General features: G+C 36.6%; 39 protein-coding genes and 4 pseudogenes. 35 read left to right on the top strand and 8 right to left on the bottom strand.

Going from position 1 to position 54,187, the window contains the following annotated elements:
- Together WAX78_RS05935 and WAX78_RS05930 are read left to right on the top strand one after the other, a co-directional pair.
- Positions 1-402 (top strand): annotated as a pseudogene (locus WAX78_RS05935) (sigma-54 interaction domain-containing protein); the annotation flags it as partial.
- A 90-nt stretch (positions 403-492) separates the two neighbouring features.
- Positions 493-742 (top strand): annotated as a pseudogene (locus tag WAX78_RS05930) (DDE-type integrase/transposase/recombinase); the annotation flags it as partial.
- 272 nt (positions 743-1,014) lie between these two features.
- Here WAX78_RS05930 and WAX78_RS05925 read toward each other — a convergent pair.
- Positions 1,015-1,698: a GntR family transcriptional regulator gene (locus WAX78_RS05925; protein ID WP_336481317.1), complete on the bottom strand. Its 684-nt coding sequence runs from the start codon at positions 1,696-1,698 to the stop codon at positions 1,015-1,017.
- 694 nt (positions 1,699-2,392) lie between these two features.
- On the opposite strand from WAX78_RS05925, the gene WAX78_RS05920 reads away from it, so the two are divergent.
- The 3 genes from WAX78_RS05920 (at position 2,393) to WAX78_RS05910 (ending at position 5,806) form a co-directional block, all read left to right on the top strand.
- On the top strand, positions 2,393-3,481 hold the full coding sequence (locus WAX78_RS05920; RefSeq protein ID WP_336481316.1) for an aromatic ring-hydroxylating oxygenase subunit alpha: 1,089 nt from the start codon (positions 2,393-2,395) through the stop codon (positions 3,479-3,481).
- Complete coding sequence (locus WAX78_RS05915) at positions 3,482-4,891, top strand: amino acid permease (protein ID WP_336481315.1); 1,410 nt, start codon at positions 3,482-3,484, stop codon at positions 4,889-4,891. It abuts the gene before it with no gap.
- Positions 4,892-5,440: 549 nt separating this feature from the next.
- Complete coding sequence (locus tag WAX78_RS05910; RefSeq protein WP_336481314.1) at positions 5,441-5,806, top strand: hypothetical protein; 366 nt, start codon at positions 5,441-5,443, stop codon at positions 5,804-5,806.
- A 68-nt stretch (positions 5,807-5,874) separates the two neighbouring features.
- Here the strand turns inward: WAX78_RS05910 and WAX78_RS05905 are convergent, their stop codons facing one another.
- Positions 5,875-6,417 carry a hypothetical protein gene (locus WAX78_RS05905; RefSeq protein ID WP_336481313.1) on the bottom strand — a complete coding sequence of 181 codons (543 nt, stop codon included), beginning with the start codon at positions 6,415-6,417 and terminating at the stop codon, positions 5,875-5,877.
- Between the two features lie 277 nt (positions 6,418-6,694).
- Between WAX78_RS05905 and WAX78_RS05900 the strand changes: the two genes are divergently transcribed.
- Entirely contained in the window at positions 6,695-7,036 is a 342-nt protein-coding gene (locus tag WAX78_RS05900; protein ID WP_336481312.1) for a DUF3888 domain-containing protein, read from the top strand.
- A 1,521-nt stretch (positions 7,037-8,557) separates the two neighbouring features.
- Here WAX78_RS05900 and WAX78_RS05895 read toward each other — a convergent pair.
- Both WAX78_RS05895 and WAX78_RS05890 read right to left on the bottom strand, forming a co-directional pair.
- The gene (locus WAX78_RS05895) at positions 8,558-8,716 is read right to left on the bottom strand and encodes a hypothetical protein (protein ID WP_336481385.1); all 159 of its coding nucleotides are present in this window, start codon (positions 8,714-8,716) and stop codon (positions 8,558-8,560) included.
- Positions 8,717-9,217: 501 nt separating this feature from the next.
- Positions 9,218-9,619: a hypothetical protein gene (locus WAX78_RS05890; RefSeq protein ID WP_336481311.1), complete on the bottom strand. Its 402-nt coding sequence runs from the start codon at positions 9,617-9,619 to the stop codon at positions 9,218-9,220.
- A 301-nt stretch (positions 9,620-9,920) separates the two neighbouring features.
- Here WAX78_RS05890 and WAX78_RS05885 point away from each other — a divergent pair, with 301 nt between their 5' ends.
- Together WAX78_RS05885 and WAX78_RS05880 are read left to right on the top strand one after the other, a co-directional pair.
- On the top strand, positions 9,921-10,700 hold the full coding sequence (locus tag WAX78_RS05885; RefSeq protein WP_336481310.1) for an alpha/beta fold hydrolase: 780 nt from the start codon (positions 9,921-9,923) through the stop codon (positions 10,698-10,700).
- 359 nt (positions 10,701-11,059) lie between these two features.
- Positions 11,060-11,257, top strand: a complete 198-nt coding sequence (locus tag WAX78_RS05880; RefSeq protein WP_336481309.1) for a hypothetical protein — start codon at positions 11,060-11,062, stop codon at positions 11,255-11,257.
- A 359-nt stretch (positions 11,258-11,616) separates the two neighbouring features.
- Here WAX78_RS05880 and WAX78_RS05875 read toward each other — a convergent pair whose 3' ends face one another.
- The 3 genes and pseudogenes from WAX78_RS05875 to WAX78_RS05865 form a co-directional block, all read right to left on the bottom strand.
- Positions 11,617-12,276 (bottom strand): protein kinase family protein, encoded by a 660-nt coding sequence (locus tag WAX78_RS05875; protein WP_336481381.1) that lies wholly within the window; start codon positions 12,274-12,276, stop codon positions 11,617-11,619.
- A gap of 72 nt (positions 12,277-12,348) precedes the next feature.
- A pseudogene (locus WAX78_RS05870) lies at positions 12,349-12,959 on the bottom strand (recombinase family protein).
- A 348-nt stretch (positions 12,960-13,307) separates the two neighbouring features.
- Entirely contained in the window at positions 13,308-13,469 is a 162-nt protein-coding gene (locus WAX78_RS05865) for a hypothetical protein (protein ID WP_336481308.1), read from the bottom strand.
- A gap of 507 nt (positions 13,470-13,976) precedes the next feature.
- On the opposite strand from WAX78_RS05865, the gene WAX78_RS05860 reads away from it, so the two are divergent.
- From WAX78_RS05860 to WAX78_RS05835, 5 genes are all read left to right on the top strand, one after another.
- The gene (locus tag WAX78_RS05860) at positions 13,977-17,582 is read left to right on the top strand and encodes a S8 family serine peptidase (RefSeq protein ID WP_413789158.1); all 3,606 of its coding nucleotides are present in this window, start codon (positions 13,977-13,979) and stop codon (positions 17,580-17,582) included.
- A gap of 403 nt (positions 17,583-17,985) precedes the next feature.
- A complete protein-coding gene (locus WAX78_RS05850) occupies positions 17,986-18,174 on the top strand; it encodes an aspartyl-phosphate phosphatase Spo0E family protein (protein ID WP_336481307.1) in 189 nt (62 codons plus the stop codon).
- Between the two features lie 634 nt (positions 18,175-18,808).
- Positions 18,809-23,227, top strand: coding sequence for a discoidin domain-containing protein (locus WAX78_RS05845; protein WP_336481306.1), 4,419 nt, complete (start codon positions 18,809-18,811; stop codon positions 23,225-23,227).
- Between the two features lie 815 nt (positions 23,228-24,042).
- A complete protein-coding gene (locus WAX78_RS05840) occupies positions 24,043-30,246 on the top strand; it encodes an Ig-like domain-containing protein (RefSeq protein ID WP_336481305.1) in 6,204 nt (2,067 codons plus the stop codon).
- Between the two features lie 119 nt (positions 30,247-30,365).
- Positions 30,366-30,572: a hypothetical protein gene (locus tag WAX78_RS05835; protein ID WP_336481304.1), complete on the top strand. Its 207-nt coding sequence runs from the start codon at positions 30,366-30,368 to the stop codon at positions 30,570-30,572.
- 101 nt (positions 30,573-30,673) lie between these two features.
- Here WAX78_RS05835 and WAX78_RS05830 read toward each other — a convergent pair.
- A pseudogene (locus tag WAX78_RS05830) lies at positions 30,674-30,955 on the bottom strand (hypothetical protein); the annotation flags it as partial.
- Positions 30,956-31,729: 774 nt separating this feature from the next.
- Between WAX78_RS05830 and WAX78_RS05825 the strand changes: the two are divergent.
- The 22 genes from WAX78_RS05825 to ptsP all read left to right on the top strand — a co-directional run bounded on the left by WAX78_RS05825 (position 31,730) and on the right by ptsP (position 54,178).
- Positions 31,730-32,881, top strand: coding sequence for a Gfo/Idh/MocA family protein (locus tag WAX78_RS05825; protein WP_336481303.1), 1,152 nt, complete (start codon positions 31,730-31,732; stop codon positions 32,879-32,881).
- A gap of 60 nt (positions 32,882-32,941) precedes the next feature.
- A complete protein-coding gene (locus WAX78_RS05820) occupies positions 32,942-33,895 on the top strand; it encodes an ABC transporter permease (protein WP_413789172.1) in 954 nt (317 codons plus the stop codon).
- Between the two features lie 12 nt (positions 33,896-33,907).
- Complete coding sequence (locus WAX78_RS05815; RefSeq protein ID WP_336481301.1) at positions 33,908-34,789, top strand: carbohydrate ABC transporter permease; 882 nt, start codon at positions 33,908-33,910, stop codon at positions 34,787-34,789.
- A 17-nt stretch (positions 34,790-34,806) separates the two neighbouring features.
- The gene (locus WAX78_RS05810; RefSeq protein WP_336481300.1) at positions 34,807-36,438 is read left to right on the top strand and encodes an extracellular solute-binding protein; all 1,632 of its coding nucleotides are present in this window, start codon (positions 34,807-34,809) and stop codon (positions 36,436-36,438) included.
- A 76-nt stretch (positions 36,439-36,514) separates the two neighbouring features.
- Positions 36,515-37,222, top strand: coding sequence for a YesL family protein (locus WAX78_RS05805; RefSeq protein WP_336481299.1), 708 nt, complete (start codon positions 36,515-36,517; stop codon positions 37,220-37,222).
- Positions 37,223-37,435: 213 nt separating this feature from the next.
- Positions 37,436-40,045: a beta-galactosidase gene (locus tag WAX78_RS05800; RefSeq protein WP_336481298.1), complete on the top strand. Its 2,610-nt coding sequence runs from the start codon at positions 37,436-37,438 to the stop codon at positions 40,043-40,045.
- 31 nt (positions 40,046-40,076) lie between these two features.
- The gene (locus tag WAX78_RS05795) at positions 40,077-41,180 is read left to right on the top strand and encodes an ABC transporter ATP-binding protein (RefSeq protein WP_336481297.1); all 1,104 of its coding nucleotides are present in this window, start codon (positions 40,077-40,079) and stop codon (positions 41,178-41,180) included.
- A 293-nt stretch (positions 41,181-41,473) separates the two neighbouring features.
- Entirely contained in the window at positions 41,474-41,650 is a 177-nt protein-coding gene (locus WAX78_RS05790) for a hypothetical protein (RefSeq protein WP_336481296.1), read from the top strand.
- A gap of 355 nt (positions 41,651-42,005) precedes the next feature.
- Positions 42,006-42,302 carry a hypothetical protein gene (locus WAX78_RS05785; protein WP_336481295.1) on the top strand — a complete coding sequence of 99 codons (297 nt, stop codon included), beginning with the start codon at positions 42,006-42,008 and terminating at the stop codon, positions 42,300-42,302.
- A 334-nt stretch (positions 42,303-42,636) separates the two neighbouring features.
- Complete coding sequence (locus WAX78_RS05780; protein WP_336481294.1) at positions 42,637-43,800, top strand: SIS domain-containing protein; 1,164 nt, start codon at positions 42,637-42,639, stop codon at positions 43,798-43,800.
- Positions 43,790-44,989, top strand: coding sequence for an N-acetylglucosamine-6-phosphate deacetylase (nagA, locus tag WAX78_RS05775; RefSeq protein ID WP_336481293.1), 1,200 nt, complete (start codon positions 43,790-43,792; stop codon positions 44,987-44,989). The genes WAX78_RS05780 and nagA overlap by 11 nt, the downstream gene beginning before the upstream one ends.
- A 280-nt stretch (positions 44,990-45,269) precedes the next feature.
- On the top strand, positions 45,270-45,743 hold the full coding sequence (gene agaV, locus WAX78_RS05770) for a PTS N-acetylgalactosamine transporter subunit IIB (RefSeq protein ID WP_336481292.1): 474 nt from the start codon (positions 45,270-45,272) through the stop codon (positions 45,741-45,743).
- Positions 45,744-45,759: 16 nt separating this feature from the next.
- Complete coding sequence (gene agaW, locus WAX78_RS05765; RefSeq protein ID WP_336481291.1) at positions 45,760-46,533, top strand: PTS N-acetylgalactosamine transporter subunit IIC; 774 nt, start codon at positions 45,760-45,762, stop codon at positions 46,531-46,533.
- Positions 46,523-47,389: a PTS system mannose/fructose/sorbose family transporter subunit IID gene (locus tag WAX78_RS05760; protein WP_253630150.1), complete on the top strand. Its 867-nt coding sequence runs from the start codon at positions 46,523-46,525 to the stop codon at positions 47,387-47,389. Before agaW ends, WAX78_RS05760 begins: the two co-directional genes overlap by 11 nt.
- A gap of 28 nt (positions 47,390-47,417) precedes the next feature.
- Positions 47,418-47,840, top strand: coding sequence for a PTS galactosamine/N-acetylgalactosamine transporter subunit IIA (agaF, locus tag WAX78_RS05755; RefSeq protein ID WP_336481290.1), 423 nt, complete (start codon positions 47,418-47,420; stop codon positions 47,838-47,840).
- A gap of 410 nt (positions 47,841-48,250) precedes the next feature.
- A complete protein-coding gene (locus WAX78_RS05750) occupies positions 48,251-48,544 on the top strand; it encodes an amidohydrolase family protein (RefSeq protein WP_336481379.1) in 294 nt (97 codons plus the stop codon).
- The gene (gene lacC / locus WAX78_RS05745) at positions 48,541-49,476 is read left to right on the top strand and encodes a tagatose-6-phosphate kinase (RefSeq protein WP_336481289.1); all 936 of its coding nucleotides are present in this window, start codon (positions 48,541-48,543) and stop codon (positions 49,474-49,476) included. The genes WAX78_RS05750 and lacC overlap by 4 nt, the downstream gene beginning before the upstream one ends.
- Positions 49,477-49,491: 15 nt before the next feature.
- Positions 49,492-50,481, top strand: a complete 990-nt coding sequence (lacD, locus tag WAX78_RS05740; RefSeq protein WP_336481288.1) for a tagatose-bisphosphate aldolase — start codon at positions 49,492-49,494, stop codon at positions 50,479-50,481.
- 289 nt (positions 50,482-50,770) lie between these two features.
- Positions 50,771-51,502 (top strand): GntR family transcriptional regulator, encoded by a 732-nt coding sequence (locus WAX78_RS05735; RefSeq protein ID WP_336481287.1) that lies wholly within the window; start codon positions 50,771-50,773, stop codon positions 51,500-51,502.
- 27 nt (positions 51,503-51,529) lie between these two features.
- Positions 51,530-51,742 (top strand): hypothetical protein, encoded by a 213-nt coding sequence (locus tag WAX78_RS05730; protein WP_336481286.1) that lies wholly within the window; start codon positions 51,530-51,532, stop codon positions 51,740-51,742.
- Positions 51,743-51,822: 80 nt separating this feature from the next.
- On the top strand, positions 51,823-52,089 hold the full coding sequence (locus tag WAX78_RS05725; protein WP_336481285.1) for a phosphocarrier protein HPr: 267 nt from the start codon (positions 51,823-51,825) through the stop codon (positions 52,087-52,089).
- Between the two features lie 352 nt (positions 52,090-52,441).
- Complete coding sequence (gene ptsP / locus WAX78_RS05720; protein ID WP_336481284.1) at positions 52,442-54,178, top strand: phosphoenolpyruvate--protein phosphotransferase; 1,737 nt, start codon at positions 52,442-52,444, stop codon at positions 54,176-54,178.
- Positions 54,179-54,187: the final 9 nt, after the last annotated feature.

Genomic DNA, 54,187 nt, shown 5'->3' with positions numbered 1-54,187 from the left:
CTGTTTGCCAGAAGAACCGTTCATTTGCCAAAGCTCGAACAACTGATGGATTTAGCTCCGGGAACCCAATGTCTATTTGTCTCGAATAGTATGGACACGATTGTAGATGCCATCGAGCTTTTGAATCGTCTGGGGTTTGATCATTTGCACTTTATTCCATATGTTCCGCAGACAGCGGAAGTGCCCGTACTTGAGGATATCGATGTGGCGGTTACTCATGGATTAAAAGAACTTGTCCCGGAGACGATTGATAAAGTAATTGATTTGGGCATACGCCCGATCGATTTGACAACGATTTATGATATTGCTCAACAATTGAATCTTCCTGTGGAAAATGTGTATTTCTATATAGCAGAGTTTTGTCCACCTTGGAAGAAATTTAGCCAATTCCGTAAACAATGAGAAACGATTAAATCAATAGTTGGAATCTGTATTTTTTGTGCTTCATGCGTGGCCAAAGCATACGGGGTGTAAACAATTCTGTTTAAGTAGTTGAGGCAAATTCGGTATCTAAATAACATTGTGGAACAGGATCACCGTTTCATTAAGAAACGTGTACGTTCTGTGTTAAGATTCAAGTCGTGTGAAACAGCCACTTCTATATTGAGTGGTATTGAAGCTGTACATATGATGAAAAAAGGGCAGACTTCACCCACAGGTGAAGTCTGCCTAAAATGAAGTTGGATTCATACATAAGTTGTTTGGAATTGCAACAGAATCTGTTATTGAACAGTCCATGTAGGTTCTATGTCTCTATCAAATGGTTTTTGCACTAGAACCATTGAGTTTATGGTTCTTCTTCTCTTATTCTAGTAGCCTGCTTAGAATTGTAAGGATAGGCAGGTTAATCCATCGTCCTGCTTACGACTATTGAATATAGCGAAGCGTTAGCTCAAAATAAATTGCTGCATGAGCTTGTGGATTGTTAGGTAATACAAGTAATAACCTATTTTTTGTGATTTTACTGTTACTAAAAAAGAATAGTTCATTGGGCAATAGATACAACATTAGCCCTTATAGGAAAAGAATATCGTCTTGTAGCCCACTATCTTCCAATTTCAAACCAGCTATCACACTTGTCAAATGCTTCTCCATAGCTTGTTCTGCTTCCAGTTTATTCCTTGATTCAAGGGCTTTTACTATAGCAAGGTGTTCTTCAATGGATGGGTTTATTTTCAATGTATCCAGAGGATCGAACAATACCACGTAAATCGTTGTCCTGCTTACAATATCTTTAACATATTCAAGCAATAGTTTGTTTTGTGATGCTTCAGCTATGATGAAGTGGAACGAGTCATTCATTTTATAATAACCATCCGTATCACGATGATCAAATGTCCGTTTCTCCTCATCTATTAATTTATAAAGCTTTTCAATGTCTTCTTTTCTAATCCGCTCTGCTGCTAATCCAGCAGCTTGCTTTTCTAGAAGTAACCTGACTGAATAGGCATCTTTCATCTCCTCTGCCGTTGGTTTAATGACAAATGCTCCTCTATTTGGGATAACTTGCACATATCCTTCATGCTCTAGTTTTTTTATAGCCGCTCTTACAGGTGTCCGACTGACATTTAGCTTTTTTGCAATTGCCGCTTCTACAAGCTGGCTACCAGGTCGAATGAATCGGTTATAGATAGATAATTTAATCTTTGTATAGACCAGTTCTTCCATATTTGCTTTTTGAATACTTTGTTGACTCATATAGTAACCACCTAACATTGATAGGAATAATTAAACCAGCTTTTCTTTTTATTATATTACCTTTTTTTCCTCCTATTGCCAAACGCTAGCAGGGTAGCCTATTTATTAAATTGTTGACCGTAAAGGGCCACATCTCTAGAGTATACTCACAAAAGATATGTTCGCTTACAGAGAATTGCGTTCACCACTTCCATGAAAATAGTCTAGAATGCCTTGATATGGATTCTTCATATTTCAAGAAAATACTAAATTACAATCTGGACAATTTATAAAAACCCTTTCGCTCCTTACTAGATTCTGGATGTGGAAAGTCTCTGTTATAAGTAGACTTTTCTCGGGGAAACTCAACTTAGTTAAGTTATTTTATATTTTATTTATTTTCAGAAAAAAAAGCAAAAAATTGTATACTAAAATTGTATACTATGTTAACATACTTTTTAAGAAAGTGATATTATGTGAAGATTCTAAATTTTTTAATAGATTTTTCAGGAGGAGGGATTTAGATAATAGATAGCTCAAAAGACAAAAAGGTTGTCGTAACCATGGATTATTCAACAAAAGCAAAGTTCAGCACCCTGCTTTTTTGTTTCTGAACAAATAAAACATTTTCAAAAGCAAAACTAAGGATTTATGAATTCCTATAAAATTCTCAAACTATTCTGTCTAACATTAAGGAAAAGCGAGGTTATGAAAAATGGAACACAAAGTTCATACAAATTTGAGCCAATCACATACGCTGCCATCCCATCTTTATACAGAAGAGGCCGCATTGAAAAACGAACAAGAGAAAATTTTTGAAAAAACATGGCAATTTGCCGGTCATATCAGTCAGGTCAAAAACAACGGCGACTTTTTTACGAAGGACATTGCCGGACATTCGATCTTAATTGCCAAAGGAAACGATGGAGTGATTCGAGCATTTTACAACGTCTGTACCCATCGAGCAGCTAAACTAGAAGAAGCGGAATGCGGTCATAAAAAGTTGCTTCAGTGTCCATATCACGCTTGGACGTTTACCTTGGATGGTGACTTGCACCGGGCACCCAATATGAAAGGGCTCCATTATGATGCGAAAGAATTTTGTTTAAAACAACCAAAACTGGAAATTGTGGCGAGTTTTATTTTTATTAACTTAGATGAAAACGCTTCTTCCATGTCGGAAGTGTTTGGACAACTGTTCGACGGACTAAAGGATTATCCGCTTGAGGAGTTGAAAATCGCACGCGTGAAAGAGGATGTAGTGAAGTGTAATTGGAAAGTGACGATTGACAATTATTTGGAATGCGATCACTGTCCGACCATTCATAAAGGGTTTGTGAACACACTGGATATGGATAATTATGAAATCAGGACATTCGATAACTACTCGTATCAAGGCGTGCCGTTGCGCTCTGGCACCAGTAAACCGGACCAATTAGGGCAAAGCGCGAAATATTATTTCTTATACCCGAATATGTGGATTAGTGTGAATCCGGGGCTTCCGAACGTTTCTGTCAACCAGTCGATTCCAATCGACCACGAAACGACGAAGTTGATTTATACGACTTATTTCTTAGATTTGAACGACCTGGAAGCTCAAAAAAAATTCTATGCATTTCTAGACCAGGTTCGGGAAGAGGATTTTGTAATCTGCGAGACAGTTCAAAAAGGGCTCCAATCAAAGGGCTATACACAAGGGCGTTTTTCTTTAACGGAAAATTGCGTCCATCACTTCCATTTGTTAGTTCAACATGCTCTTGAAAACGAAGAAGCGTATGTCCCATTAACAATCGAGGTGAAGTAAATGGAAGGCCAACAGTTAAAACGGGTATTAAAAACGCGCCATTTATCGATGATTTCGATGGGCGGTGTCATCGGAACAGGTTTATTTTTAGGGTCAGGATTAACCATTAACAGCGCGGGAGCCGGTGGTGCAATTGTCGCTTACTTGGTTGGTGGGGTCATGACGTATATGGTGATGCTTTGCCTCGGAGAACTAGCGGTTGCCATGCCGGTGACAGGTTCATTTCAAGCCTATGCGACGAAATACATTGGTCCATCGACCGGCTTCATGGTCGGAATTGCTTATTGGATGAGTTGGGCGACCACAGTCGGTCTTGAATTTACGGCTGCTGGTCTGTTGATGAAACGCTGGTTTCCTCATACCCCGACTTGGGTCTGGTGCTTATTTTTTATCGTTTTACTGTTTGGGTTAAATGCGTTAACCACAAAAGGTTTTGCAGAAACAGAATATTATTTTGCAGGAATTAAGATTGTGGCGATCATTTTATTTATTATCATTGGCGGCTGCGCCGTTTTGGGCATCATTTCATTAAAAGGCGGTCAAGCAGCCCCGTTCTTCTCTAATTTGTACAATGACGGGGGTTGGTTTCCAAAAGGGTTCACACCCATATTGGTTACCATGATCTCCGTCCTGTATGGATTCCAAGGAACAGAACTGTTGGGGATTACGGCAGGTGAATCCGAAAACCCGAAACGGGACATTCCAAAAGCCACGAAAAACATTATTTTCCGTGTCCTTCTATTTTACGTGACAAGCATCGTGATTGTCAGCGCGTTGGTGCCATGGAGAAAAGCAGGTCTTGTGGAAAGCCCGTTTGTAATGATGTTTGATAAAGTGGGGATCCCCTATGCGGCAGATATCATGAACTTCGTCATTTTAACCGCTGTCTTATCCGTCGGGAATTCTGGTTTATACCTTTGCTCACGGATGTTTTTCGCGATGAGCGAAAGCGGACAAGTCCCTAAAACATTCGGGAAATTAAATAAACGCGGCATTCCGATGAACGCGCTTTTAGTAAGCTTGGGGTTTGCTCTTTTATCCCTGTTGACAAGCATCATAGCAGCCAATACCTTGTTTGTTGTATTGTTAGCGATATCAGGAATCGGCACGACTATTGCATGGGCGGTCATTGCGCTTTCGCACATAAGTTTCAGACGTTCGTATGTTAAAAATGGCGGTAAATTGGAGGATTTAGTATTTCGTGTGAAATGGTATCCATTTGTTCCGATTTCTTCGTTCATTATGTGCGTAGGAATTATTTTGTCACTTGTATTAGACCCAAACCAACGCGCTTCGTTCTATTGGGCAACCGCGTTCGTAGTCGTATGCTACGTCTATTATCTAGCGCGATTTAAACGGTTTAATAAAGCTATACCAATACAAACATCCAAAATGGAGGAAAATTTGTAGAAGAGTCTTTAATCAAGTCTGGTGGAAAATATCCTCCAGACTTGACTTTGGAAAATAAAACTTAAAACCTTCTCTTCAACAGATAACTACTTCATTTGTGAGATGCCAAATAGTAAATCGCGAGCAAAAAAAGCATTATAAAATATCCACCAATGAAATCCCGGTATATTTTCACAAAAAAATGGCTCGAATTTAAAAATTTTACCACCTAAAGGATTGAGAATTAGCGGTTGTTGCTTGGTATCCAGTTTCTGATTTCTTTCGTTTGGAACATGCTTTGAAAGTCAATAGTTTACTAGGAAAAGATCATGCAAAGGTTGAAATCTTCCTTCATGCAATCCATTCTTCAGTGAGATTTGAAACAAAAGAAAATATTGAACGTACTTTTGATTTCATTGATAAGGGGTTTTGTTATGAATAGGTTCCTTTCATGTTGTGTTATGTTAACTCAATGTGTATAAGGTATACATACATTCTATATGGCTTTATATCTTAGATGTTTCGTAAGCTAAAACTAAACGGATTCGATTTTAGAAGGAGAAAATAAGAATGTTTAAATACGATGAGTTATTTCAGGATTACGTTTTTGAACTAATGAAGGCTGTTATCGAAGAAAAAGAACGATTTGAAAGAATTCGTAGGATAAATCAGGATAAATTCGAAAGTAAGCAAGAGTTAGAAAAATGGATTCAAGAGAGATTTGGAACTATCTCTAATCAAGGACGCATAATTGCTGTCTTTAGGACATATTGGCTGAAATGTGAAGAATTAAACATACTAGGTGAAGATGAGTACGCTAATCCGAGAGATTTTGTTGTAGATTGGTTATCGGGAACGTACCCAGAACTGTATGAGATTATAAAATCTATGCCATATTATCCAATTGGAGTTGATGAAGAAGGAAACTATTGTTAACTCCGCTGACGGGAATTACGTTAATTAAACAAACAAAGAGGTCTTAATAGACCTCTTTGTTTTATTCATCACTCAATAGTATTTGCAATTTGGACTAAGACTTTTGATGAAGCTTTATCTAATCCTCTACTATCAATAATCAGCATATATTGCCAACCATTCCTTTCAAATGTAAGAGTATCAAGACTTGAACTTTCCCTTATACGAAATAATATTGCTTTTGATTTATCCTTCAGTGTATATACACCCTTAGTCAGTTCTTGTTTAATTGGAATTTTATACTTGAAAGGGCGGACTCTTATCATATAATGTTTCGTACCCGTATGCTCATTTATATACTCAATTTCAAAACTGTCATTTACATTATATTCACTGTTATTACAACGTCCAAATTGATGAGTAAATTCTACTGATGGTAGCCTTGTCGGCAATGTAATGCCTCGTTGAAATAATTTTTCGCATTCAGTTATTGCTTCTCCGACAGATTTATAACCAATCTTATACCAAAACTTTTCAAAAGACTGCTGTTCTTGAGCTTTAGCAGGAGTATTAATAACACTGATAATTAAAGCAAAAAGTATTGATATCAATATTTTATGTCTTTTACTCATTAATGGGTTCTCCTTAAAAATACTTGCAATATACTGTATTGTTTATCATGCCCTTTAATCTCAATATCATTTTTCACTTTCAATAACAAAAATTATGTGAACACGAAAGTCCTCCAGTTAAACAATCTGGAGGACTTTTAATAGTCTTCTTAATACACTAAATCCCGATGATAGTTGAATAAAGGCCCATAGATACTGGGAAAGCTATTCCACAAAAAAACAACGGATGGTGATATCCATAAGAAGACCTTTTATTTTATTATTAAGTATTACATTTTTGTTTTTAACAACAACTAATGTCTATTCACAAAATGAACCTACAAGAGAGAAACTATTGGAAGAAACTTTGATGATTAGGTATCTACCATTCATTTTAGAAAGTACTAATAATAAATTATTTATGTGTGAAAGAATTACTGACATAAAAAGGCTTGGTGGAAATAATCGTCAACACGAATTAACAATAGAGGTAATAACCTTTGAACAAGCACATTCGCCCCCTTACAACTTAATTCGAGTAACACTGACCGATATACCACCAAAGGGGATAAATGTCACAAATGTAGAACGTGAAGAAAATTTATCAATTCAACAATTTAATAAACATTGCGGAAAGTAAATATTATTCAAATTTTATTAACGGGTGTGATACTTCAACAAGGGTATCACATTGACTTCCGCTAACGAGAATTATGTGAACACAAAAGTCCTCCAGTTAAACGATCTGGAGGACTTTTGATAGTCTCTTAAATACATTGAATCCCCATAATTTTACATTCTGGTTAATAAAATGCATAAAACAACAATAAGCGACCTCGATCATCCTCTTAGGAATCACAAGGTCGCTTACACTATTTCTTCATTCATGATATTCGTAATCCTTTCTGTTCATTACAAATGAACGATGATGTTATCCCTTTCTTTATTAATTTAGATAAAAGCAACTTTTTATCTAAATAATAAGGTATGATACACTTTCACCTTCCGCTACTCTGGTGATACCACCCTCTTTTTCAATAGATTTTGATTTTATACCCTGTACATTATTTGTACATTCGCCTTGCTCTATTCCACTGGATTCACCTTCTTTTTTGATATGTATGTTTTGCTTGTACTTATCATACACCCAGAGTCGAATTTTATAAATACTAAAAATTATAAATTTTCTAAAAATTAAAAATACATCACAATCATATGGTAATAGTAAATAGTTACCATATGATTTTAGTGTACATACATTAAAATGAATTTGCTCATGATATAGGTATCGGGTACGTAACGGTTGAGCCCAGATCTATATATGGTTCATAACAGAGGTGTATATAGGTCGGTCAAAGATTGTATACAGGTCATTAGTTCATATAAACTATGTGGTTTGTTTGCAGTCGGAGAGAAGATTCTATTCGGTGGGGAAAAGGTTTATTGTAGTCGTATGCTAGCTGCTATGATTACAATGAGGTTCCAACTTATCGGATAGGGTCGAGCTAAGATCGTGCTGGGTACCGCAGGCTTTAGAGAGCAATTTAGCTCTTATAAGGCTAACGGTCATATATAGCCGAAAGGTTATATATGGTTGTACAGGTATTTTGTACGGTCGAACGAACCATTAGTATGAGTGGTGAACTGCTTGTTTATAGTCGAAAGATTGTAGGTGGGTAATAAACTATTTATATTAGTGCAAGGTAGATCGTTACGTGCTCGTGTTGTTCTAAAATTTGATACATAAAATCGAGTATTTAAATTATATTGAAAAGCAAACGAGATCTAATAAGATCTCGTTTTTATTTTAGGTGTCATTTTTAAAAAAAATCGAAGAAGAGCATAAGAGGTTTTTGATATCACTTAACGGGGTAGCACCAGCAAAACGCGGTAAATATACGTTAGGACAAATATTGTAAATAATCGTAACCAAAAACGTTTAAATATCGCTTTTGTGGTTATTTGTTTTTAGTTATGGTTTTGGATATACGGAATTGTTATACGAAAAGGAAAATAAAAGTACCACTTAAAATCACCAAAACGAAGGTTTATGTTGGAAAAATCCCTTAGCGTATAAAAAATGCGGTTTTTACTTCCAAAAAAATGTCTTAGCGTATGTTTTCCGCGAAATGTTGGCGGGACCCCTAGCATTTTTCACAATTTATTTATCTGTTTGTTTTTGCTTCTTTTTCAAATACTCCGCACGCAATTTTTCAATTTGCTGCTTTTTATCAAATTTGGCAGGCTTCTGTTTTTCATGAAACTTTGTCACAGCTACCTGACTTTTGTAATCCAATTGATACTTTCCCACTTTGTTCACCTACTTTTCTTATCTTTAAAGAGAATCTATTCAACAAATATAATATACCTTATTTTACTGAAGTAAACCTTATTACTTTATTAGTTTCCTACAACAAGAACTATGTTGACTAAAATGAAGACCGCGCGGTCTTCATTTTTTTGTACACAGCTTATTGAGGGTCTTACTGCAACATCGGTTCTTCTATGTTGTAGTAAATGAGGTCATATGTTGTACAAAAAAAGAATAGATCAAGCACATAATCTCTGCTTGTATCTATTCTCCTCATTCCCTCTCTTATAAAAACTATAATATTATATAAGAGATGTAGTCTTAATCGAGAATACCCTGTTTTTTCTGTTACTTAATAAAATCATTTTACTAAAGGGGATTTTTATAAGCTTTTAAACATATTAAATTCCAATAATAGGACGTTATGTTAACCGACCATGAATATCTATTCATCAATATTTTTTATGATTTTACTTTTTGATCTAAAAGTATCTCCAATTTTTTTCTCACCTACATACCAATAAACATATTTTTACTATTAGGACCCCAATTTTCTCCCATGAAACCTGACATTCCCTCTAAGTTAACGAAGCATGGAAGCACAGTATACATTACGCCCTGCATTGCATTAACTCTAAAAGTTATAACAAATCTCATTTTTGAATTATCAACGGGTGCTATCATTCCCATATCTGGACGTATAGCGTTTTCTGCCGTAAGTGCCTCTTTCATTCCTACACTAGCAATACCGACGGGGCCCATATTACTTCTAATCCAATAATTCGAAACATTTGTTGCAGATGCCAAATCAGTTGGTTTATCATAAGTCATTAAAATTTGATTAGAAGAAATTTGTCTAGCCTCAAGAAGTATCGGGTGAGCGACCATTTGGCGAGGGTAATAAGTAAACATAGTATTCCTCCGTTGTTTTTTGAAATAGATAAATTACCCAGATAATATATGCAGATTTTTGATTTGAGTTCACGATAACGAATTCGAGCGTTGCGTTTGGTAGAACCCAAAATAATAGGACCTTATATAGACTTCACATGTATACCCTATTCATTGTTCTTTCTTCAACGAAATGGCAGAATAATTCAATAAACCCCGTTCTTTTTCACTTTTCTAACCTACAATTGGGCTAGGTACTCATCTATGTTAACTAAAATGAATATCTTATTGTTGAAACCATATTAATTACGGAGGAATTAGCATGGGATACTTTGTTACTGTAGAGTCAGGTGTAAATCTATATGTGGAAGATATTAACCCAGGGGGTAACAAGACCATAGTGTTTATACATGGTTGGCCATTAAGCCATAAACAGTTTGAGTATCAGTTTGATGTTCTTCCCGCAATGGGTTACCGCTGTATTGGCATAGACTGGAGGGGCTTTGGTAATTCGGATAAGCCAATGAACGGCTACAACTATGACCGATTGGCAGATGATATTGGCTCCGTTATTGATGCACTTCAATTGAAAAACTTTACACTAGCGGGTCACTCTACAGGTGGGGCTATCGCTATTCGTTATATTGCTCGACATAATGGTTATGGAGTATCTAAACTTGTCCTTATAAGCGCTGCCGCTCCTGTAGGTTTTACAACAGAAACTGCTAATAAATTTCTTAAAGAAACATTAAATGATCGCCCTAAAATGATGCAGGAAGTAACAGATAGTTTTTTCTTTCAGTATATAACTGGCCCATTCTCGAACTGGTTTTTTCAAATGGGATTACAGGCGGCAGGTTGGTCAACCGCCGCAGTCGTAGTTATGCTAAGAGATGAGAAGCTATATACTGATTTGCTAAAAATATCAGTTCCTACTTTAATCTTGCACGGCATTCACGACAAAGTAATTCCATTTGCACAAGCTCAAGAACTAAATCAAAAAATAAAAAATTCACAGCTTGTTCCGTTTCAATATAGTGGTCATGGTCCTTTCTGGGAAGAACGTGACAAGTTTAACCAACTATTGACACAATTTATTTAGTTAAAAATTTGACCTTAATTCAAATAAATGGAGAACGATAGCACAATAATCGGGTACCCTTTACGGACAGTAAAATCTTTGCTGTAATTATTATGCTCGATTCATTGTTCAACGAAAGAATGCTTGAGTTGAATAAGAAAGTAAAAAAACAAATCAAATAATTTCCGATAACGAGAATTATGTAAATGAGCTGTCCATATGGACAGCTCATTATATTTTTTTACTTATTGAAATAGCACCAATATTTCGCGGATTTTGTACGCTAAGGCATAACATGTTCATTGATTGGAAATATTTTGTAGGATATTCTAAATGTAGAAATGCACGAGGAATATTCTTTAAGGGAGAGTGATTGCTTTATGTTAGGAAAATGGATAAATAAAGAAAAAGAACCTAAATGTATACATAAATATAACTTTATTAAAACTCAGGATAGTGAAAATTTTAAAACAGGGCAGATGGGCACAGCTAGTTTTTATAAGTGCGAAAAGTGTGGAAAAGAAAAGATCGAATATAAATATAACAATGATATAAATATTAACCCCTGGAATATGTAAAATAATTTTTTCAACTTAGAGATTCCTCTTTTGTTGTCGAGACCCCTTATTAGGCCCAGTACCAGCGTTCTTGTAACCAGGGGCAAAGTAGCAATTAAGTTTAGAAAGTTAGTCCTATATGCATGTATTTTGCAGTAACAAAAAGGTGCTAAATGAGTAAGGTTACGATTTATTTTTGATACAGTATTTTGTTACAACGAATTCAAGGGTTATAGAAACTATTATTTTTAAGCACTTCATGTAACATAAACGTTCGATTTTGTTACAAAATAAATTACTTTGCCCCTAATCGTAGCTACGCTGGTATTGGGCCTACTAGTGGTTCATTTATCTAACCTAAAGATAAGTATGTGGTCCCTTTACAATTTGAATTTATTTTTAAGCTTCTTATATTTTCTATATGAACGTCTAACAATGTTTAACATGAAATACGGTATTTTAACAGGGAAAGGCAATTTATAAATGAAAGGCAAGTAAAATGTAAAATATGCCTTTTCTAGGTCTCTCCACTTACTATCTTCTTTTGTTTTTAAGAAATCAGATACATCGACTACATATCCCCTTCCGTTTTCCATCATCACATTTTTCCCGTGAACATCACAAGGAGTTAATCCTTGTTCCCTTGCATACTCTAAAGCTTCATTGATATCAAGGATTACCTGCTTAGGAATTTTAATCCCCTTATGAATAGCATCGTATAAGGTAATTTCTTTTAAACGTTTCAATACTATGAAATTTTCTTCTTTATATATAAGCTTCGAATAAGAAGGATGATTTCCGATTCTTCGGTATACTTCTGACTCTTTTTCAATTCCTTCTCCTTCTCGCGCGTAAACTTTCACTACCCAATCTTTGTATTCTTTGTGCATAAATACTGCGGCATAATTACCTGTCCCTAAACACTTCCAAAGTCTAGGAATATCTTTAACTACTACAGGCTCGAATTCATCCTCACTTCTTATGCTTACCTCTTTTAATAATTCGTCCTTTATCAATCCCACAAAACTATTTATACTCATCATTTCCACTCCGGTTTTGTTAAAAGGGGTCCCATCCACATTTTAAAATGAATATGTCAAAACATATACAATTTAATTTTCCTCATACTGTTTGGCAAGTTTATAAAATGAGGAACGTTTGATGCCATACTTTTTCATAGCTCCTACGGCTGTAATTGAACCAGATTTCCATTCCTTGTAAGCATCCATAAATTCTTCTGTTATTTCGACAGGCGGACGTCCTAAACGTTTACCTTGCTTCCTGGCAAGAGCAATTCCTTCAGCTTGACGTTGTTTAATATCAATTCGCTCTTTTTCTGCAAAGGCTGATAATATTGTAAGAGTTGCTTTTTGAATTGCACTCTGAATGACATCATTTGTACTTTCTCCAGTGTAATTCACGTTAATATAAGGTTCCTTTATAAATTGTAAATTTACTCTATGCTTTTCATAGTACCTAAATTCTTCTAATGTATCATTCATATTTCTCCCAAGTCTTGTTAAGGAATCAAATACAATGGTATCTTCCGCACGAACAAGACGTTTTAGCATTTGATAGTTCTCTCGCTCCATATTTTTTCCAGATTCTTTATCAATGAAAATATCCCGATCTTCTATCCCTAAATCCTTCATATTCTGAATTTGTCGTTCTTCGTTTGATCTTTACTTGAAACTCGTACATAACCAAATTTTTTATGTTTCATATACTACACCTCACTGGTAATTTTACCAATTATGTCTGTAAAAGTGTATAAAATAAATAGATGTCTGTAAAGTTCGAAACAGACATTTATAGACGTAGTTTTTTATAGTTTTCTAGTTATCTGTAAAGGTATACTTTTACAGATAACTCAAGGGACTAACTTAACACCAAATACATGAAAGTAAAAAATGTATCTAAAGGTGTACCTTTTGGTACAAAAAAGAATCCTTATATTACAAGGATTCTTTACAGAAATAGTTATAATTATATATGGTACAACTTGTTATAAACAAATATACATATTTAAGAGCTCGTATTATAACTGAATTTCTCTTCTTTTTAAGAATATCTATTCCTTTTCTAGCCAAGAAATGGGAATTTCTTTTTCGCCAGCTACTTCAAACTGAATTTCTCCATTTACTTCAAAAACCCGTTCGATAATGGGTATTGTAATCATTTTATTTTCCTTTCTTTTTCTTTTTCGTACTAGTTCTAAGTCGATAATATTCATGATGAAATCCCCTCTGTATTTGTAAGACAGCAAAAAAAGCACCCACATGAGTACTTTTTTAACTTGAATCACCATTTTACTTTTTGAGCTGTTACTCTATGTATATTTTACCATATTTATCTATGACATTTGTTGATAAATTTATTTTATGAATATTATTACCCGATTGCACCACTCCAACCGTTTTTTGCACCACTAAATATACAAATACAAATTTGAGTTTATTTGCAATGAGTTAGTAAAATAGTAAAAAATTTTTCGGAATAGGGAGGAAAATGGAGGGTGATGTTGAATGATTATTTTTTGATTTTAACAATTATTCAAACTATTCTAATAATTTCTAGAAACATATAACAATTTAACCTATAATTGTAATTATTCAGCTTTAAAATTGAGGAGGGATAAAAGGAAATTTAGTCTTTGTGTTTCAAAATAATGGTTAAACAAAGGCTGTAACTTCACGAAATGACAAGCAAAGAATTTAGAAATCGAGGGGGAGAAAACGAATTGAAGAGAAAGAAACAACATCACATGCGATTATTTAGTATTGTAGCAGCATTGATTATGATATTTTCATTATTAACACCCGGACTTGCGAATGCTGAATTAATTGAGAGATCATCCCGTTATGTAAATGATTCTGAAACTGCTGCGAAAGAAAAGATGAGTAATCGTTTACTAGCTAAGTTTGAAAAAGATGACAGAGTAACCTTTTTAATTAAATTTAAAGAAAAAGCAGATACAACAAAAGCCATAAAGCAAACAAAAGCTATTGCGAAGAAAGAAAAACTATCTGCGAATAAAGAAAAGTTTATGCAACGCTCTGCAGTTGTTTCTGAATTAAAAGCTACTGCACACGAAGAACAACAAAACGTTGTAAAATATCTTGAACAAGAAGTACATAGAGGGAATGTCGAATCTTTTAAGTCCTATTTTATCGTCAATGGTATGGCTGTTACAGCAACGAAAGAGGTAGCAAAAAAGATAGCAGCCTTTTCTGCAGTTGAAAAAGTATTACCAAACGAAACAAGACAATTATTTGTTTCAACAACTAAAGAGAATAGTCTTAATTCAAATCTAGCAAATGTAGAGTGGAATATTGAAAGAGTTGGAGCTCCAGCTTTATGGGAAAAGGGGATCAACGGTACAGGTGTAGTTGTAGCAAGTATTGATTCCGGCGTTCAATGGGATCATCCCGCATTAAAGGAAAAGTATCGAGGCTATAATGCAGCAACTGGAGAAGTTAATCACGACTTTAATTGGTTTGATGCCACTGCTGGACGATCTGTGCCATATGATGATTTAGCACATGGAACACATGTGACTGGAACAATGGTCGGTAGTGAACCTGATGGATCAAATAAAATAGGAATAGCACCCGGTGCAAAATGGATTGCTGTTAAGGCATTCTCAGAGACTAGTGGAAGTGATGCGAATTTATTGGCTGCTGCAGAGTGGATTTTAGCACCAACAGATTCAAAGGGGAATACTCGGGTTGACATGGCGCCAGATGTGGTTAACAACTCATGGGGTGGCGGACCGGGGCTTGATGAATGGTATCGAGATGTAGTAAAAGAATGGAGAAATGCTGGGATATTTCCCACATTTTCAGCTGGAAACACGAGCATGACTAATAATGGCGGACCTGGATCAGTCGCTAATCCAGCAAACTATCCTGAAGCATTTGCGGTGGGAGCAACCGATAGTAATGATATAGTTGGAGATTTTTCATTACGCGGCCCTTCACCATATGGTGAAATAAAGCCAGATATTTCAGCGCCTGGAGCAAATATTCGTTCATCAATACCTCGCAGCGATTACGAAGGTGGATGGGATGGCACATCGATGGCGGCCCCCGCTGTATCAGCAATTGTAGCATTATTATATGAGGTTGATGCAAGTTTATCAGTTGATAAAATAGAAGAAATTTTAATAAAAACAGCAACGCCTTTAACAGATAAGGAATATCGAGAATCACCGAATGATGGGTACGGGTATGGATTAGTCAATGCATACAATGCTGTATCATCTATTAGAGAAGGTCTGGGGATTTTGGAAGGAAAAGTGGTTCAAACAAATGAGGATTCAGATTTGCCGATAAGAGGTAAAGTAAGTGTCCTTGAAAGCAGACAGTACGTTAACACAAACCCTGAAAACGGCGCTTATAAACTCGCACATGCTATCGGTAATTATACAGTTCAAGCTGAAGCCTATGGATATCAATCTAAACAGCAATCAGTAACATTCGAAAAAGATAAAGTACTTCAAGCAGATTTCACATTGAAAGAAATCCCTAAAGGAACTGTAAGTGGTGTCATTACGGATGAAAAATCAGGGGAAGCTGTCGAAGGTGTGACATTACTCCTTATTGAAGATGCCAATATTGCACCTGTGTCGACGGATAAGGACGGTAGATATACTCTCACAGCTTACGAAGGTACTTATACATTGAGGGCAATGAGAAGTGGCTATCACAGTCAAGATGTTAAAATTACAATTAATGGAGATTGCCACGTAGATATCGATCTTAAGCCTTTTTTCACGTATCCGGGTGGCGAAATTGGTTATGACAATGGAATTGTTGATGCTGCCAGTATGTATTTTGGCGGTGGAGCTGGATGGGCAGTAAAAATGTCATTGCCAAAGGATAAGAAATCAGCCATTGTCACAGATGGTGTGTTTCGCTTCAAGAACAAAAAATACTCAGACACGGTTGGAACGGAATTTAGTGTGGAAGTATGGGATGCTTCTGGAAGCAATGGATTACCGGGTAAGAAACTTGCTGGACCGATAACTGCTGAAGCCGTATTAGATGATTGGACGGTAGTAGATTTAAGAGATTACAATATCAAGGTTGATGGAGATTTTTATATGGTGTATGTCCAAACACTGAATTATCCAATTGCACTTGGTTTAGCAACTGATAATGGTAACCCATATATGGAGAGAAGCTATCAATATCTTGACGGTGAATTTTATCCAGCATTTGTTGAAGACGGTAACTATATGATTCGTGCCCGTGTAAGTTATGAAGTAGACACTCCTGTTATTACTTCTCCAAAACATGATGAAGTATTCAAAGACGAAAACATCATTGTAGAAGGGACTGCCTCACCGACAACAACGATTAAGTTGATGAATAATAATAAAGAGCTAGGTACTGCAAAAGTTAGTGATGACGGAAAATTTACAATCCCAACGAAAATGACAGAAGGTGAAAATAAATTAGTAGCAGTCTCAATGTTAAATGGTAAATTGACCGGAGAATCGGATCCAGTTACCGTTTCACTAATAAAAGAGAAGCCCGTCATTAAAGATTTAAAACCAGCAACTGACCAAAATGTGTTCCCAGGTGAGAAGGTAGAAATATCTTTCCAAAGTAATGTAATAGGCGGCGAAGCAAACTTTGAAGTGAAACTCCCTGCTCAAAAGAATGCGCAATCTTCTTCTAAAAATAAAATGGAAGAGGTAGAGCCAGGAGTTTATAAGGGTGTTTGGACCGTTCCAGATGTAAAGATTCAAAATGCTATTATTGAAGTGGAGCTAACAGATGCCGATGGAAATAGAGTCACACAGGAAGCGCAAGGTAAACTAACTATTAATCAACCTGAAGTTGAAGAAGTGAAAACTGGCTGGAATTTTGAGAACGGCAATTGGTATTACTATGATAATAAAGGTAGTAAAGTAACAGGATGGAAAAACGTTGATGCGAAATGGTACTACCTAGATAAGAGCGGTGCGATGCAAACAGGCTGGCTGAAAGAAGGAGCAAAATGGTACTACCTAGATAAGAGCGGAGCGATGCAAACGGACTGGCTGAAAGAAGGAGCAAAATGGTACTACCTAGATAAGAGCGGAGCGATGCAAACGGACTGGCTGAAAGAAGGAGCAAAATGGTACTACCTAGATAAGAGCGGAGCGATGCAAACGGGCTGGCTGAAAGAAGGAGCAAAATGGTACTACCTAGATAAGAGCGGAGCGATGCAAACGGGCTGGCTGAAAGAAGGAGCGAAATGGTATTACCTAGATAAGAGCGGAGTTATGCAAACAGGCTGGGTAACGATTTCTGGAAAACGATACTTCTTCAATAGTAGTGGAGTATGGGTTAAATAATCCGGAATAGTTAAACTGAATGATAAAAGAGAGACTACAATTGTGAAGTTGTAGTCTCTCTTTTTGTGATTTAAATTAAGGTGCTACCCCTAGTATCAGTATGTCCAAGTTTCAGAGGTTAGTTACATAAGTCTTATACGGGTATGTACGAGATAAGTCCAAAAACGGCCATATAGATGGATATTAATGTAAAATCATTTTTTGGGAGGTCGCTGCATGTCTATAGATGGCCCTGCCAACCAAATGACCTAAAACACACGTTAAGATAATACTTACCAAAAGAAAAGCTTTTTTATAAACATCGCGTCTTTTTTTTAAACACCTTGACTTTATTTAAAAGCAACAATAACTTCCAAAAACGGGAATTATGTGAACTAGCAAAAGTGAAAGGTGAGTAAAGTTAATGATTTCGAGAAAATTATTAGCTCTAAACAAGAGTATTGATGAACATCGCTATGACATGTATGAATTAGCAAAGGAGAAAGGCTTATTAGATCCACAGATAATAAAAATCAGCCAACAATTAGATAGAGAAATTATTATATGGCAAAAATCGGTTCTTGTGCAAAAAACTCAACACAATTGCAATTAATCTCTAAAACAAAGAAGTTATACGCGCTACCCCTATCAGAATATTTACGTTAAAGGGTTGACCCATCAACCCGATTTATTATATATTATATCTGTTAGAAAATTCTATCAATTAAGACTGAAAGAGAGGAGGGAATGGATCTTACATTAGAAATAAAACAGAAAATGCATCCCAGTAGGTAGCAAGGGCATTACAAATAAAAGGCAACGAAGGGCTAAATTGATAATGACAACACATCCCTCTAACATTCATCGACGATCATTTCTCAATCGTAAATTTCCTATCAATATAGATTTTACGTAATCTGCTAGTATACCAAATTTCATTTTTCATCATATATAACCTCAAACTAAGACTTTATAAAGGTCTTACTTAATTATGCTTATATATTTAGGGATATATAAATATATAAAAAATATAGAAGGGGTGGTGGTATAAATGATTTTTTGCAAGTCAAAAAAAGATCGTTACCCATAAACAGGGAAAATTGCAAGCTTTTAAGTTTTTAAGGGGACTGTCTTTCTTTTCTTGTGATTGAATCCACTAGGAATTGATACGCCAATTATCCATACGAAGAGTTAAAGACTATTGGAATTTATTTTCGGTAAACCACTATTACATTCGGAGGTAGAATATGCTAAGACGTCGAGCTAGGTTTAAAAAATTGGTAAGCTTGTCCTTATCAGCGGGTATATTGCTTTCTATGCTTCCAACAGCATCTGCTACTACAAATAATAAGGAGTACTCCATTAATAATGTATCTAACAATCAAACCTATAAGACTATAGGTAAAATTACTAAGGTTACGAAAGAAAGAAATAACGTATACTTTGACTTAGAAACAGGAGAAAAAATAAAAATTAACTTTCTAAAAAATAATGTTTTTCGATTGAATTTGGACCCAAAGGGTGTTTTTGAAGAATATCCAACTCCAAATAGCCCTGATCATGAGACGAAAATTATCGACAAAAATGTTAGCGATTACAAAGAGGAATATGGACCAATTAACATTAAGGTCGATGAAAGCGATAACAATGTCTATAAAATATCTACTAATGCTTTAGAGTTAAGAATAGATAAAGCTACTTCAAAGATGAGCCTGTACGATAAAAAAAGAGCAAAGATTCTTTGGAGTGAAAGTGAACCGCTAAAACATTCGAGCGGAAGTACTGTTCAAACCCTCGATACAAAAGAAAGTGAATATTTTTATGGCGGAGGTCAACAGAATGGGTTTTATGCCCATAAGAATAATTCCATAAATATTGCAGTCGGGGGAGGTTGGGATGCAGGAGCTGCATCAAGTCCAGTCCCATTCTATTTAAGTACTGAGGGCTACGGAGTCATGCGAAATACGTTTAAGCCGGGTGTTTATGATTTTACCAAAACGGCTACCTTTACTCACAATGAAGACAGATTTGATGCTTATTATTTTGTAGATGATTCCATTCCAAACATCATTAACGACTATACAGAATTAACCGGGAAAGCGGCCCTTATGCCAAAATATGGTTTCTATTTAGGGCATGCAGATTGTTTTAATGGAACTCATAATGGTCATAAGGACCAACGAACACTCCTAAATAATGGATTAAATACATTAAATCAATATGCAGATAACGATATGCCTTTAGGATGGATGTTACCAAATGACGGCTATGGATGTGGATATGGCGGATTGGATAATTTGGAGAAATTTGCTAATAAAGCAAATGACAAAAAAGTAGAGGTGGGTTTATGGACACAAAGTAATCTCCATCCAGACCCTAATTTACCCGCGGATAGCCCTTTACGCAGAGACATTGACGGGGAAGTTAAAGCAGGTGTTCGAGCAGTAAAGACGGATGTTGCATGGGTTTGGCAAGGATATTCCATGGCCTTAAATGCTACACGCCAAGCAGCGGAAGGAATTCAAAAAGATGAGAATTCAGGTGGTGCACGTCCATTTGTTATTTCGCTAGATGGGTGGGCTGGTACTCAACGTTATGCTTCATTATGGTCAGGCGACCAAACTGGTGGTAATTGGGAGTATATCAGAATGCATATCCCTACTTACATTGGCGCAGGTTTATCAGGAAATCCAAATGTCGGCTCAGATATGGATGGTATATTTGGCGGAGATGCAAAAGTACAGACACGTGATTTCCAATGGAAAGCATTCACTCCTATCCAAATCGATATGGACGGCTGGGCATCCGGAGGTAATGATTATAGTAAGTCTAAAAATCCATGGAATTATGGTGAACCTTATGCCTCGATTAATAGGATGTATTTAAATCTAAAATCACAGATGCTGCCTTATATCTATACGAATGCTGAGGAATCCACATCAAAATCTATGCCGATGGTTCGAGGGATGATGTTAGAATATCCGAATGATCCATATACGTACGGGACGCAAACACAATATCAATATATGTGGGGGCCAAATCTATTAGTAGCACCAATATATGATGGAAACTCTAATGCAGCTGAAGTAAGGAACGATATTTATCTTCCGGATAAAAATCAAGTTTGGATCGATTATTTTACAGGTGACCAGTATCAGGGAGGTCAGGTTCTTCATAACTTTAGCGCTCCACTATGGAAGACCCCTGTATTTGTTAAGGCTGGTGCAATTATTCCAATGGCACCAGAAAATAATTCTATTAATGAATTAAATGGTTCTGAAAATAGAATATTTGATGTTTATCCATCGGGAAAATCAGAGTTTACTCTATATGAAGATGATGGTAAAACTGTTGAGTATAAGGAAAAGAAAAATACAACAACGAAGGTCACTTCAAGGGTAATGAAGGAAAAAGCTGTTATAACCGTTGATGCCGCAAAAGGAAAAGGCTATAAAGGTATGGTTAAAGACAGGGGCACAGAAGTGATTGTTAATACACGTGTAAATCCAAAAGATATAACGGTTAAGATTGGCAATGAAGATGTTACATTAAGGAAAGTTACGAATGAAGAGGAATATAAAAACTCAGAAAACGTGTACTACTATAATGAACATCCAAACCTGAACAAATATTCTACAAAAGGCTCACCTTTTGAAAAGACTGACATTATTACATCACCAAAGCTTTATATTAAGGTAGGAAAAACAGATATCACGAAAAATAAAATAACTTTTACAGTAGATGGCTTCGATAATACTCAAAAGAAGGATGTAGTAGATAAAGAGGTACCAACGATTCCATCAGGGCTAAAAGCTGATGACGTCAACATTACAGATAAAGATATTAAATTAAATTGGGACAAGGTTGATGGTTCGAATACAACGTATGATTTAATGATTGATGGTATTGTTCATACAAATGTGTTTAAGTCAAGTGATAGTCAGCAAGCACCATTCTATCTCCATACAGGTTTAACATCTGATACAGAACATTCTTATCGAATAAGAGCAACGAATACAAAAGGGTCATCTGGCTGGAGTGATGAGATCAAAATAAGAACGAAGCTTGACCGATACAGAAATGTCCCTAAGGGTATGACGGCAAAAGCAGATAGTGAACAGCCGGGACAAGCAGCATCTTTAGCTGTCGATGGAAAGGATGATACATTGTGGCATACTGCATGGGGAGATGCGGGCAATAAACTGCCACATACATTTGAGATTGATATGAAATTAGCTTATAAATTAGATAAGCTTGAGTATGTTCCAAGACCAGATGCAGGGAATGGGACAATATTAAAATACAATTTAGACGTAAGCTTAGATGGAAAAACTTATAAAAACGTCATCACGGATGGAACATTTGAGAAAAATAAGGAAACGAAAGTCATTAATTTTCCGGAAAATATTACTGCAAGGTATATTAAGTTGACCATTACAGATTCTGTAGGCGGCTTTGGGAGTGCACAGGAATTCAGGCCATACAAAAAGGATAAAACAGAAGGAACGGTTGTAGGTGAGAATATACCGAACGGGGCCATTGATGAAGCTGATCTGCTCTTCTTTGCCAGCTATATGGGTGTCGATCAAACTGAAGCTTGGGAACAGGTTTCAAAGGTGGATATTAATTTCAATGGTGTAATAGACGCATACGATTTAATGTATGTAGCATCACAATTGGGTCAAAAACCACTTCAAGCAACAGGAAAATCGGTTGCCGGATTATTGGATATTAGACCTAGTAAGCAGGAATTAAAAGCAGGAGAGGAATTTTCAGTAGAAATAATAGGAGCAGGATTACAGGATATTAATGCATTCAACTTAGAACTAAAACTAGACCCTAACAAATATGAATTAGTAAAAGAGTGTAAGCCTGACGGGACTTGCGGTGGAAATATTGTTTCAGCTTCCAATGAAACTGCTAATATGTTGAATTATTCCTTACTTGCGGGGATTGGAAAGCCTGAACAACGAATTATGGCTGCATTTTCCAATAAGGGAACACAAAATACATTAGATGGTACGAAGACATTGGCCACGATTAAGTTAAAGGCTAAGAAAGATCTTCAATTTGATATGCCGATAACTAGGTCCTTACTGATTAATACAGCCTTTGACACGATTGATAAAATAGGAGAGGTTTTAAATCCTGGCCAAGAACCGGGAGAGGTTGAACAACCACAAGAGCCTAAGGAACTACAATTATCTAATAAAGATATGACGGTTACTGGTGCAGGTGAAAAGATGCAAGGCGGTGCAGCAGCTTTTGCCAAGCTGATTGACGGTGAGATAAGTGAAAATTCATTGGCGGAATTGAAATGGAGCCTCACTGGAAATGAAGGAATTTCACTACCGTTACCCGTTGATTTTAACTTTACTAAACCACAAGAATTGACTAAATTTATCGTTTATAATCGCCCGCAATATACGAACGGCAAAATTAAAACACTAAGTGCCAAAGTATATACTGAATCTGGAAAAGAGTATGATTTAGGTGCAAAAAGTGTTAAATTCGACGATAAATCAGTAACTTTCGATTTAACAGAGGCTGCGATACCTACTGGAACTAAATTTACAAAGTTATCGATTAACTTTGAGGAATCGCATAGCGGGCCGCTTATGCTGTCTGTTGCAGAGGTAGAAGTTTTTGCAAAGAATCCAGCTTAAGTAGAGAAATAAAAATAAACATTTCTTATTATCTTAGTGGTGTTAGGGTTGACCCGTCAATCCTAACACCACAATTTTTATTATGATTGGAGGGGAAATTAATATGTATATGAGATGCTGTTCTTTTTTCATAAAAATTGCTTGTTCCATGGGCTGTTTCCCTCTTCGTGATTACTATAACCTAATCTACCTTTTGAAGGAAGAAGTGCAACAAAAGGTTAAATCAAGGTCACAAAATGATATAAAACAGAAAGCGCTTTCTTGTTAAACTAAAAAGAAAACCATAGGAAGGAGATTCATGTAGTTCGTTAGTTTTTTTATGTTTAACTTTGTAAACGCTTTTTTATCATTATTAAAATTGAGTGAAGAGAAAAATTACAAAAAAGGAGAATGGAAATGAATGAAAAATTAAAACAACGTGTTTCCTATGCCTTAGGTGCATTTGGTCATGACGTTTTTGTAGCTTGATGAATTCATTTGGAGTAACAAAAGAACCGTCTTCTAAATCGATGGGGGGAAAACTTTTTGATCCATTTATAAATCGTCACTTCAGAAACGCCATATTCGCTGGTTAAATCTTTTACTAAGCTACCAGAACGGTAAAGCCACCCTTTTTTTGAAGTCTTCATTGAGTTTTTTGCTTGTATTTTGATGACTTGTAAAGGACGCATCCTTTCATTTTCATTATGGTCAATGATAAGAAAACTTAACTAAGATGTGTCCATGAAACAATACTAGTATCAGCATAAAGTGTTTAGTCAGAATATACTGAATATAAAAGAAAAGTTGAAAAATTGATGAATGGAGCTAAAGGTATGAAGTTTAATAAGATATTAAGCTTAGCTATAGCTACAGTAGTATTTACAACTTCTTTAGGGACAACAACATTGGCAGAGACTATAGCAAGAGATAATAGTGAAATAGTTAGTACTACAAATAATGAATCACAAAGAACTATATCATTTAACGATGATTGGAAATTCAATTTAGGAGATGTAGCAGGAGCGAAAGAAAAAGACTTTAATGATAGTGAATGGAGAAAGTTAACGTTACCTCATGATTGGAGCATAGAGTTAGACTTTAATAAAGATTCTAAAGCAACTCATGAAGGTGGATATCTAGATGGTGGAATTGGCTGGTATAGAAAGAGCTTTGTACTTCCTAAGGAGATGGAAGGAAAGAAAATAAGCATTAACTTCGGTGGAGTATACATGGATAGTTATGTTTATGTGAATGGAAAGCAGATTGGTAACCATCCTTCTGGATATACTCCATTTTCATTTGATATTACAGATGATGTAGTATGTGATGGTGTTACTCAAAACGTTATAGCTGTAAAGGCGACAAATCAGCAGCCAAGTAGTAGATGGTATTCAGGTAGTGGTATATATAGAGATGTAAACCTTACCGTGACTGAAAAGGTTCATGTTGCAGAGTATGGTACTTATGTAACTACACCAGATTTAGAAAATGAATACAAACAAGGTAGAGCTAAAGTTAATATTAAAACAGACATTATGAATGAGGAATCTACAGATAAAGAGGTAAGTGTTAAATCAGTTATTTTAGATGCTAAAGGAAATAGCGTAGCGGAAAATATAACTACTGAAGTAGTTAGTGCAAGTGCTACTAAGAAATTTAATGCAGATGTAACTGTTGAACATCCAACACTTTGGGGAACTGAAAATCCATATTTATATAAGGTAGCTACTACTGTAATGATTGATAATAAAATAGTGGATGAGTATAAAACAGATTTTGGTATGAGATGGTTTAATATGACACCTAACGATGGCTTTTTTTTAAATGGGAAGCAAACGAAGCTTAAAGGCGTGAGTATGCATCATGAACAAGGAGCTTTAGGTGCTGTTGATAATAAAGCATCAATAAGAAGACAAGTTAAAAAGTTAAAAGATATGGGAGTAAATTCTATAAGAGGTACTCATAATCCTGCATCACAACACTTAATAGATATTTGTAATGAAGAGGGGATGCTTCTTATAGAGGAGTCTTTTGATACCTGGTATGGTGGAAAGAAGCCATATGACTATGCAAGATTTTTCGAGCAAAAATCAATGTATGGAAATATGACTTGGGCAGAGTATGATATTAAGCAAATGGTTAATAGAGGGAAGAATGCACCGAGTATAATGATGTGGTCATTAGGAAATGAAATATGGGAAACAAGTGAAGCAAAGGGTGTGGAAACAGTAACCAAGCTTCAGAAATGGGTTAAGGAAATTGATACTACAAGACCTACAACCACTGCAGAAATTCAATTTGCATTTGGTGGTGGGGAGGGACCTCATGAAAACGTATCTGATATTGTAGATGTTGCAGGCTTTAATTATGCTGAAAATAATTATGATAAACTTAAAGAAAAACATAAAGATTGGATCATGTACGGCTCAGAGACTTCTTCTGCTATAAGAAGTAGAGGAGTATATGCACATCCAGAAAGAAATGGTGTAGGTGATAATCATACAGATTTACAACAATCTTCTTATGATAATGATTATGTTCCTTGGGGTAAAACAGCAGAATCATCATGGAAGATGGATAGAGATAGAAAATATATACAAGGAGAATATATTTGGACAGGCTTCGATTATATAGGAGAACCAACTCCCTATTATAATAAATTCCCATCAAAATCGTCATATTTTGGAGCTATAGATACGGCAGGATTTGAAAAGGATGCATTCTATTTCTACCAAAGTCAATGGTCAGATAAGCCAATGGTTCATTTATTACCACACTGGAATTGGGAGAATGATGATAGTATAAAGGTTGACGGAGATAAAATATTAGTTTATGCATATACGAATGCTAATTCTGTTGACTTATATTTTAATGAAGATGTAACAAGTACTGATTTAGGTAAATTAGTAGAAAGTAAAGGATATGAAGTTACAAAAGCAGGTTACAATGGAACTTATAAAGAGACTAAGGATGGTAAGCTTCACTTAGAATTTAGAGTTCCGTATAAACCAGGTAAATTAACTGCTGTTGCAAAGGATGCAAATGGTAAAGAAATTGCAAGAGATGAAGTGAAAACTGCTAAGGATGCGAAAAAGATTGATTTAAGTGCGGATAGACAAGTTATAACTGCAGATGGATATGATTTATCATTTATAACAGTAGATGTAACTGATAAAAATGGAACTTTAGTACCAAATGCTGATAACTTAATCAATTTTGACGTGAAAGGTAATGGTAAGATTGTAGGAGTGGATAATGGTAATGCTGCAAGTGTTGAGAGATATAAAGATAATAAGAGAAAAGCGTTTAATGGTAAGGCTTTAGTTATCGTTCAATCAACAAAAAATGCAGGCTCATTTACATTGACTGCAACCAGTCAAGGAATTTCTTCTGATAATATAACAGTATATACTGTTCCAAAAGAAGAGTTAAGTGAAAATAAAATAGTAGGATATGATGTAAGCGACGTTGTCGTACCTATTAATGGGGAACTAAAACTTCCAGAGAAAGTAACAGCACTTTATTCAAACGGAACTAAAAAAGAGGTAGATGTTACTTGGGATGCAGTTCCGGAGGATGCTTTAAAAACTCCTGGAATATTTACAGTTAAAGGAAAAGTAGTAGGTAGTGATATTTCAGTAAATATGAAAGTAATTGTTAAAAACGTTATTGGTGTATTAGATTCTAGGATGTTAGTACCTGTTGGCAAACAAGCTAAGCTTCCAAAAGAAGTATCAGTCGTAAGCAATGACGGAAGTATAGAAAAGTACCCAGTAACTTGGGATAGAGAGTTAACAACAGAGGATGTTAATTCACCTAAAACGATTACAATAGAAGGTAAGATTGCAGGAGTAGAAGGCTTACATCCTAAAGCTATCGTAGTTGTATCTAATAATTTTAAAGAGAAAAATATAGCATTAAATGAAGGTAAAGCTTATCCGAAGGCATTTGGTTCATATACTGCAGGATGGGATAGTATAAATGATATAAATGATGGTGTGGTTTCTAAGGAGAGCAATCCAAAGAATAGATGGACAAACTGGGGGAAACCTGGAGAAAATTATGATGATTATGTTGGTATTGAATTCGATAAGGAGCATTCTGTAAATAAAATAGGAATCTCATTATATAGTGATTATGGAGTTGCTATTCCAAGTGAGATTTTAGTTGAATATTGGAATGGTAGTAAGTGGGTTGGAGTTTCTAATCAAAGTAAAACAAAAGGATTCTCAGCAGAAGGTATAGAAGAGATTACTTTTGATGAAGTAAACACAACGAAAATAAGAGCTTTATTAAAAGAAGATACTGCAGCTAATAAAGCAGTTGGGCTTACTGAATTCTATGTTTATTCTAATGTAATAGAAAAGACAGGAACAGCATTACTAAGTGATATTAAAGTAGATGGTGCAGCTGTTGAAAACTTTAATGAAAATAGTAATGAATACAGAGTGAATCTACCATATGGATCAAAAGTGCCAGTAGTTACAGCTACTGCTAAGGATAATGCAAGTGTATTTGTAGTTCCAGCGTTAAATGCTGATAGTAACGCTACTATTATTGTAACAGCAGAAGACGGAACGACTAACAATTATATCGTTAATTTTTCAGAGGGTGAGCCACAATTAGCTTCAGCAACAATAGAATTATCTAAGAAGGATATAATTGAAGACGATATTGTTAATGTTAAAGTAGATGGGAAATTAGAAGATGATTCTTTAATTGGGTCAGATCAGCTACAAGTAAAGTATAATGTATCTTCAGATAATACAGGAGAAGCCAAGGTAGAAGGAAATAAATTATATGCTTATAAAGAAGGAACAGTAACTTTACATGCAGAGGTAACTTATAAAGGTAAGACTGTTACTACTAACAATATCGTAATAAATATTGGAAAGAATACTGCCCAAAAGACTATTATTTCTTATGAAAAAGTAAATATAGAAACTGATAAGGGAGTTGCACCAATATTACCAGAAAAGGTAAAGGCGATATATGATACTGGATTACCTAGAGAGGTAAAGGTTACTTGGGGTGAAGTAAAAGAAGAATTATATAATAAGTATGGAGTATTTGAAGTTGAAGGAACTGTTGAAGGACAAGCTTTAAAAGTGAAGGCAAGCGTTGTTGTAAAAGGATTATCAGCATTACAAAATATTTCAATGGCAACGAATGTAAAGGTAGAGCCAAATCTTCCACAAACGGTAAAGGCTTACTATACAGATGGAACAATAGTTGATCTTCCTGTTACTTGGAAAGATTATGATAAAGAGTTATTAAGTAAAGTTGGAATTTTTGTTATAAACGGAACAGTAAACGGAACAGATAGAGTTGTAACTGCAAGTATCAGCGTAAGTAATGACACTGTAAAAGGTGTTAATATTGCTGGAACAAAGGCAGGTTTTGATCTGCCAATGGCAATAGCTTCATTTACAAATGATGCAATTGTAAAACCATATTCAAAGGATAAAATTCAATATGTAAATGATGGAGCGATAAATGATACTAGGTGGACTAACTGGGTAGAAAATCCAAGAAGTGGTGATTGGGTTGGCATTATCTTCGGATCAGGTTTACCAGAGGAGAAATATATAAATAATCTAGAAGCTACTTTCTTTGAAGATTGGGGATGTAGCAGTCCAGAAAGCTTTGAAATACAATATTATGTTGGAGATAAGGTTGTTGTACCAAATCAACCATCACATGTATTAATGGAGGCAGAAAATCCATTTAATGATGATAAAAATTGGGTAACTGTAACAAATCTAGTTGCTAATCCGAATGTAACTTCATCAACAGATACAAATTATTATACTTTTGATATGGTAAAGACAAAGGTATTAAGAATAAAGATGAAACCTAAAAGTGGTAAATCTTTAGGAATAAAAGAAATAAAAGCTTTTGAAGAGAGAGTTAAACAAAATTCAGATTTTGTTGTAAATGATATAAAAGTTAATGGAAAAGGTTTAGAAGGTTTTGCAGCTGATAAATACAACTACACAATTAAATTAGCTGCTAATGAAAAGTTACCAGAAATAACTGTAGATGCAACTAATAATGCATCATCCTCTGTAGTTTATACTGTAAATAATTCAGAGAAGCTAGATGTTATTGTAAGGTCTGAAAATGGACTTAAAGAAGTTAAATATGGAATAACTTTAGAAAGAGAAGTTAAAGAAGACGAAGTTAATAAGCCAGCATTAAAGATAGCTTTAGACTATGCTGATAAAGGAGTAGCTAATGGTGGATTAGAAGGTGTAGTACCAGCCGTTGGTAAAGAATTTAATGAATCATTAGCGCAGGCTAAAAAAGTTTATGGAAATCATGATGCAACAGAAGTAGAAGTAGATGCTGCATTTAAGAGATTAGTTAATTCAATATGGATGCTTGAGTTTAAGCAAGGAAATAAGGAAGCATTACAAACTCTTGTAAATTCAGCAAAAGTATTAGTTGAAAAAGAGTATACATCAGATTCATGGGCTAACTTAAAAAGAGTTCTTGGAAAAGCAGAAGGTGTATTAGCTAAAGAAAATGCAATGCAAAAGGAAGTAGATGAAGCATTAAATAACTTAAAGACAGCTATAGATGCTTTAGTTAAGAAGAATATAAATAAGCCAGCTCTTCAAAACTTAGTAAATATGGTTGAAGGCTTAAATAAAGATAAATATATTAAAGAAACTTGGAATAAGTTTGAAAAAGCATTAAATGACACTAAAAAGGTTTTAGGAAATAAAGATGTAACTCAAGAAAAAGTAGATGAAGCTTATAATAACTTACTTAAGTCTTACCTTGATTTAAAATTAGTTCCAGATAAATCTGCTCTTGAAGATTTAATAAATAAAGTAAAGAAAATGGATTTGTCTAAATATACTAAGGAAAGTGTAACAATGCTTAAGGAAGAATTAAAGAATGCTGACAAAGTATTAAAAGATAAAGAAGCTACACAACAAGAAGTAGTTGCAGCAACAAAAACCTTAAATTTAGCTTTAGCCAATTTAAAGGAAAAGGGAGGATCAAATCATTCAGGTAACGATAAGTAAAATAAAGACAGCGGAAAAGGTGGGGAATTACCTAGTACTGGAGTAGTAGTGCTTCCACTTAAATAAATTTTCATTCGTCATACTGATTACTCTCCTTTTTTTAGAGTAGTAGTATCGGTATGTCCAAGATTTATAGATTACTTGCGATCAATTTGATTTTTTTGCACCAGAATCCCAAAGTATATACTGAATCTGGAAAAGAGTATGATTTAGCAGAGGCGAAAACAGCAAGATACGTAAAGATTGTTCAATCAAGTGGTGCACTAACAAATGCTATTTCATTTACCGGTGCTGAAATTTACCTGTTTGAAGATACTACTAGATAAGACAACAACGGTCCCGGAGACACTAATAAAAGAATGATCAAGTCAAGTGAATTAACGATTAAACAAGTAAATGAAGAAAAATACAAAACGGGGAAACGAATTCAATTCGTGTTTGAAGAGTATGAAAAGTATAACTCGGTATGGACCATTAAGTACAACGTATTTGTGGAGGATAATGCTCCTTTAATTTCATATTTACGGGGCCGTGCGGCTTTGAACCATTGAAAGCAAAGTATAAAGATAAGAACAACGTCAATAGCGTCGCAGCCATAATACATGAGCATGCCGCCACTTTCTGCCTGTGCCGCGGGTACGCCAGTAGGTGAATGAACATAAATATACTTTGATAAGATACCGTGACCAGCTAAGGCAATCAGTTGCACGGTATCAAATCTGGTATTTTTATTCATATAGATCCTAATCCCAATTGTGCTGTAGGCAGATAAAAAAATTCAAATTCAATTCTGGTTGATGGGTTGACAGGTTCATTGTGGGGAGTGTATATTTAAAATAGTTAGAATTTTCAGTTTAAAAAGAGATAGAAACTTGCTAAGACTTAATTCTTAGCAAGTTTTTTAAAATAACTTGTACCTACAACCCGTTAACAGTAAGAGTGTATATTCCTATTTTAATGAAATTCTTTAAAGAATTTCATTAAAAAAATTATTAAATTCAGGAAATTTATATTTATTATTCTAGTAAAGAAAGCGCTTAAATTAAAAACCTAAGAGAAGTCTTACTAGTGACATGATGGCGATAGTTGCCATAAGAGCTGTCATCGAGAACAATTTAGAGATCCCAAAAGATATAGCTTTTTTCGGATTAGATAATATGGAAATGTAAGAATATTCAACATTGTCTCTCTAAATGGTAGATATCCCTAAATGCCAAATGGGAAAGATGGCTGCAAAAAACAATTATGGACATGGTAGAGGAGAAAATTGAGCTGTCAATCAAAATCATATTACTATTCGAATTAGTCATTCGGGAATCATCTGAAAGGAAATAGGATCTAAAAGATTCTATTTTAACGCCATTCAGGAAAACGTTTGGATGATAATAAGGAAATACTTCCACAAGACTTTAAGGAGGTGGTTCACCAAGAGGAATCATCAAAAGTAGCAGGGATAAGAAGAAAGGATAGGAGGAAGTATCAAATGGAAACTGTAAGAATTGGGATTATTGGTGCAGGACTTCGGAGTGGTATTGCAAAGTATTGGCATAACCCAGGTGGGAATTCAGTTGTCGTTGCTGCAGCTGATGTTTCGATGGAAAGGTTGAAAGCCTTTCAAGAAAAAATTAACAAACATGCATATATTACTACCGATTATAAAGAGTTGCTCGCTCGCACGGATATTGATGCTGTTGCCATTTTGTCTCCAGATTATTTACATGAGGAGCATGTCATTGCGGCACTTCAAGCTGGTAAGCACGTCTATTGTGAAAAGCCGTTAGCGATCACAGTAGAAGGATGTGACCGGATCATCGAACAAGCGGAAAAGTCGGGAAAACATTTAATGATTGGATTTAATATGCGCTATATGAGTATGTACCAAACAATGAAAGAGATTATTGATTCAGGTGTGATTGGTGACCTCAAAGCCGTTTGGGTTAGACACTTCGTTGGATTTGGCGGTTATTATTACTATCACGACTGGCATGGAACAGCTAAAAATACGACTTCTCTTTTATTGCAAAAGGGTTCTCATGATCTCGATGTGATCCATTGGATTACTGGAAAATATACAAAAAAGGTTTCGGCTTTTGGGGGACTCGATTTTTACGGTGGAGATAAACCAAATACATTAACATGTCCTACTTGTGATGAAAAGGATACCTGTACGGAAGCGAGTCTGAACGTATTGACCCAATGCGCTTTTCGGGAAGAAATCGATGTTGAGGACAATAATATGTTGATTATGGAACTTGAAGGCGGCATTAAAGCCTCCTACTTGCAATGCCACTTTACACCAGATTATTCAAGAAACTATACCTTTATCGGTACAAAAGGCAGAGTAGAGAATGACGATGTAAATGAAAAAGTATATGTGAAAACGAGAAAATCAAACTCCTGGAATGAATTTAGTGACATAACCTATGATATGAAAAAAGAACAAGGCAGCCACGGTGGTGCGGATCCAAAAATATGCAGAGACTTTGTCGAACTAGTCTTAAACAACAAGCAGCCTTTAACCACACCATATGCAGGAAGAATGAGTGTTGCGGTCGGCTGTGCAGCGACTGAGTCCATTCGCTCTGGCGGAAAGGTTATTGAGGTCAGTCAAGGTTCAACTGTCAAGTATGTGTGATTAGCTTCCGTATGAGAAGGGGGAGAGGATTTGGAAAAAATTATTCAAAGCAAGACTAGTATGCAACACGTTAGTATATTAGAAAAAAAATCAGAAGCTTCCTTGTCAAAGTGGACAATTTTAAAGAAGTCGTTCCGTAAAAATTGGGAACTTTATTTATTGGTTTCTCCTGTAATCGCTTACTTTATTGTATTTCATTACATTCCTATGTACGGCGTGCAAATTGCTTTTAAAGATTTTATTCCAACGCTAGGGATATGGGATAGTCCATGGGTAGGGATGAAACATTTTGAGCGTTTTTTTAATAGTTACTATTTTTGGAGACTTATTAAAAATACGTTGGGTATTGGTATTTATACACTAGCAGTGGCATTCCCGATTCCAATCATCATTGCCCTAATGCTAAATGAAGTAAGAAATTCTAAGTTTAAAAAATTCGTACAAACCATTATTTATGCTCCTCACTTTTTATCTACAGTAGTAGTTGTCGGGATGTTAATCCTTTTTTTAAAGCCGGATGGATTAATCAATCAAGTTAGTATTCTAGTGGGTGGAAAACCAATCGCATTTATGTCAGAACCAAGTTGGTTTAAAACATTATACGTGTTTTCCGATGTCTGGCAAACCATGGGATGGAGCTCTATTATTTATCTTGCTGCTCTAACTTCTGTTGACTATTCCTTACATGAATCAGCAATGATTGACGGTGCTTCGAGACTTCAAAGAATATGGCATATTAATATCCCAACCATTATGCCAACGATTATTATTCTTTTTATTCTAAATGCAGGATCTGTTATGTCGGTTGGATTTGAAAAAGTTTTCTTAATGCAAAATACCCTAAACATGTCGACATCAGACGTTATATCTACCTTTGTTTATCGCAGCGGTATCGAACAAGCTGAATACAGCTTTTCTGCTGCAGTAGGGTTATTCAACTCAATCATAAATTTCATTATGCTTGTAATGGTGAATTTCTTTGCTAAGAAAATCAATCAAACAAGCCTATGGTAGGTGGTGAACTAGATGGAAAATACAGCATCCGATAAAGTTTTTAGTTTTTTTAATTATTTCTTTTTAACAATCATCGCGTTACTGGTTGTTTATCCTTTGATCTTTATCGTAAGCGCGTCGCTTAGCAATCCAATCCATGTGTTAAACGGAGAAATTTGGTTTTGGCCAAAGGGGTTAAATTTTGAAGCGTACAAAAAATTATTTTCAAATCATGATATTATAAACGGATTTCTCAATACAGTTAAATATACGGTAGTAGGGACTGCTATTAACGTAGTATTAACGATTATGGCAGCATATCCACTTTCTAGGAAAGACTTTGTTGGCCGTAATGTGATTATGGGAATCTTTGTTTTCACGATGTTTTTTAGCGGTGGTTTAATTCCTAGCTATTTGCTTATCAAAAGTCTTGGAATGATTGATACCTTTTGGGTAATGGTTATTCCTAATGCCGTATCTATATTTAATATTATTATCATGCGGACGTTTTTCCAAACAACCATTCCACTTGAACTTCAAGAAGCGGCCATGATTGATGGCGCAGGAAATACTAGAATTCTGCTAAAAATAGTTTTGCCTCTTTCCATGCCTGTTATTGCCGTTATGATTTTGTTCTATGCAGTTGCACACTGGAATTCTTACTTTACAGCATTAATTTATTTACAAAATAAAGAACTTTTTCCACTTCAATTAATCTTAAGGGAGATCCTTATTCAAAACCAAGCGAGTGATATGGTTAAATCAACGAGTGAAAGCTTCTTAAAACAGCAGATGAGTGTGGAAGGGCTAAAATATGCTGTTTTAATTTTTGCGAATTTACCAATGTTGATTTTGTATCCATTCTTACAAAGGTATTTTGTTAAAGGATTTTTGGTTGGATCTATTAAAGGATAAAATCAGGGGGTTGCGAAATGAAGAATAAGAAGAAAAAGTCTAGTATCCTATCGCTTGTTCTAATGGGTTCACTCGTATTAGGCGCATGTTCCAACGAGAAAACCGCTGTCGAAAAGAAAGACAGTAAAAAGGAACCTACAATAGCTAATTTTAATCAAACTGGAATGCCCATTGTAAAAGATAAGATTGAGTTGAAAGGCTTTGCGGGAAAGTTTTTGCAATCACAGGATTGGAACAATTTAATGCTTTGGCAAGAATATGAAAAAATGACCAATATTCATATCAATTGGGATACTGTCCAAACACAAAGTTTGAAGGAAAAACGAAATCTCATGCTTGCAAGTGGTGAATATCCAGATGTATTATTCGCAGCTGCAGTGCCGAAGACGGATTTAGTAAAATTTGGTCAGCAGGGTGTATTTATTCCTTTAAATGACTTAATTGATAAGTATGCTCCGAATTTTAAAAAGATTATGGAAAAATATCCTATAGTGAAAAAAGGGATTACGATGCCTGATGGAAAAATCTATGGGTTTCCGACTTTTTATGATCCTGAATTCAAGGGGCTCCTTTATGGAACGCCATGGATTAAAAAGGATTGGCTTGATAAATTAGGATTGAAAGAACCAACGACTCTTGATGAATTTGAATCCGTATTACAGGCCATAAAAGACGGTGATCCAAATGGTAATGGAAAAGCAGACGAAATTCCTTGGGGCGGGGCATATGGAATCGATGATTTTATTTACGCCTTAAAAGGATCTTTTGGCTTAAATAATCATGGAATTGCGAATAATAATGTTGACTTAGATCCGAAAACAAAAAAAATGCGCTTTGTACCGACCACTGATGGATATAAAGAGCTACTGCAATATTTAAACAAGCTTTATACTAAAGGCTTAATTGATAAAGAAATCTTCACCCTTAAGACGGAAGAGTTTAGTGCGAAAGCTTCAAAGAATACCTTTGGCGTCATAAACGGAGTTGATCCTGGGACGACAGAAAATCTGAGTGGATTTGTAGGAATTCCTGTATTAAAAGGCCCTCATGGAGATCGGTTAAATACAGCAATTGGTTCACCTTTAGGAAACATAGGGATGGCTGTTATTACCAATAAGAATAAGAGTCCTGAAGCGACGGTAAGGTGGATCGATCATTTGTATAGTGATGAAGGATCAAAAATGTTCTTTATGGGCTTCGAAGGTAAGACCTACACCCAGGATCCAAAAACGGGTAAATTGGATTATGTTGATGAAATTAAGAAGAATCCGGATGGATTAACTCTAGACCAAGCAGTAAGTAAATACCTAACATGGCCTGGTGGTTATTATCCTGGTTTTGTTCAGCAAAAATATTTTAACGGGGCAGAAAGCAAGGAGGCTACAACCGCAAATGCCAAACAAGCAGAACCGCTATCGCTTAAATTGGGTGATGTTTGGCCGGCGTTTAACTTTACAGCAGAAGAACAGAGTGAGTTAACACCAATTTCAACCGATATGGATACGTATCTGAAAGAGATGACAGCAAACTTTATTACAGGAAAAGCAGATTTCTCTAAATGGAATGAATATAAAAGTACGTTAGAAAAAATGGGCGTTAAACGTTACATAGAAATTTATGAAGCAGCATACAAGAGAATGGAAAAATAAAAAAGTTGATTGAACCGTACGGATGACACTTGTTCTCCGTACGTGTTTCCTTCTTAGGAAGAGGGTTATGGTGTTTATGGAAACCAATGGTCTAATATGGAAGTTTTATCGTTTTTCGGAAATTGTTATGAAAATAGCCATTTTTCAAATCCTTTGGATCGCCCTGACTTTAATGGGAGGCATTATCCTAGGGCTGATGCCGGCAACTGTAGGGTTATTTACAGCCATAAGAAAATGGCGGATGGGAAACGAACAATTCCGCTCATTAGTTAAAGTTTATTGGATTACTTTCCGGAAAGAGTTTTGGAAAGCGAACACCATAGGCTTTGTTTTGTTTTTCATTGGGTTCCTAATCTATCTAAACTTTTCCATTATTCGATTTACCAACGGGTTCATGCATCTATTATTATTTATCTTCATTATCACGCTTAGTATTCTTTTTTTAATTCTACTATTATATGTTATCCCTGTTTTTGTTCATTTTGAATTTAAGCTGCAGCAATACCTGACAATGTCCTTATTATTGGGAATATCCTTCCCGTTCCATACGATGCTATTAGCTTTCGGTTACTATATTTTATTTAGGTTGTTTTTGCGGGTTCCGGGTTTAATTCCATTTTTTAGCGTTAGTGTTGTAGCTTTTTTTACGATGTGGGTGTCAATGAATATATTTCATACGATGGAGAATAAAGTGAGAGAGACTTCAAACTTTAAATTTTCCGGTTTGAATCTGTTCTTTCATAAAAAAACATTACCATCTGAAAATCAGACCAAGGAAGTTTAAGGAAACTCTAACAAATATGGAAAAACCAATATTTACATTTTTCGTTATTAGCGATATCCAATTAACTTGCGAAAATGAGATTTCTTGCCCAAGCTCCCGGGTATCATGACATTAAAGAACAGCTATTATTTCATTAAATATGAGCAGAGCTTGAAAAAGAACCAATATGGATGCCAAGAATATCTGGCGCATAGAAAGTATGGAGGCGATTAAATGATTACCTATGACCAAAAGAGCTGGAAGATACAGAATCAAAGAATCTTCATCTTATCTGCTGCCATTCATTACTTCCGTCTGCCGAGGTCTGAATGGGGCGAAGTTTTAGATAAAGCAAAAGCAGGGGGATGCAATACAATTGAAACATATATTCCATGGAACTTCCATGAAATGAATGAAGGAGAATGGGATTTCTCTGGTGATAAAGATGTAGCTCATTTTTTTCAGTTATGTGCTGATAAAGGATTGTATGTTATTGCAAGACCAGGTCCATATATTTGCGCAGAATGGGATTTTGGAGGGCTTCCTTGGTGGCTCTCTACGAAAAAGGGTATTCAATATCGTTCGTCAGAACCTACCTTTTTACAATATGTAGATAAATATTTTGATCAAATCATACCAATCATCGATGAATTCCAGTTGACGAAAAATGGGACAGTAATCATGGTTCAAGTAGAAAATGAATTCCAGTCTTATGGAAAACCAGATAAACAGTATATGGAATACCTGCGGGATGGGATGATTGCAAGGGACATTGAGGTACCATTTGTTACATGCTACGGAGCAGTTGATGGTGCTGTAGAATTTCGCAACTTTTGGTCAAATTCAAAGCATGCGGCTACGATATTAGACGAAAGATATACAGATCAACCGAAAGGAGTTATGGAGTTTTGGATTGGCTGGTTTGAACAATGGGGTGGAAATAAAGCCAATCAAAAAACACCTGAGCAGCTTGAACGGGAGTGTTATCAGCTTTTAAGCAATGGTTATTCTGCGATCAATTATTATATGTATTTTGGCGGTACAAATTTTGATCACTGGGGCGGCCGGACATCTGGAGAGCAGACTTTTTCCATCACTTCGTACGATTATGATGTTGCTTTAGATGAATATTTGCAGCCGACAAAAAAATATGAAGTATTGAAAAGGTATCATGCATTCGTCAAATGGCTGGAACCGCTATTAACGAATGCAGAACAAGCAAGTTCGGATTTGAAGCTTCCTAGTGACTTAACATCTCAAAGAATTGTCAGTCCATATGGCGAAGTGACCTTTATCGAGAATAATAGAAATGAACGAATTCAATCGCAAGTTTATCATAATCATAGTCTTGTACCTTTTACAATTGAAGCTAATGCAGTTTTGCCAATAGTCTGTAATGTTAACGCAGGGAATTATTTCAAAATTGAAGCCCTAACGGGTCGGACAACAGGTTTTGGTTCTGATGAAGCGGTTGTTTATCAAGAGGAAGGTCAACGTTCATCCTTATTATTACAGCTTAATAGAAAAGCTGACATCGATTGTCCTCTTCCCAACCAATTTGAATTAGTAGAAGAAGATCGTATTGCGTTTCGTTTTTTCCATGGAAGCCAGCCACAGACCGTTCAGCTCTTATTTGAGGATGGTTCGACTTATTGTATAAGTATTGTCTCGAGACAGTCCATGGAAGGGAATAGTGTTCCGTTGAAAAAAAGCACCTCCATTGCTCCATTAAAATGGGAAACAGCAGATGAAAACCTTTGTTTTTTACGCGAAGGTGTGAAAGAGGTTGAAAAACCGCTTGATTTCAGCAGCTTTGGACAGTTTAGCGGTTATTTAGGTTATGAAAGCGAATTTTATTCCTCGGAAACAAAAGAAACAACGATTGTCTTTCCGAGGATAGAGGATCCAGTCATGGTCTTTTGCAATCATCAATTTGTAGGGAAGCTCAGCAAGCTTGGGGCTTCTTCCATAGATGTCTCAGTAAAGCAAGGGAAAAATACGTTAACATGCCTTGTCCAAAATATGGGGCGCTATAACTTTACTCAATCTATTGGCGAACCAAAGGGAATTAGTGAAGCACCTGCACTAAGCGGTAAGCATCTATCATTACTGGGGAATTGGCAAGTGGAGGGTTGTGGAGTTCAGCATCATTTGTCACAAATACCAAAAATTGATGGCAGAATTGGATTTTTAAGTTCTTTTCTGAATGTTGGCTATGACAGTGCAATCCTTGTTGGCGAAGGAGTTTCGCGTGTTAACGTAAATGGAAAGCCTGCAAAGATGCTGATGGATAACCAAACGGCTTGGGGAAAAAGCAGTGCTGTTTACGGGGTTGCAGATATTAGCGATGCGTTAAAGCAAGGGGAAAATGTTCTGGATTTAGACGTTCAAAATATTTCCAACATTCGCCGTTTTGATCTTTACTTGTTTAATGAAAGAGAGCAGATTCATGGGTGGAAAATGAAATCATGTGCTCAGCTTCATGAGGAAAAGAAATGGACACTATCTGAAAATGGTGATAAGCAATCGGTTTATCCCCGCTGGTATAAAGGACACTTTTCCTGGACCCCTGATCAGGGCACAATCGTAAAGGTTCGTTTTAATCATTTGAGCAAAGGATGCTTTTGGGTAAATGGCCAATGTTTAGGAAGGTACTGGAACATTGGGCCGCAAGAAGATTATAAGATTCCAGCATCCTTGTTAGCAGAGCAAAATGAAATTGTCATATTTGATGAAGAAGGCTTGATGCCAAATGATGTGGTTATTCATTCTTATACGGCATTTGCACCGTTACAAGAAAAGCAGTTTGTCATCAATTTACCTACATCTCAAAAAATCTTATAATTCGATTAATTCAAAAAAGGAGTGAGTAATCTTGGCAGAACTTGTATTAGATCATATTTTTAAAGTTTATGATAATAAAACAACTGCTGTTTCTGATTTTAATTTACATATTCAAGATAAAGAGTTCATCGTATTTGTCGGTCCTTCTGGATGCGGAAAATCAACCACTCTACGTATGATTGCGGGTCTAGAAGATATTTCTGATGGCTCATTTTATATTGATGGAGAACTCATGAATGATGTCGCTCCAAAAGACCGCGACATTGCTATGGTATTTCAAAATTACGCACTATACCCACATATGTCTGTTTATGATAATATGGCGTTTGGCTTGAAACTACGCAAACTTCCAAAAGATGAAATCAATCGCCGCGTAACAGAGGCGGCGAAAATCTTAGGACTTGAAGATTACTTAAAGCGGAAACCAAAGGCATTATCAGGTGGGCAGCGTCAACGTGTTGCGTTAGGAAGAGCTATCGTTCGTGACGCAAAAGTGTTTTTAATGGACGAGCCCCTATCCAATTTAGACGCAAAATTACGTGTAAGTATGCGTTCTGAAATCTCTAAACTTCATCGCCGTTTAAACACGACCACTGTATATGTAACACATGACCAAACAGAAGCAATGACAATGGCATCACGCCTTGTTGTTATGAAAGATGGGCTCATCCAGCAAGTTGGTACTCCAAAAGAAGTATATGATGCTCCTGAAAACATTTTTGTCGGCGGATTCATTGGTTCTCCAGCTATGAATTTCTTTACTGGAACATTAAAAGATAACTATGTTCATATAGAAAACATTCGGTTTAAAGTACCCGATGGACAATTAAAAGTATTGCAGAAAAAAGGCTATAACGGAAAAACTATTATACTCGGCATTCGCCCTGAAGACATTCATGATGAACCAATTGTTATTCAAGCTTCTCCTGAATCAACTGTCGAAATTACAGTTGAAGTTGCTGAATTATTAGGTGCTGAAACGATGATTCATGGAAGACTTGCGAATCAAAGTTTTGTTGCACGAATCAATGCTCGTTCAGAAATTAAAGCTACCGATAAGCTCCCATTAGCTTTCAGTTTAACGAAAGCACATTTTTTCGATATCGAGACAGAACAACGTATACGTAATGAATAGACAGACTTGATTAAAGTATAAACTATTTTTCTTCCTGACCCTTCCTCACTATTCAACTAAGAAAGGCCAGGAAGATTCTTTTTAATATTTTATTTTTTTACTAGTAGTATATTTAACCCTTTTTGTTTATTATTGCTAACACATGACACTCCTCTTATTTTCCCATTTCCCTTAACATTTTCTAGCTATTCTTCTTTATCTTGCCATTTTCAGATTCCCCCATCTCAAGATTTAGAAAGAAACAAGGAAGATAGCTTGGGATCAACTGCCCGTAAAATCCCGATTGGTGAGGGATGGAGAAAACCCCACTGATTAAAAGAGCTGCGGAGTTTTCAAAATTAGCCGCTGCTTACGAAGAAATGACTCTTTTCGATGATAAGCCTTATTCAAAGAAAAGTTTAAACAGCTCAGGATTTAATGCTTTAAAGGATAAATTTGTAAATGTATATAAAAATCCTAATTCAGCATAACCTGAAATAGATGAAGCTTCTTCTGATTTCACGCAAAACTTTGTGGCTATTTTATCCCGGTTGAAGCAAAAAAGCCAATAAAAACCTTAGAAGCTCTAGTAGCAAAGGGTTCATTGAGAGAAGAGAAATCTATAAGAGGATGATTTCTTTTCTCTTTTTAAAATGTGCGGTTGACCCATCAACCTATGTATTGTATATTTAAATTATAAGAATAATTTGTATTTTACAAAAAAACAATAGGGTTTAAGTGGAAAAAAGGATTAGCAGTGTGATTATTTCAATCCTGTTGTTCGCTATTTTTATTACCTGCAGCAGCAGTTCTTCTTTAGAAAAAACCACAATCAAGTACTGGTCTATGTGGAACAAAGGGGAACCGCAACAGGTTGTCATCCAAAAAATTATTGATGAATTTGAGGATGCGAATCCAAATGTCAAAGTGGATGTACAATGGATGGGCCGTGAAGTCTCGAAGGTGAGAAATGCGGCGTTAAGTGGGGATACACCGGACCTTACAGAGCAATCAGGGGCAGAGGTGGAAGGAACATTAATTAATAACAAGTTAGGAGAACCTTTAAATGACTTACTATCTAGGAAGATTCTAAATGAAGGAACAGCATTTCAAGATGTATTTATAGATGACATTCTTCCGTAATGATTTTAAATTCTGTTGAATTATGGAATGAGTTTTTACTTGCAAAAGTATATATGAATGTAAATTACCTGAAAGTTAAATATATTTCACTTGTTGGGTTGACCCTACATTTTGATGTGATATAATATAATTACTTACAATATTCAGAGTATTCTCATAGTCTAATTTCTATGAGTTTTTCTTCCGTTCAACTTATACCATCAACCCAATGTTATAAAGGGTGTGGAATGGATTTTTTGAAGAAAACTCGTCTTCCCACATACTGGCGCAGAATAATGGTGTTGTTGGTGCAAGATTGCGAGTGTTCGAAAGAATTGAAAGAGGAGTGTCGGATATGTTTACATTCAGTCAAGAAAAATTAGTACCATTAGGTGCGCAAATCACAACCGCAGAAATAAAACAGCAGCCTGATCTATGGGCTGAAACCTTTGCATTGTATACGGATAGAAGCAGTGAGATTGAAAAGTTTTTACTAAAAATATCAATGAAACATGACCGGGTTCGCGTTATTTTTACCGGTGCCGGAACATCTGCCTATGTCGGTGATACCGTCACCCCATATCTAAAGGAACAAGTGGATGAAAAACAGTGGGAATTGCTGAGTATTCCGACAACGACCTTGGTATCCAATCCTTATCAATTCCTAAAAGCGGATTTTCCAACCTTACTCGTTTCGTTTGCAAGAAGCGGCAATAGCCCGGAAAGTGTTGCTGCCGTCCAATTAACGGAGCAAATTGTGACCGATTTGTATCATCTAACAATCACTTGTAATAAGGATGGTCAATTGGCCAAGCGGGCAGCAGGGGATGAAAATAATTTGTTGCTTTTGATGCCTGAAAAATCGAATGATCAAGGATTTGCGATGACGGGAAGTTATACGTGCATGGCACTATCGACTTTGCTTGTTTTTGATCCTAAGCCTCTGGAAGAAAAAATGACCATTGTAAAAACGATTCGGCAAATGGGTGAAAGTGTCATTCAAAGAGAAGACGTCATTCAAGCGATCATTGATCGTGATTTTGACCGCATCATTTACTTAGGCTCTGGCAGTTTAGAAGGTTTAACGAGAGAAGCACAATTAAAAATATTAGAACTGACAGCTGGAAAAGTAGTCACTGCCTTTGATTCATCGTTAGGTTTCCGACATGGTCCTAAATCATTTGTGAATGAAAAGTCCGTGGTTTTTGTGTTTGTTTCCAATCAGCCTTATACACGTCAATACGATTTAGATATGTTAAAAGAAATGCAGAAGGACAATGTTGCCAGCTATATATGTGCCATCGAGGTTGAGGGAGAAACCAATTATGATGGGAACGTATTTAGTTTCGGCAAAGAGGCCCAATCTATACCAGATGCTTATCTAGCCTTACCTTATCTCATGGTTGGCCAGACGGTTTCATTGCTGGCCTCAATAAAGGTTGGCAATACACCAGATACCCCGTCGCCGACAGGAACAGTGAACCGTGTCGTTAAAGGCGTGACCATCTATGAATACTAGTAATTTGGGTAGGGAGAGCAGCAAGTCGATGTTTATCTTTGCCGATCAGTTTTTTCTTGAGGGGAAGGTCGTAGGGCCTGGATTTTTGGAAATAAAAGATGGGAAATTTGGTATCTTTTCCGAAAATCGGCCTGATGAAGCGGCAGAAATCATTGATTACACGGGATATTGGATTGCTCCTGGTTTAGTAGATACACATATTCATGGATTTCGAAATCACGACATTATGGACAACGATTTTCAAGGATTGAATGAGATATCTGAAGGACTTCTTTCCTGCGGAGTTACCTCATTTTTGCCGACAACCTTAACCTCTTCAACAGAAGTGTTGAATCAGGTCGTTGAAATGATCGGTGCCAATTATACGAAAGTCAGGGGAGCCAAAATTAAAGGCATCTTTTTAGAAGGGCCGTTTTTTACCGAAAAGCATAAAGGGGCACAAAATACGAAATATTTTTGTAACCCATCCGTTGAAAAGTTGAAAGATTGGCAGAGATTATCCAATGATTCTATTAAAAAAATTGCTCTTGCACCTGAAAGAAACGGTGCAGCGGAATTTATTGAATATGCTGTCGGTGAAGAGATAGCTGTGGCGTTAGCTCACAGTGATGCAACTTATGAAGAAGCAAAGCAAGCGGTTGAGAGGGGGGCTTCGATTTTTGTTCATACGTTCAATGGAATGAGCCCGCTGCACCATCGTGAGCCAGGGATGGCCGGCGCTGCTATGAATCTAAAAGATGTTTTTGCGGAAATCATTTGTGACGGATACCATGTTCATCCTGCTGCCGCCAATATTTTAATGAATGCACGCGGCAGAGATCAAACCGTTTTGGTCACCGATTGTATGATGGCTGGGGGAATGCCGGAAGGAAACTATCAACTCGGAGAATTTGCTGTAGAGGTGAAAGCTGGTGTGGCCCGTATCGAGGGCGGCAGTTTAGCAGGCAGTGTTTTACAGCTGAAAGATGCAGTCAAAAATGTCGTTGATTGGGGGATTGCCACCCCGGAGGAAGCGATCTATATGGCGAGTACCGCACCTGCTAAAAGTATTGGGATGGATGGGGAATGCGGGAAAATTGCTAAGGGCTTCGCTGCTGACTTTATTGTGTTGAATTCTGAACTGGAATTAATGGCGACGTACCTTGATGGTGCTTGTCGTTACCATTTACGGAAAGAGGGAGTACGATGATTTTATCCATCCGTTGGGGTAGATCGGGTGATTGAATATACGAATACCATCGCCAGGGGGTGATAAGTTTAAATACCATGTTCGCCTAGAAAATTAATCTAGGTACGCTCTAATTGGTAATGACGTGTCTTCCTTTCCTTGAACTATTTGCTTTATGGTCTGCTTTTTGCATTTCGATTTATTTGGGAATAGCTCTAGATAACCCATCACCATCTGGTATGGTAAACCGGGTTGTTAAAGGAGTTAAAATATATTCATCATATTTATAGGGGGTAATATCATGCCGAATATTTTACTAACAAGAATCGACAACCGATTGGTTCATGGTCAAGTAGGAGTTACATGGGTTAATCATTTAGGAGCTAATTTAATTGTCGTCGCAAATGATGAAGTGTCTGAAGATGAGATACAACAGGATTTAATGGAGATGGTTGTTCCGGGGTCAATCGGAATTCGCTTTTTCTCAATCCAGACAACAATTGATGTGATTCACAATGCAGCAGATGAACAACATATCTTTTTAGTTGTAAAAACACCACAAGATGTATTGCGACTTGTAGAGGGCGGTGTGCCAATTGATAAAGTAAATATTGGAAATATGCATTTTTCTCAAGGGAAAATACAATTATTCTCCACCGTTTCCGTTGATGAAGATGATAAAGAAGCCTTTAGGAAGCTGCGTGACTTGGGAGTGAAACTTGAGGTACGTCGTGTTCCGGATGAAAGACCAGATGATATTTATAAACACTTATAGAAAGAAGTGAGAATGAATGGATAATCACATGCTGCTTCAAGCCTTATTAGTTGCCATATGGGCTGGAATTGCAGGAATAGACCTGTTTAACGGGTTGTTCCACATTCACCGGCCAATTGTAACCGGTGTCATTATTGGTTTGATTTTTGGGGATTTACAAACAGGGGTTATGACAGGTGCTGCCATTGAGTTAGTGTGGGCCGGTATGGTGCCGCTCGCTGGGGCACAGCCGCCAAACGTTGTTATTGGGGGAATAATCGGAACGTCGTTTGCGATTCTGACAGGACAAGAGCCAAAAGTGGCAATCGGTATTGCTGTTCCGTTTGCAGTTGCAGTTCAGGCATGTATCACCCTCATGTTTACTGCTTTTTCTCCGGTTATGCATAAAGCTGACAAATATGCACAAGAGGCTAATACAAAGGGAATCGAACGAATTAATTATTTGGGAATTCTTACATTATTTGTATTCTATTTTGTTATTGCTTTTTTACCAATTTATTTTGGCGCAGAAGCTGCTAAAGGGGTCGTAGAGACTTTACCAAAATGGCTTATTAGCGGTCTTGGTGTTGCCGGGGGAATGATGGCCGCAATTGGTTTTGCGATGCTATTAAAAATTATGTTGAAAAAACAATATATTGCCTTTTTAATCGTCGGATTTATTTTAGTCACATATATGAACATGCCAGTTATTGCTGTTGCTTTAATTGGGATTGCCATCGCGCTATACGATTACTTCAAAGCAAATTCTGGTGATGGATCAGTAAAGGGGGTTGCAAAACGTGGAATCTAAACAAGTGGTAACGACAGTGGACCATACGAGCAGTCCGGATTATTATCAAGACGGTGCGACAAAACAGGTCTTGACCAAAAAAGATTTAAACAAGATGGTATGGCGATCCCTTTTACTTCAAGCGTCATTTAACTATGAGAGAATGCAGGCTGCAGGATGGTTATATTCGATTTTGCCAGGTTTGAAAAAGATTCACAAAAATAAGCACGATTTAAGTGAATCGATGAAAAGTCATATGGAATTCTTCAACACGCATCCATTCCTTGTAAACATTATTATGGGGATTGTCCTTGCTCTGGAGGAAAAGAAACAAAACCGAAACACGATTAGAGCCATTCGAGTAGCCATGATGGGACCGCTTGGAGGAATTGGTGATGCCCTTTTCTGGTTGACCCTCCTTCCCATTTGTGTAGGTATAGGTGCTTCACTTGGGCAAGATGGAAACCCTATGGGAGCAGTGATCTTCCTATTAATCTTTAACGCAGTTCATTTTGCTCTTAGATTTGGATTAATGCATTACGGTTATAGTGCCGGAACAAATGCTATCAGTTCTTTAAAGGAAAATACTAAAAAAGTAGCACATGCAGCATCTATTGTAGGGTTAACAGTTGTTGGCGCATTGATTGCCTCATTCGTAAAGTTAGAATCAAGTTTAGTGATCCATGCTGGTAAGGCAAAAATTGCCCTGCAAAAGGATGTACTCGATAAACTCATGCCGAACTTATTGCCTTTAGCATATACTTTATTAATGTACTACCTATTAAAAAAGGGATTTTCTCCAGTTAAGCTAATTATCATTACCGTTATCATCGGTATTATTGGTAAAATTCCATTTCCTTTTGGAACCATTTTATAATATTTAGCATGTTAGGAGGATTTTTAAAATGAATGGTTTGATTATTAGCGGTCATGGATCGTTTGCAACGGGTCTTCAATCTTCGGTAAAACTAATCGCTGGAGATCAACCCAATGTGGAATACGTGGATTTTCTTGAATGCGATTCAACATGTGACCTTGAGAAAAAGCTACTTGAGGCTTTTTCAAGATTACAAAAATGTGAATTTATCTTAGTCTTATGTGATTTAGTTGGCGGTTCTCCGTTTAAAACGGCCGTTTCGCTTACGAATGGAAGGGAAGGTTCTGCTGTGGTTGGCGGAACAAATCTTGCGATGGTTATTGAAACTGCTCTACTAAAGGACGGACTTCAAATCGATGGATTAAGAGATTTAGCGATCAATACTGGTAAAGAAGCGATTAAAGGTTTTCAAAAGTCGGAACGTCCAAGGTTCAAAGAGTCTAGCATATAATGGAAGCGATAACAATCTATAAGTCTAATAATTGTGACTCCCACGCCCTGATAAGGAATATGATAGTACGGGACTACAACTGAATATTGTAAGGGTGGCTAGGTTGTCGTTCTCATTTCTCTGAAAATTAAAACATTTAATGCGGACGGATTCGGCCGCATTAAATGGCTTATTGTTGCTGGGTTAACCCTACAAATTACGGTGACATAATAGAATTACTTAAAACAATCTAGCTATTATTCTCATAATCTAGTTTCTATGAGTTTTTCTTTCGTTTTAACTTGTACCAACAACCCAATGTTACAATTGTTTTTTTGGAAGAAAAACTCGTCTTCCTGATTACATCAATTTTTAAAACAGATGAGCAGGTACACTAGAATAAATAGAGGTGCAGGAACATGAAAATGGCAATAAGCATTGATATTGGCGGGACAAAGATTGCGGTGGGCAGTATTTTGCAATTAAAAGAGGCTGTCAAAAATGCTGTTGATTGGGGAATTGCGACCCCTGAGGAAGCCTTTTATATGGCAAGTACAGCATCCGCTAAAAGTATTGGCATCGATGGGGAATGCGGTATGATTACGAACGGTTATGATGCCGATTTTATCGTCTTAACACCGGAGCTCGAATTAACTGCCACGGATCTTGATGGGGTTTGCCGGGTTCAAGCTGAAAACTTGATAGGGAAAGAGGGAGTGCAATGATTTTAGCTGTCACTATGAATCCATCCATTGATATTTCCTATCCAATTCAAGATTTTAAGCTAGATGATGTAAATCGTGTGGAAAGTGTTCGTAAAACCGCCGGCGGAAAAGGCTTAAATGTCGCCCGGGTTGTCAAGCAGATGGGAGAAGACGTTTTGGCCACAGGTGTAATTGGCGGGACTATTGGGGATTGCATTATTCAAGAATTGACGAAAAGTGATATCAGGAATCATTTTTATAAAATTAATCAAGAATCAAGAAACTGTATCGCGATTCTTCATGATGGCAAGCAGACAGAAATCCTCGAATCCGGGCCAATTTTATCCATGGAAGAAGGAGCAGCCTTTTTAGAAAAATATCGGGAACTGCTGTCTGAAGTTTCTCTTGTTACTATTTCGGGTAGTTTGCCAAAAGGGCTTGAGTCTGGATTTTACCGTCAGATGGTCGAAATTGGCCGGGAGAAGGGAATTCCCGTGATTGTTGATACATCAGGGGAGCCGCTTCGACAGGTTTTAAACCATAATGTAAAACCTTTTGCGATCAAGCCGAATATCTCAGAACTGTTCCAGCTTCTTGGCATGGAAGTGGAGGAGAACACAAGCAGCTTGAAGCAACTGTTAACTAATAAGTTATTTCATGGGATTGAATGGATTGTCGTTTCGATGGGAGCGACAGGTGCTTTTGTCAAGCATGGTGGAGATTATTACAGGGTTACCATTCCTGCTATCGAGGTCGTGAATCCTGTTGGCTCGGGTGATGCGACTGTTGCGGGATTAGCGGTTGCCTTGAAACGAAAGCAATCCGTTCCGGACATTCTGAAAACTGCGATGACGACGGGCATGCTCAATACGATGGAAGAGGGAACAGGTTATATTGATCCGAAGAAGTTCGATCAATTTTTTGAAATGGTAGAGGTTATTAAAATAGATTAATAGAGGTGATTGTTGATGTTAGAATTAACGAATAATAAATTAGCAGCTCTTAAGCGTTTGTCGGATGAAAATGGAATTATTGGAGCTTTGGCGATCGATCAACGCGGTTCATTAAAGAAAATGATTGAAGCTGGAAGTGAGAATAATGTCGGGGATGAGGGCATCATTCGCTTCAAAGAATTGGTTTCTGAAGAGTTAACACCATATGCAACGTCGATTCTATTGGATCCGGAATATGGTCTGCCGGCTACGAAAGTCCGTCATTCGGACGCTGGGTTATTGGTGGCATATGAAAAAACAGGCTATGATGCAACAGCCGAGGGTCGATTGCCTGATTTATTGCCAGAGTGGTCCGTTAGACGCCTGAAGGAAGCTGGAGCAGATGCGGTTAAATTTTTACTATACTATGATGTAGATGAAGATGAAAAAATTAATGACTATAAGCACGTTTATATGGAACGAGTTGGATCAGAGTGCGCGGAAGAAGACATTCCGTTCTTCCTTGAAATAGTGTCTTACGATGCCAGAAATGATGATGTGAAAAGCATGGAGTATGCCAAAGTGAAGCCTCATAAGGTTATCGAGGCCATGAGGGAATTCTCTAAACCACAATACAAGGTGGACGTTTTAAAGGTAGAAGTTCCAGTAGATATGAAGTTTGTAGAGGGTTACGCAGAAGGCGAGATAGCCTACAGCAAGGAAAAAGCGGCTGCGTATTTCAAAGAGCAAAGTGAGGCAACAGATCTGCCGTTTATCTTCTTAAGCGCCGGCGTAAGTGCCGAATTGTTCCAAGAAACCTTGATGTTTGCGAAAAAATCCGGCTCAACTTTTAACGGTGTCCTCTGCGGCCGGGCAACATGGAAAAATGGCGTCGCTCAATTTTCCGAAAATGGTGAACAAGCCGGACGTGCTTGGTTACAAGAAACCGGCAAAAAAAATATCCAAGAACTAAATATTGTCTTGAAAGAGACAGCAAGCCCGTGGTTTGTAAAAATCTCAGGGTAAGGAAGCGAGGTAAGAAAGTGTGGGGAAGGTTCTCGCGCTTCCTTATTTTTTGATTTATTTTTAAAAGTCGTTTTGACTGGAACACGGAAAACGGTCCGATTAAGGAGGCTATCAATATTTTACAAGCGTAGAAGATATTAATTGCGACTTTGATAAACCATCATTATTATAGTTTGGTAGAAACTATTCCGTTATAGAACCTAGTTGTTAGGTTGACGCTATAAGTGTTGATGGTATAATTTAGGTTATTAAAAGAACATTAGTATGATTTGGAGGCAGGTTTAATAAAATGAAACCATTGCAGCATGAAAGTATAATCCCGCTTTATCATCAATTAATGGAAAGATTAAAGGATTCAATTGAAAAAGGTCATTGGGAACTTGGTGATAAAATCCCATCAGAAAATCAGTTAATGGATCAATTTGGTGTGAGTCGCAACACGGCAAAAAAAGCGATTGAGGAGCTTGTACAGGAAGGAATTCTATACCGAATCCAAGGAAAAGGTACCTTCGTGGCAAAACCAAAATTGCAGCAGTCATTGATGGGATTTTACAGCTTTAGTAAAGTATTGAAAGAAAAAGGCTTGAACCCTAAGGATATCATTCTGAAAATAGAAGAAGTCAAACCGACTGCCAAAATCAAAGAAGCGCTTCAGCTGAGTGAAGATGTGAATGTCATTGAAATGAAACGCCTTCGCTGTGCTGAAGATGAGCCGTTTATTTTGGAATCATCTTTTATTCCGAAACATGTTGTTACAGATGTAAAGCAGTTAAAAAAGGTAGGCGAAGTTTCTTTATATGATTTATTTTCACAACAGTTTAATACCGTGGTAACAAGAGCAAATGAGGCATTTGAACCCGTTCTCATCCGTGCCGACGAAAGTGAATATCTGCAAACGGAGGCAGGTCGTCCCGCACTTCTGCTTGAACGAACTGCCTACGATATCAATGGTGTGCCTGTTGAATTTTGTATATCCATAGTGCGGGGCGATCGCTGCCGCTTTTACACTGAATTAACCTAATCGTTGAATCACTCATAACATTTGTTTATGAGTGATTCAATTGATCTATTTTTACAATACCCCATTATATATTCTAAAATTTCCTCTAGTTACAGTTCAGGTGGCGTACCACAATATAATCCGGTGGAAAAGGACGGAAATAGATATGGTTGCGGACATAACTTACTAGGAAAAGGTTCACTGGCAGCAGCTATAGCACTTCGTTATTACGGTTGCTTTGGAGAAGAAATTGGCGGATAAAGAGGGATTTTCAGTATTAGAAAACAAAATAGATACTAGAATGAGTATTAAAATTTAGTAAAGAAAGAGAGAAATATAAAATGGCAGAAAAAACATTTAAAATTATCGAAAAATTCGGTATTCATGCAAGACCAGCAGCACAGTTGGTTAATAAAGTAGGTCAATATCAGGCAGAAATAGTTCTTCAGTACAAAGGGAAGTCTGTAAATTTAAAATCAATTATGGGTATCATGTCTCTTGGGGTTCCGAGCGGGGCTGAAGTCACAATCGTAGCTGAAGGTAACGATGCAAAAGAAGCATTAGAAGCGCTCGAAGAGTTAATAAAAAGTGAGGGGATTGGCCAATAACGTCGGCACGAATGTTACAGGAATTGCAGTTTCTTTAGGAATCGCGATTACGAGAGCTTTTAGCCCCCTCTGTCAAATAGAGAGCACAAAATTATTTAATAGAAACATAGAAGCTATATAGCTTATCAAATTACAATTATATGTGGTTAGAAATAATTTATGTGACTGTATTACAAAAATAAAAGTTTCATATATAAGGCATAAAGATGTAAAGACGAACATGAAAAAAGTAACATTGTACATTTGCTTGGTGTAAATCCGTTTGAACAGCTGGACGTTGACGTACAAGAAAAATATAAAATTAAAATAAGTTTGAGCTAAAAAATAACATGAGAAAGGGGTTAATAAAACAATGTCCATCATAATTAAAGGGATTGCAGCTTCTTCAGGCATTGCTATTGCCAAAGCTTTTCGCTTAGAAAATCCAGAGTTAATTGTAGAAAAAATAGCAGTAACGAATACAGATCAGGAAGTAGAACGCTTTGAACAAGCGATCGAAACATCAAAATCAGAGCTTGAAGGAATAAAAGAGCATGCTCGTAAAGAACTTGGCGAAGATAAAGCAGAAATCTTTTCTGCCCACCTTCTCGTGTTGAGCGACCCGGAACTAATCAATCCAGTTAAGGACAAAATCAAACACGAGCAAGTCAATGCGGAGTTTGCTTTAAACGAAGTGGCCACTATGTTTGTGAACTTGTTTGAGACAATGGACAACGAATATATGAAAGAGCGCGCTACTGATATTCATGATGTGACAAAACGTGTGTTATCGCATCTTTTAGGTGTGACCATTGCCAATCCAAGCATGATTTCAGAAGAAGTAGTGATTGTCGCAGAAGACTTAACACCATCTGATACCGCCCAATTAAACCGCAAATATGTAAAAGGTTTTACAACGGATATAGGCGGACGTACATCGCATTCAGCGATTATGGCGTGTTCTATGGAAATTCCAGCAGTCGTTGGTACGAAGATGGTAACAAATGATATCGAAAACGGAGTATTAGTTATCGTCGACGGCTTAGAGGGCAAAGTAATCGTCAATCCAACAGAAGATGTTGTGAAGATATACGAAGATAAAAAAGCTGTTTACGAAGCCCAAAAAGCAGAGTGGGCCAAGCTTGTGAATGAGCCTACATTATCATCTGATGGACATCATGTGGAGATTTTTGCCAACATAGGTACTCCTGAGGATGTAAAAGGTGTCCTTGAAAATGGTGGTGAAGGAGTAGGTTTATACCGTACTGAATTTTTATACATGGGGCGCGATACACTTCCAACAGAAGAAGAACAATTTGAGGCTTACAAAACGGTATTAAAGCGAATGGAAGGTAAGCCGGTTGTTGTTCGTACACTGGATATCGGGGGCGACAAAGAGCTTCTATATTTAAATCTTCCAAAAGAAATGAATCCATTCTTAGGGTTCCGCGCGATTCGTTTATGTTTGGAAATGCAGGACATGTTCCGCGCACAACTTCGTGCGCTGTTGCGTGCAAGTGTGCACGGTAATTTAAAAATTATGTTCCCGATGATTGCTACACTCGATGAATTTCGTCAAGCAAAAGCAATTTTAATAGAGGAAAAAGAAAAACTTCAAGCTGAAGGCACAACCGTTTCCGAAAGTATTGAGGTAGGGATGATGGTGGAAATTCCATCTTCTGCTGTGATGGCTCACCTGTTTGCAAAAGAAGTTGATTTCTTTTCAATCGGAACAAATGATTTAATTCAATATACGCTGGCAGCAGACCGCATGAATGAGCGTGTTTCTTATCTGTACCAGCCATATAACCCGGCGATCCTTCGCTTAATCAAAAATGTCATTGATGCAGCACATAAAGAAGGAAAATGGGTAGGTATATGTGGTGAAATGGCTGGGGATGAAATCGCGATCCCTATTCTTCTTGGTTTAGGATTAGACGAATTTTCTATGAGTGCCACTTCTATTTTACGAGCAAGAAACCAAATTCTTAAGTTATCAAAAGCGGAAATAAACTTAGTTATTGAACAAATTTTAAATATGACAACATCTGAGGAAGTGGAGAGATTTGTAAAAGATATATTTATAAAACCAAAAAGTTTTTCTGTTTAATTTTATGCT

This window comes from Bacillus yunxiaonensis (genome assembly GCF_037104695.1).
GTDB classification, from domain to species: domain Bacteria; phylum Bacillota; class Bacilli; order Bacillales; family Bacillaceae_G; genus Bacillus_A; species Bacillus_A yunxiaonensis.
This window is presented reverse-complemented; position numbering and strand designations above follow the sequence as displayed.

Coding starts and splice junctions, on each gene's coding strand:
- WAX78_RS05925 (WP_336481317.1), bottom strand. CDS start 1,698: ATGAGTCAACAAAGTATTCAAAAAGCAAATATGGAAGAACTGGTCTAT.
- WAX78_RS05920 (WP_336481316.1), top strand. CDS start 2,393: ATGGAACACAAAGTTCATACAAATTTGAGCCAATCACATACGCTGCCA.
- WAX78_RS05915 (WP_336481315.1), top strand. CDS start 3,482: ATGGAAGGCCAACAGTTAAAACGGGTATTAAAAACGCGCCATTTATCG.
- WAX78_RS05910 (WP_336481314.1), top strand. CDS start 5,441: ATGTTTAAATACGATGAGTTATTTCAGGATTACGTTTTTGAACTAATG.
- WAX78_RS05905 (WP_336481313.1), bottom strand. CDS start 6,417: ATGAGTAAAAGACATAAAATATTGATATCAATACTTTTTGCTTTAATT.
- WAX78_RS05890 (WP_336481311.1), bottom strand. CDS start 9,619: ATGTTTACTTATTACCCTCGCCAAATGGTCGCTCACCCGATACTTCTT.
- WAX78_RS05885 (WP_336481310.1), top strand. CDS start 9,921: ATGGGATACTTTGTTACTGTAGAGTCAGGTGTAAATCTATATGTGGAA.
- WAX78_RS05880 (WP_336481309.1), top strand. CDS start 11,060: ATGTTAGGAAAATGGATAAATAAAGAAAAAGAACCTAAATGTATACAT.
- WAX78_RS05875 (WP_336481381.1), bottom strand. CDS start 12,276: ATGAGTATAAATAGTTTTGTGGGATTGATAAAGGACGAATTATTAAAA.
- WAX78_RS05865 (WP_336481308.1), bottom strand. CDS start 13,469: ATGAATATTATCGACTTAGAACTAGTACGAAAAAGAAAAAGAAAGGAA.
- WAX78_RS05850 (WP_336481307.1), top strand. CDS start 17,986: ATGATTTCGAGAAAATTATTAGCTCTAAACAAGAGTATTGATGAACAT.
- WAX78_RS05845 (WP_336481306.1), top strand. CDS start 18,809: ATGCTAAGACGTCGAGCTAGGTTTAAAAAATTGGTAAGCTTGTCCTTA.
- WAX78_RS05840 (WP_336481305.1), top strand. CDS start 24,043: ATGAAGTTTAATAAGATATTAAGCTTAGCTATAGCTACAGTAGTATTT.
- WAX78_RS05835 (WP_336481304.1), top strand. CDS start 30,366: ATGTCCAAGATTTATAGATTACTTGCGATCAATTTGATTTTTTTGCAC.
- WAX78_RS05825 (WP_336481303.1), top strand. CDS start 31,730: ATGGAAACTGTAAGAATTGGGATTATTGGTGCAGGACTTCGGAGTGGT.
- WAX78_RS05820 (WP_413789172.1), top strand. CDS start 32,942: ATGCAACACGTTAGTATATTAGAAAAAAAATCAGAAGCTTCCTTGTCA.
- WAX78_RS05815 (WP_336481301.1), top strand. CDS start 33,908: ATGGAAAATACAGCATCCGATAAAGTTTTTAGTTTTTTTAATTATTTC.
- WAX78_RS05810 (WP_336481300.1), top strand. CDS start 34,807: ATGAAGAATAAGAAGAAAAAGTCTAGTATCCTATCGCTTGTTCTAATG.
- WAX78_RS05805 (WP_336481299.1), top strand. CDS start 36,515: ATGGAAACCAATGGTCTAATATGGAAGTTTTATCGTTTTTCGGAAATT.
- WAX78_RS05800 (WP_336481298.1), top strand. CDS start 37,436: ATGATTACCTATGACCAAAAGAGCTGGAAGATACAGAATCAAAGAATC.
- WAX78_RS05790 (WP_336481296.1), top strand. CDS start 41,474: ATGGAGAAAACCCCACTGATTAAAAGAGCTGCGGAGTTTTCAAAATTA.
- WAX78_RS05785 (WP_336481295.1), top strand. CDS start 42,006: ATGTGGAACAAAGGGGAACCGCAACAGGTTGTCATCCAAAAAATTATT.
- WAX78_RS05780 (WP_336481294.1), top strand. CDS start 42,637: ATGTTTACATTCAGTCAAGAAAAATTAGTACCATTAGGTGCGCAAATC.
- nagA (WP_336481293.1), top strand. CDS start 43,790: ATGAATACTAGTAATTTGGGTAGGGAGAGCAGCAAGTCGATGTTTATC.
- agaV (WP_336481292.1), top strand. CDS start 45,270: ATGCCGAATATTTTACTAACAAGAATCGACAACCGATTGGTTCATGGT.
- agaW (WP_336481291.1), top strand. CDS start 45,760: ATGGATAATCACATGCTGCTTCAAGCCTTATTAGTTGCCATATGGGCT.
- agaF (WP_336481290.1), top strand. CDS start 47,418: ATGAATGGTTTGATTATTAGCGGTCATGGATCGTTTGCAACGGGTCTT.
- lacC (WP_336481289.1), top strand. CDS start 48,541: ATGATTTTAGCTGTCACTATGAATCCATCCATTGATATTTCCTATCCA.
- lacD (WP_336481288.1), top strand. CDS start 49,492: ATGTTAGAATTAACGAATAATAAATTAGCAGCTCTTAAGCGTTTGTCG.
- WAX78_RS05735 (WP_336481287.1), top strand. CDS start 50,771: ATGAAACCATTGCAGCATGAAAGTATAATCCCGCTTTATCATCAATTA.
- WAX78_RS05730 (WP_336481286.1), top strand. CDS start 51,530: ATGAGTGATTCAATTGATCTATTTTTACAATACCCCATTATATATTCT.
- WAX78_RS05725 (WP_336481285.1), top strand. CDS start 51,823: ATGGCAGAAAAAACATTTAAAATTATCGAAAAATTCGGTATTCATGCA.
- ptsP (WP_336481284.1), top strand. CDS start 52,442: ATGTCCATCATAATTAAAGGGATTGCAGCTTCTTCAGGCATTGCTATT.